Raw genomic sequence first — 56,251 nt, 5'->3', positions numbered from 1 at the left:
CAACCTGGCAGAAAGTATATGACTTCGTCACGACGTACACCGGTGACTTGTTCCTGGCAGTAGATATAGATGGAGGTGGTAAGCTGTACCTGCCGCAAGGAGCGGGTTTTGTTCCGGTTATATGATGATGCTCACCCCCGCACCTGGCCACACCGGGCAACTATACTACCTACGCGGCGACGACAAGCGGCCAATTGCCCGCAACCTCGATATGGCCGATGTGGCGGCCGTGCAGCGGGCTGTTGCTCAGGCCCGGCAGCAGTATCCCACGCAAGCCCTGAAATTGGCCGTGTACCGGCGGAACGGCAGTTCTAAAGTGCTGGAAGAAATACTTGACCTCTCTGCCGCGCCTCTGGCCGGCCCTGAACCCCCTACCGACGTGCCAGTACCGACCTTTCAACCTTCTTCGTCGCACTTTGCAGCCCCGGCCTCCGGGTATGCTGGTGCTGACAACTTCACCAGCTACCTGCTCAACGAGAAGGATACCCGGTTGCGTGAAAAGGACGATACTATCCGTGAGCTGCGCGACACAGTGCGGATGAAGGAAGAGGAGAACCGCCGCCTGAAGGACGATAACGACAAACTGGGCCTCGACCTGAAATTCAAGGACCGGGAGCACGCACTGGAACTGCAGGGCGTGGAAGCCAACCAGAAGAAGGGCCTCGCTGGAATTACTGAATCGTTGGGTGGGCTGCCTCCCGAAGTGGTAACCATGCTTTTCGGTAAGATGCTGGGTGTAGCTCCGGCGCCGCAACTCGGGGGTGGGGCAGATGCTTCACTCGCTGGCCTCAGCCCCGGGCACCGGCAGGTGGTGGAGGCGGCCGGCGACGTGCTGAAGTCGGTGGATGAGGGTACAGCCACCAAACTCTACGTAGTGTTCAATCAACTAGCCCACAACCCGGCCGCGCTGGAACAAGTGCTTCAACAGTTTACCCCCCGAATGTAATGTCCGCTAAAAAGACGTTTTCGCCCACCATCACGCTCGAAGCCCAGGATTCGATGGATGCTACTCGCCGGGTTACGGCCCTTTCCACCATCCTGCAGCATATCGAAACGGATAACCTGGAAACCCTGGCCCGCAAAGCCAGCAAGCCCGGTATCAATCAGAAAATCCGGCAGTTTGCCTCGTTTATCTAACCGCTTATGCTCCCTGTACTCGCAACTTCTACGGCCGTTTCTACCCTGGCCAGTTCTCGGGTGATGCGGTACCTGCTGACCGGCGGCTTCTTCCTAGCCGTTGCCGGGGGCGCGTTCCTGCTGTTTCGGAAGATTCTACAAACCATGCAGCGGGACAAGGCTATTAAGGACGTGGGAGCTAATTCGGCCGATGGGCTGGCCCTCGCCTTCGCTTCCCGCTGCTACGCGGCCATGAACAGCGGCCACGAGTGGTGGAACGACTGGTTCGGCGACGGTACCGATGAGGAAGCTCTCTACCAGGTGGCCCGCGACATGCGCAGCAACAACGTGCCGTTTGTCCTGGTGGCCAACAAGTACAAGGCCCTCTATACCCGCGACCTGTACGCCGACCTCACCGCCGAACTTGCTACCGACGAAATGGCCCAGTTTCAGGCCGCCCTGAGCACTGGCCTCGGCAACGTGCTCGACCCCGGACTGCTCGTCACCCAGCAGCTCATTACCACGGCCCCGTCCACTATCCTCGACGACAAGCTGGAACCAGTCAGCCAAACGGGGCCGCGCACACGCCTCGGCCCCCACGATGAGACAATGATGCTCCCCGGTGGGCGGGTGCTCCACGGATTCCTGTACCAGAACCAGCGCCGCTACGTGGCAGCACCCACGGTGCAACTCGTTCCCCTAATCTAACTTGCAATGGCTCAAGACCTGATGTATCCACCCGGCCGCAAACGGCCGAGTGGCTCGAACACTGTTGCCCGGCCCCGGCGCGAAAACACGCCTCGCTCGGCTGCTCAAACGCCTGCTGCGGCTGAAATAGGCGGGTTTTCCACTACCTCGCTGTTACTGGTTGCCCTGGCCGGAGGCGCGGCACTGGCGTGGTTCCGCGCCGGCACCACGTCGGCCTCCCAACTGCCGGCCAGCTTGCCGGCCACGGGTACTAGCACCCCTACGCCTCCAAAGCCTACCACGAGCACGCCCACGGGCACCAAATTGCCGACCCGCTTGCCCACCGTAGGGCCAATGACGCCTGGCCGCCTGGTGTTTGTGCAAAGCCTGAACGGTGAAACCATCTACGAGCGACTCCGGAGCACTGGGGGCTTCCCGGATGGCTACGGCCTGCCCTCTACAGCTATTACCATGATACCTAACGGCACCTGGTTGGGCTACCTGACGGGCAAGGAATTTCAGCCCTCGCCCAACTACCCCCGAATGCTTCAGGTGTACGCCACCAATGGCAGCGACTTCCGGGTAAACTTTTGGGTAGATGCTGAGGAAGTGGTGGTGTTCGGTCAGGCTGACGCGGATGCCTACATGAGGCGTGGTGTGGGCAAGAACATGACTGCCGACGCGGTTAATGCCATTAAGAGCTTCTTTCTCAACAAATACGGCACATGAGCACGGCCTTTTGGTGGGGCGTAGCGGGCCTAACGGTGGTGGCCCTAACCCTCAGCTCCGATACCAGTATTCCCGCCCGCTGGGGCCTGCTCTACCAGCTGCACCCTGCTGCCCGCAAACGGTTTTTGAACCTCTTGCTGCGAATTGAGGCCCGCACCGGCTGGACGGTGGTGCTCACCTCCGCCTGGCGGCCATCTGATACCAGCCTGGGCTACCACTACTTCGGGCTGGGGCTGGACATCAACGCCACCAACGGCAATCAGGCCCTGCGCATGGCTTCGACGAAAGCCGAGTGGGAGGCCAGCGGCATCCCGGACATAATCCGGGCAGCCGGCTTCCGGTGGGGCGGCGACTTCACCAGCCCCCGCAACGGCGGCTTACCCGGCTACGACCCGGTGCATGTTGACGAGGGCCGCCGCATTTCGCTCACCAACCTCCGCCTACTGGCCAAAGCGCAAGCTCCGGCCGGCGACACAACCCGCTTCGATGGCCGGGTACTGCCAGTATGACCGAGCTGCATTTCAAGGGTAACTGCCTGCTGTTCGCCGTGCTCTACCGCCTCGCCAACCCCGGCAGCCGCATTAAGTGGCACCGGGGCCGGTGGTGGCGCTGGGCTCCGCATTTCTGCGTGCTGCACAACGACAACGTGGTGGATTTCAAGAGTGAGCCCCACCGCAATAACACGCCCCTCTGGTTTCGCGGCCGGATGCGGGTGCGCTCTAAAGACGCTTATCAAGCCTACATCTCTCGCTAATGGCTGACTTCTCTACTGCTTACCGCATCGTGCATGGCAACGAAGGTGGATATGCTAAAATTCTAGGCGACAAGGGCGGGGAAACCTATATGGGTATTGCCCGCAACTCGCACCCGAATTGGACGGGCTGGCGCATCATCGACGCCGTGAAAGCCACTCGCCATATGTACTGGAACGAGTACATCGACAACGCCGAACTGAAGCAGATGGTGGTGAACTTCTACCGCGCCACATGGAACCAGATGCTCGGCGACGGTATCAGGTCGCAACCAGTGGCTAACCTATACTACGACTTCTACACGAACTCGGGCGGGGCTACCACGGTGCTGCAACGGGTGCTGGTGTACCAGTTCCGGCAGAAAATAACCGTGGACGGTGCTCCCGGCCCGCAAACGCTGGCAGCTATCAACGCCGTGGATGGTGCTTCGCTGCACAATGCCCTGAAGGCTGCCCGCATTGCCTACGTGCAGGACTTAGTGCGCCGCGACCCGAGCATGGGCCAGTTCCTCGATACCTGGCTGCGCCGCATCCGGCAGTTTCCCGACCAGGAAAAAAAAAGCTCGGTTTCGTCGTCGCCCTCGGTGGCCTCGCGGCTTGGTTCCTCTATCAGCAACATGCTGCGCGGCAAGCTGCGCAACCCCTTCAGCAACTCCCCCGATGAAACGGCTACGGCATAACGTTTTACGCGAACGAATCACCACTGCTATTGGCGTAGTAATTTTTCTGGCTACCCTCACCTCGGTGTTCGTGGTGCAGGGTATCACCTGGGGCGACGCATGGGTGCCGATGGTGGTGAGCCTCGTGCTCATGTTGATGCCGGACCGGGCGCTGGGCATTGTTCGCCGCACCGCTGAACGCAAGGGGCAGGACGTGGCCAACCTGGTGCCGGCGCTCCTACTCGGCGGGCTGCTGGGGCTCTCGGCCTGCGCCAGTCCCGGAACTGCCCGGCAGGTTCAGGAGCTGCTACCCCGGCCCACAACCGTAGTGCAACCCGATTCAGGACCGCACCGCCCGCCTGCGGCCCTCACCGCTTCCCAGCAGCGACGCTACTTACGCACGGCCGCTGCGGTGAATCGACGTGAACGGCGCTTTAATGCCCGGCAGCTACGACGTGAGCAACGACGCTATGACCGGGCAGTACCGCGCAAAATCAAAGCGCGGGGCTCCGTGAGCATCAATACGGCCCCGAACGGAACGGTCACCAATGCCGCCCCCACAGTACTGAAGGTCCGGGGCTCCGGCACCGTCGCCAACGGCCCCAGTAGCGCAGCGACCAACAATGCTGGCCTCGGGCAAGCTGCCCGGGGAGGGGTGAACACGGCCGCAAACGGCACCGCTACCGGCCCTACCGAACCTCCGACGCCGTGGTACCGGCACCTGCTCTACGGGGTGGGCGCACTGTTGCTGGTGGCCGGCATCCTCTACGGCCTCTACCGCTGGATTAGCGCCAGCATGAGTTTCTGATTTTCCCTTTTTCTCACGTTACCCCACTTCCTCCCCATGGAACCTGTTTCGCTCGCCCTCGGTGCAGCCGTTGGCTACCTCGCCCCCTCGCTGCTGGGGGGCAAATCAAAACCGTCCAAAGCGGCTGTGAAAGCCGCCAAGAAGCACGATAAAAAACTGGATAAGAAAGCCGTCGAGAAGTACAAGAAAAAACATGGTCTGCAGGGCTTGGGGGCGACCTACGTCGTGACTGGCCGGGCAGTCAAGATGAACAAATCCAGTAAGGCCAGCACGGTGCGGGCCGCGGCCGGCTTGACGAATCGGGCTAAAAAAGGCAAAAAAGCCCTCAGCGGCCTGGAAGGGGTGAAGGCGAAAGCCCCCCGGAAAACAGCCGCCCCCAAACCGGCTACCGCCCTGCGCGGAGCCGGAGCCCGGTTTAAGACGGTGCGGGAAATCAACCAGTTTCTGCGCACCAGCAAAACCTTCAACGTGTACCACGCCACTCCGGAGGGGAACAAGCGCGTGATGGAGGCCCGCACCAAGGAAGGCAGCCTGCAGGTGCGCCACGCCGGCAGCGCGACGTGGACGAGAGCGACGTTCAGCAAGCTCCATTCGGCCTAATTCATTCCTCTGCTTTTTTCACACGGCCCCACGCCCTGCCCCGGCTGGGGCCGTGTGCCATTATCCAGACTTGTATGCCACGCAGACTATTTTTCTCGGCGTCCCAGCAAGGGGACCTGTTCAACCGGCGCTCCACCAGGCGGAGCGGCCTCGGTATCGTCGCCACCACGGCAGCGCGCCCCCCGGTACCGGCTGTACTGGAGTCGGACCTGACCTTGGTACGAATTCCCGCCAAAGCCGACAAGTTCGACCCGCAGGACGTGCTGGGGACCATTCGGGTGCAACCCATTACGCCGCCCGTTCTCAAAGCCAACACGGTAACGGAGATACTGCGTAAGGTGGTCAGCCGGGACGAGTTGCGGCCCAACCTGCAGTGTATCTACTTTGACGCGGCCCAGAAGCAAGCTGTGGCCACGGATGGGCACCGGCTGCTGGTGCTGCCGGTGAGTGGGCTCCGGAAAAGCGAACTGCTCAACCCCAAAACGGGTAAGCGGCTGAACGAGCGGTTTCCGGATTACCAGGATGTTATTCCGCTCAACAATCCGAATACGGCCGTGCTGCAGGACGTGGAGGCCCTGCGGGCCAAGTTGTATGGCTTGGTAAAAGCGAATCGGTTTATCGATACGGCTCGCATTGGCAGTGGCTACGCCCACATTCGGGCAGAAATCCGCTTTGATACCAGTTACTACTACTTCAACCCGGCCTTTCTACTGGAAGTGCTGGAGGGACTGCTGCAGGACGGAGCCACCCGGTTGCGCGTGGAACTGTCGGCCTCAGCTAACCGGGCAATGGTGGTGCGGGACGTGCAGAAGCCTCAGCGGATGGCAGTGCTCATGCCGGTGACCAACACGGGCTCGTGGACCGGGGGCAGCTTGGAGCAGGCCGATACGTTGCCCCATACACCGGTGCTCACGCTCACCAGTGCACCGGAAGCAAGTGCAAAAAAGAAGGCAGAGGCGGCGCGCAAACAGCAGCTGCAGCAGGAGAAAAATGACCAGGCCATTCGCAAGGAAGAAGCGGAGGTAGCGGAGATGGCCAAACGCATCCCGTTTGCCGTGGGCGACACCGTGTTGGTGCTGGCAAAGCCTTCGCTGCCGGATTATCTGAGCATCCACGCGGGCGAAACGGGAACGGTCGTAGGTTTCTCGAAATACTATTCAAACAGCCGGGCGGTGCTCCATATTCGGGTGCAGCTTCCACCTGAGCAGGGGAAGGAGGTAGTATTTCCATTCCCGCAGGGAGCGTTGAAAAAGCAGCCGAAGCAGGGGGCAAAATCGACACAGCCCGCTACCCAGCTACCGTATTTCAACACGAAAGGTGAGTTGGTAACTGATACAACCGGCAAGATGGATGCGGAGAAACTGTACTACGTGCAGCCGGATGGCACCTATGAGCAGGGTGGTGACCGTCGTAGTCCTGGATGGGTGAAGCCCCCGAAGAAAACCGCCCCGAAAAAGGCTCCCAAACCAGCACAACCCACTGAGCCCATCAAACGCACGACGGTGAAAAAGCACGGCAACCAGAACCTGCGGCAGCCGGTGAGCCATTTTGACGGGGACCTGACCTTGATCCGGCAGTTCCTGGGACTGACCCACGGCGAGGTTACCAGCAAACGTGTGAAGGCATTACACGGCCGTATCGAGAAGGCTATCGTGAGCCGCAAAGTGCGCAAAACCAGCCCCCACGCGGAGTTGCTGACCGACATTGCCGCCTTGGTGAAGAAAACCTATGCCGCCATGGTAAGCCAGGATATCGAGAAAGTAGAGGAACTGAAATTCTCTGATAAGGGGATTGTGAGCCGGGCCCAGGCCGTGGCTGACCATGTAGTCATTCAGTCGGCGGTACCGCTGCTTTCGCGCTTTATCAACCTGCAGGGCACCAAACCCGAAGCGAAGACCGTGGCCACGCTGCTCAAAGCAATGGAAAAGCAGCGCCGCGACGTACCCAACGACGACTACGCCGGCCCGCTGGCCGCTGCCGTGGCCTTGCTCAAGGACTGGAAGCCCGGTACAGCCGTGCGTATCACCCAGCACCAGCTATCCGGCCTGCAGGGCCTGGCTGGCTTGGGCTGCCCGGGCGACACCTGCGGGTGTTCGGCGGGAAAGTAGAGGCGTCAGCTGGCACGTCACCCAAAGCGAGTACAACACCGGCATCCGTGCCGGCAACACGGGCCGGGCTGGGCAGCCTGGATGCATTGTTTACGCCCATCGGGGTAAAGGACACGCGCCGGCCGGCCGGCGAGGCGCTGGCCCTGCCCGGGGACCTGGGCCGGTTCGTGGGCGTCATCGAGCGGCACGAGTACGCCCTGGTGCTGCGCGGCGATAAGGGAGCCGGCAAAACCCGCCTGCTCTACCAGCTGAAGAATCTGTTTGCCAGTGTCGGCCTATCCGTGGCTTCATTCTCACTGGAAATCGACAAAAACAGCACGGTAGTAGCGAAAAATACGGCGGCCTACATCGCGCCGGCCAACCGGGTCCGCATCAAAATAGCGTCGGAAGTACCGCAGGGCCTAGCTACTATCCGGCAGGCAGCGGAACACTTCGACGTGGTGGCCATCGACTCCTGGAGCAAGATACCGGGCACGTCTCCCACCGACTTTGACGCCCTGCGCAAAGCCTACCCGCGCACCGTGTTCCTGGTCATTTTCCAGAGTACCACGGCTGGCACCGCCCGGGGCGGCAGCAGCTCCGAGTACGATGCTTCGGCCGTGTGCCAGGTGGATTTGCCCGGCATTGCGCACTTCGAGAAGAACCGCTACGCCACCGGGCCGGCCGACGAACTGCGCTACGATGTGAACGAGCAGCGCCTCACCACATGAAAACTTCACTTATAAGTTAATTTCTACCCCAACCTCACCATGAATCCTCTTGCCCTTGCCGCCCTCGCCGCCGGTGCGTTTCTGCTGCTGAAAAATAAGCAAAGCAGCCCCACCACGCCCCCGACTACGCCGCCCATCCTACCAACCACTCCGCAGTCCGCGCCTCAGGTAGCGCAGCAGCCGAACTATTTACAACAAGGCACGCAGCTGCTGGATGCAGCCGGCAACGTGCTCACGGCCGGTCAGGAAATCTATGGGCAGATTTTCGGACAGACGCACACCCCGACGTTCCCACCGACATCGGTACCCACTTCGCCTCAGGTAGTGCTGGATAAGTGGAATATTCCTCACCTAACCGATGCAGATGTGTCCCGGGCGAATACGTTCAACACAAACGATGCGGCCCTGTTCCGGCAGTTGTCCGACACGTTCCGGTTGTATTGGGAGGATATTGAGGCACTTATTGGCTTCGACATCAGCCAGTCGGGCAACACCTGGCAGCAGGTAATCAATTGGTACCGTGGCGACATCAACCGGATGCAACCCACCATTGAGAACTACAACCGGGCGAATCCTGCACGTCCCATCGTTGCACGCTAATGGTACTGTTATTCGGGGTGCAGTTGCCGGCCTGGTGCCGGCGGCTGCCGGCGCTGCTCGGCCGCCCGGTACAGATTGATGAGTATGTACTGCTGCCGGATGCGCCACGCAACGAGTGGTTCACAATTGCCGGCCTGCGGTGGGCCACTCACCCGCGCAACGTGTTACGACTGCGCGGAATCCGCACCACCAGTGGGGAAGTGCTACTCAGCCTGAACCGCTACCAGAACGGGGAACGGCACGGTATTACTCTCGGCACCGTGCCGGCCGGCTCCTACCTGCGGGTACGCCTGAACCAGTACCGCGACGGGCATACGTGCCTGAGCGTGTACCGGCAAGGCAGTTTGTTGGCGTGCTTGTGGCATGAGGCCCCACCCAGCCGCCCGGCCGTGCTGCTAGGACTGTAAAACGAAAGAGGTCCCGACTGAAATCCGCCTCCAATAAGCAAAAAGGCCCGCCGAAATTCGGCGGGCCTTTTTGCTTATTGCTCTTTTGCAGGGACAGCATTATACGTGTAGAAATTAGCAACTACAATCGTCTTTGGATTCTTGAACTTCCTCATGCCTCGGTTAGTAATTTGCTGTGTAGTAAGACACTGGCCGTTTACAACACCATCCCACCATACAGTTTTTACTTTTTCAGTTGGAGTCCAAGACGAAGCGGGCTCAGCTAAAAAGAAAACGGCTGTACTACCTATCATCATTGGCCGGCATAGAGCCATACTATCAGATGGAGTATTGTTGCGAAACCGGATAGCCATATCCCTAGTCCCGTTTCCTACAACAATTGCGTCAAATGGTTTTTGAACAGTACCCGCCTCCATCAAAGCGGCTTTCACCATTGCTTCTGAACGCTCAGAACCAATCCCACAAGCAGGCATAGGAGGAGTTGTAAAAGTAAATGCCACATCATAGGCGGCCACGGGCTTCATGTAGTAAAACACGTATTTGCCATCAATATCATCAACTCGCCCAACTTTTAAAGCTTGAGCATATGTTGTGAAGGGATAAGCCAGAAGTAAAGAAAACAACGCTTTTTTCATGGGACTGTGTAGGAAACGCGGAAATGCGGAAACGTGAAATTGAGGGAGGAAGCTACGCCGAAAACATTTTATCTACCAGTACGACCTGCTCTCGTTTCTGCTCCTCGCGGACGTGGACGTAGCGCATGGTGCTGGATATTTTGGCATGACCCATCAATTCTTTCAGCACCGGCAGCTGGCCACCGTTGGCAATGAACTCGGTGCCAAACGTTTCGCGGCCGGAGTGGAAGTGAATTCGCTCGGGTATTTCCAGCTTGTGAGCAATGCGTTTCAGAATGCGGTTGCCGGCCTGCTCTGACTGGTCCCCGAAAATCCGTTCGCGGTGCGGGTGCTCCCGCAGAGCCTCCTGAATGATGGTCAAAGCGGTGGGGGTGAGCGGCAGGCGGTGAATCCGGTTGAATCGGCGGTTTTTATGTTGCACGTACACCAACTCGTCGCCAATCAGGTTATGCCGGCAAGCCCGGTTGAGGTCTGAAATCCGCAGGTTGGCCGCGCAGGCTACCAGGTACTTCTGCAGCGCGCACCGTTCAGGCCCTGATGCGGTAGGGTAGTAGGCGTACAGTTTCTGAATTGACTCCGGGCGCAGGGGTTTCCAGCTGCCATCAGTGCTTTTCTTCTTGAAATAGAGGTACGGATTCACGAACTGTATCTCGTCCAGCTCGGCCAGGTGCAGGTAGGTAGTTACGTCCTTATGCCGAGCCCACCGAGTGTTGAGGCCGTTGCCGTACGTATTCTTCAGCCATGTATCGAATTTCTGGGCCCAGGTTCTATCCAGTGAGAAGAATGCCAGTATGGCCAGCTTGCCGCCCGAAAATTCCCGTACGCGGGCCAGAGCACGCGCCTGTACATCGTAAGTGCTTTGAGTAATCACTTTGAGCCGCAGCCGTTCCTGCAGCTTCTGCTCGAAATACAGTAGGAAGTCGGTTTTGGAAAGCGGGTTCTCAAATTCGTAGAGGAACCGTTCGATGGTCAACGGCTGCTTGCGAAGCCGGTACTCTACAAATACATCGTTGGCCCGTCCCAATTTCTGTCCCAGCAGCAGGTTATTCGCCTCGCACTGCTCGTCTTGGGGACCTTGGGGCAGGCACTTGCCGGCGTGCCCATCGAACAGGGCCACCGGCCAGAATATTTCCAGCGGAATCTTTTTGCGTCCTTCCGGGCCTGGGGATACGCGCACATCAAGGAAGATACTGCTGCGCCCATCGTTCTGTACATAGTCGGTGCGGATTCTGAGTTTGGCGGAATACATAGTTTTAGCTTGGGACAGTTATGGGACAGGGTAAATGCCAAATGGCCCAAAAACAGCCCTCGTAGCAGTGCTACAAAGGCTGTTTTTGGGCCATTTAGGCCGTTTTTGCTCCTAAGAGCGGTCCGGACGGGACTCGAACCCGCGACCTCCGCCGTGACAGGGCGGCATTCTAACCGACTGAACTACCGAACCGTTTACCTCGCTACTCGCTTGCGGCGTTGTGTTGAAGTGGTGCAAAAGTAGAAGGCTTCAACCGACCGTGCAACCTTGAGGGCAAAAAAAGATCAAAAAAGAAGCTACTCATATTGTTTCAGGCTGGCAGTCAGGTAGAAAATTTTTTGAACAAATCCCGGCACACAAGCTACGCGCGGTATCCGGCCCTTCGCTTACCTTTGCTTTCTTCTCAACCCAACTCCTCGCACCTCCAAGACGCACTCTGCCGTGGCAATGCTCCTCGATTTCGAACAACCAATTGCCGCTCTCGAAGGCAAGCTCCGCGAAATGCAACAACTGGCCCTCGATAGCCAGGTTGATGTATCGGACGCGGTAACGGCCCTCGAAGCCAAAATAAAAGCCCTCAAAAAGGAAACTTACCAGAACCTCACGCGCTGGCAGCGGGTGCAACTCTCGCGCCACCCCGACCGGCCGTACACCCTCGATTATATTGAGGGCATGACCGAGAAGTTTATTGAACTGCACGGCGACCGAACCGTGGCCGACGACAAGGCCATGGTGGGCGGTTTTGGCGAAATTGACGGCCGCTCGGTGATGTTTATCGGGCAGCAGAAGGGGCGTAACACCAAGCAGCGGCAGTTCCGCAACTTCGGGATGCCCAACCCCGAGGGGTACCGCAAGGCCCTGCGCCTGATGAAGCTAGCCGAGAAATTCGGCAAGCCCATTGTAACGCTCATCGACACGCCCGGCGCCTTTCCGGGGCTGGAGGCGGAGGAGCGGGGGCAGGGCGAGGCCATTGCCCGCAACCTCAAGGAAATGTTCCTGCTGAAGGTGCCCGTTATCTGCATTATCATTGGCGAAGGGGCCTCGGGTGGAGCCCTGGGCATTGCCATCGGCGACCGGGTGCTGATGCTGGAAAATACCTGGTACTCTGTTATTTCGCCCGAGTCGTGCAGCAGTATCCTGTGGCGCAGCTGGGACTATAAGGAGCAGGCTGCCGAAGCCCTCAAGCTAACGGCTACCGATATGCTGAAGGCAGGCCTCATTGACGGGATTGTGAAAGAGCCCCTGGGCGGTGCCCACTGCGAGTCGGCGGCCATGATCAAAACCCTGAAGAAAACTATCCTTAAAACCCTGGATGAGTTGGAGGCTCTTCCCCACGAGGAGCGCATCAGCCAGCGCATTGACAAGTTCTCAAACATGGGTGTGGTGGTGGAAGGGAATTAAAAATTGAGAATTAAAAAACAAAAATGCCGTTTGCATCGTGCTAACGGCATTTTTGTTTTGCTCAGAGCTCTTACTACTCATTTTTCATTCTCAATTTTTAATTAACAAGACATGACCGTTCATACCCTCGATACTGGCCTGTTTAAGCTGGATGGCGGTGCCATGTTTGGCGTGGTGCCCAAGAGCATGTGGCAAAAGCTGGTGCCTGCCGATGCCAACAACATGTGCACATGGGCGTTGCGCTGTTTGCTGATTGAAGACGCGGGCCGCCTGACGCTGGTGGATACCGGCATCGGCAGCAAGCAGGACGAGAAGTTCCGGGGCCACTTTTACCTGCACGGCGACGATACGCTGGAGAATTCGTTGCGGCAGCACGGCTTCACTTCCGCGGATATAACCGACGTGTTCCTGACCCACCTTCACTTCGACCACGTGGGCGGAGCCGTGGTGCGTACCCCCGACGATAAGCTGCAACTGGCCTTCCCCAACGCTACCTACTGGAGCAACCAGACGCACTGGGACTGGGCCCTGACGCCCAACCCGCGCGAGAAGGCCAGTTTCTTGCAGGAAAACATCCGGCCTATTCAGGAGAGCGGGCAGCTGCAGTTTATTACGGCGGAGGGCAGCGTGCCCGCCGCCCTGCTCGGCTTGCAGGAGATTGTGCTGGTAGATGGGCACACCGAGAAAATGATGCTGCCGGTGCTGCCCTACAAAGGCCGGACGCTGGCTTTTGTGGCCGACCTGATTCCGAGTGCCGCCCACGTTCCCCTGCCGTACGTAATGGGCTATGATATGCGCCCTCTGGTGACGATGCAGGAAAAAGAAGTCCTGCTGCGCCGTGCCGCCGCCGAAAACTGGGTGCTGGTGCTGGAGCACGATGCCCAGACGGAGTGCATTACCGTACAGGACACCGAAAAGGGCATTCGGGTAGCGGAGCGTTTCCGATTGAACGAGCTGTAAATAGTTGCTGGTTTTTGGTTTATTGTCAATTGTAGCCCATCAGTTCCGTGACTCAGCAGCCTGCAATCAGCAATCAGCAACCCGCTGCCAGCAACGCACTCGGGCTGGCCTTATCGGGTGGGGGGGCGCGGGGTATTGCTCATTTGGGGGTGCTGGCGGCACTGGATGAGCTGCAACTGCCCGTAGCCTGCTTGTCAGGGGTATCGTCCGGGGGCATCGTAGGGGCGCTGTATGCGGCCGGTATGCCCCCCCGGGAAGTGCTGCGGCTATTGCTGGAGCTGCGGATTTCCCGCATCACCCATATTGCCCTAAGCCGCCACGGCCTGCTGCACATGGATGCCGTCGGGACCCTGTTGGAGGAATATCTGGGGGTAGGCTGCACCTTTGAGCAGCTGCGTCTGCCTCTTATACTTATTGCCACCGATTTGCTGGCGGGTAGTTCGGTGTCGTTTACCACAGGCCCCCTGCTGCCGCCGCTACTGGCGTCGGCGGCCGTGCCCATCCTGTACCGGCCGGTAGAATACCAGGGGCGGCAGCTGGTAGACGGCGGACTGCTGAACAATTTGCCGGTAGAGTGCCTGCTGCAGGCAGCCCCGCCCGGGCTGCGGGTGGTAGGCGTGCATTGCAACCCCCCCAACCCCGAAGCGCAGGTACCGAACATGCGGGCTTTAATTGAGCGCACATTCAACCTGGCTATTGGGGGCAACACGGTGCTGAGTAAGCGTCTTTGCCACCTGCTGCTGGAACCGCCCGAGCTGTGTCAGTATCGTACTTTAAGCTTCCGGCGGGCCGCGGAATTGTTTGAGGTTGGCTACCACTACACCCTAGGCCGGGCCCCTGAGCTCCGCGCTTTACTGCAGCTGTAGTAGGGGCTTCCGCGGCATTTCTCTAGCTTTGACTTCTGGTAGCCCTTGCACCCACCCGGCTACTGCTTCCGCACACGTATGGCTCGAAAGACTTCTACCTTCTGGTACCTGTTCTCTAAATTCTGGTTCTGGATAACAGGGTGGCGCCTGGGCTCCCAGGTACCACCCGGTATCAAGAAAAGCATGATGATTGCCGCCCCCCACACCAGCAACTGGGACTTTATGTTTGCGCGGGCGGCTTTTTTCCTGATGGACGTGGATGTAAAGCTCACCATCAAAAAGGAGTGGACCACCCTGCCCATCCTGGGCGGCCTGGTGCGCAGCCTGGGCGGGCTGGCCGTGGACCGCAGCAAAAACAACAGCCTCGTTGACGGTATGGTACAGCTGTTCAACGAGCGGGAGGAGCTGGTGATTCTCATCACGCCCGAAGGCACCCGCTCGTACCAGCCTAAATGGCGTAAAGGCTTCTATCATGCGGCGCTCGGGGCAGGGGTACCCATTCTGCTGGGCTACCTGGACTACGAGAAGAAAGAAGCCGGCGTCGGTCCGGCCTTCTGGCCCACCGGCGACTATGAGAAGGACCTGGAGGAAATCAAGGCTTTCTACCGAACTAAGAAAGGGCGCTTTCCCGAAAAAGGCGTACGTTAACCATCGGTTTGGCAGGGTCCGCGCCGGTGGGCCGTGGCTCCGGCTGCGGCACTGTGTTCCTCTGGTCTTCTTTTCTTCTGCACACAATGGCTGAACTGAAAGCACTGGCCTGGATCCTGATTGGTCTGGCCGTATTTATCTGGCGAATGGTGCAGAAAGCCCGAACCACCACTGCCCGCGAGCAGCGGGAGCGGCCCCGTACTACCGGACGGCCCGCGGCCCTACCCGCCGGGAGCTTCGACGAATTGCTCAAGCAATTTCAGACGCAAAACCAGCCCGCGGCCCGGCCAGTGCCGCCAGCCACCACCATGGGCGGGCGGCCGCTGCCGGCCGAAGCCGCTCCCCGGCCTCGCAGCCTGGAGAAAACCGAAGCCCCGGCCCGGTCCCTGGAACGGTCGGCCGCGCCCCACTTGCTGGAAGCGCCGCGCCGGGCCGTACGCCGGGCCGCCACGCTGCCCCGGGCCGCCAACCAGCCCAACCCCGATGACTATTGGAGCCGTCAGCCCGGCGCTACCCCGGAGGCGCGCCCGCCTTTGGGCGAACTGCTAAGAAACCCCGGCACCCTGCGCACCGCTTTCCTGCTGGGAGAAATTCTGCAGCGCCGGTTTTAAGAGGGCAACGAGGTGAAAAGTGGATAGATACTGGCAAAGCGTCTCTGGCGGTATACTGTCCCGCCGGGGAGGGTAAAACAGGCCTTGCCTCTTCCCATTCACCTGTTACCTATTCCTTTCATTACTACTCCTGCGTCAGCGCGTAGCACACTAAATTGGCGCCCATCTTCAACGCAGCCTCATGCGTGGCCGGCTTATCCTCGGGGTAGGTACCCAGGTCCTCCCAGCCGTTGCCCAGGTCGCACTCGTAGCTGTAGAAGCACACCAGCCGGCCCTTATGCAGCAACCCAAAGCCCTGGGGGCGCTTGCCGTCGTGCTCGTGTACCTTGGGCAGGCCTCCGGGAAACTGAAATTTCTGGTGATAGATAGGGTGGGTGAAGGGCAGCTCCACGAAGTCCAGCTCCGGAAACACTTTCTTCATTTCCGGCCGGATAAATTTATCGAGCCCGTAGTTGTCATCAATGTGCAGGAAGCCTCCGCCAATAAGGTAGCGGCGTAGGTTGCGGGCTTCGGCATCCGTAAACGTCACGTTGCCGTGGCCCGTCATGTGCACGAAGGGATAGGTGAGCAGCTCCGGCGAATCCAGCTCCACGGTAGCCTCCTCGAGGTCGATGTTGGTGCGCAGGGTCTGGTTGCAGAACCGGATGAGGTTGGGCAGGCTGGTTTTGTTGGCGTACCAGTCGCCGCCGCCACCGTAATGCAGCTTGGCAATGCGGAAGCTGGGGGCCGGGGCCGCCGCCAGCAGCGGCAGCAGCAACGCAACGAGTAGGAGCAGCTTTTTCATCATCGGAGTAAAAACTAACAACAATAACGGCAGCACAGGGCGAAGTCGTTCACTGGGTTACAACTCCCGCGCCACGTGTACCGTGTGCACAGCCGCCAGAGCGGCGGTTTCGGTGCGCAGGCGGGAGGCTCCCAGCGTAACCGGCCGGATGCCCTGGCCAAAGGCCGCCGCAATTTCCGGGGGAGTGAAGTCCCCTTCGGGCCCGATGAGTACGCAGCAGCCGCTGCCCAGGGCCGCCACCCGCGCCAGCGGGGTCCGCTCACCGTCCTCCAGGTGGGCAATGAAAGTGGTTTCCGGGGTTACGGTGGGCAGGAACCGGCTGAAATCCGTCAGCTCCGTGAGCTGGGGCAGCCACGCCTGCCCCGACTGCTTGAGGGCGCTGATGGCTATTTTTTCCAGGCGGTCCAGCTTCAGTTCCCGCCGCTCGGAGCGGGCACAGCGCAGAAACGTGATGGTATCAACCCCGATTTCGGTGGCTTTTTCTACCAGCCACTCCATCCGGTCGAGGTTTTTGGTGGGGGCCACGGCCAGATGTACAGTGTAGGCGCGGCGCGCAGCCAGTCGGGCCTCCACGATGCGCAGCTGGCAGCGCTTGGGGTTGGGGTCGGCTACTTCGGCGGCGTACACGCCGCCCTGCCCGTTTACCAGCACCACGGCGTCGCCGGCGGCCAGGCGCAGCACCCGCACGGCGTGCTTGCTTTCCTCTTCGGGCAGGGTGTAGCTGAGCGCAGCAGTCAGGTCGGGGGCAAAAAAGGTGTGGGGCATGGGCCAAAGGTAGGGCGAATCGGCAAGCTCAAGAATAACAACCCAACAGTACGCCCGTACTAACAGGGAAGCGCTACACGGCCTGCTTCACTCATTTTTTTACTCACGTGCTATGGCTATTACACTCAAAAAACTCAAAGACCAAGTTATTGTCATCACCGGAGCTTCCTCCGGCATTGGGCTGGTAATGGCCCGGATGGCCGCCGCTAAAGGAGCCAAGCTGGTGCTGGCAGCCCGTAGTGAGGATGCATTGCAACAGCTGGCGGAGGAAATCAACCAGGCCGGTGGCACGGCCACCTACGTGGTAACCGACGTGAGCCGCCCCGAGGAGGTGCAGCGGCTGGCTCAGCAGGCCATCAGCAAGTTCGGGGGCTTCGACACCTGGATTAACAACGCCGGCGTATCCATCTACGGCAAGCTGGAGCAGATTCCGGTGGAAGATATGCGCCAGCTGTTTGAGGTGAACTTCTGGGGGCTGGTCCATGGCTCCCTGGAAGCCAGCAAGCATCTGAAACCGAAGGGTGGGGCCATCATCAACGTAGGCAGCATCCTGTCCGACGTAACGGCCATTCTGCAATCCATCTACTCGGCCAGCAAGCACGCCGTGAAGGGATTTACTGATGGCCTGCGCATGGAGCTGGAAATGGACGGAGCGCCCGTTGCCGTTACGCTCATTCAGCCCTCGGCCATTGACACGCCGTACCCGGTGCACGCCAAAAACTATATGGAGCGGGAGGCCCAGCATGCGCCGCCGGCCTACGCGCCCGAAACCGTGGCCCGGGCCATTCTGCACTGCTGCACTACCCCCGAACGGGCCGTGGTGGTCGGCGGCGGCGGTAAAGCCCTGATTGGCATGGAGCACTGGACGCCTACGCTGCTCGATAAGTTCATGGAAAAGGCCTTTGCCAAGCAGGAAAAAGCCGAGTACGCCCCGCGCCCCCTGCAACACAACGCCCTCGACAAGCCCATGGGCCAGCTGCAGGAAAGGGGCAACTACCCCGGTAGCACCCGCGAAACCAGCTACTATACCGAAGCTGTAACGGCTGGCACCCCAACGCTGCGCACGGCCTTACTGGTAGGGGCCGGGGTGGCCTTGGCGGCCTGGCTAGGCACCAAAGGCAAAACCAGTACCGGCAACGACCAAAAGGAAATCAGTAGCCTTGCCTTCCACGATAATTAAGCCGCGCCTTTACCGCTTCCTTTCCAAGCTAAAATGCCCCGTTGCCAGACCGGCAGCGGGGCATTTTTGTGCGTCAGGAGGCCGTGCAATGTGCCTATAGCACGTCGTTAAGCAGCCCGGCCAGCCGGATGCCGGCCTCCACAATGCGCTGCTTCATCAGCTCAGCGTGAGCGGGGTAGTATGTATAGTCAACGTCGGTGCCCATGGGAGTCTCCTGGTAAAGCTTCTCGCTGGAAGTGTACGACTCCCACAGCCACTCTTCCGGAGCGGTGGTCTGGAGCTTGTGTACCTGGCCGTGCCGGAGCTTCCGGTCGTACTGGCAGGCCATTTCGGTGTAGGAGAGGCCCTGGTACTCAATCAGGCCACTATCCCAGAGGCTGTGCAGGTTGGTGTCTTTGCCACGGTATTTGAGCTTGATGTCGTTGCCGCCTTTGTCTTCGGCATGGCCCGTGTGCATGGGCTGATGAATATCCCCCACCAAGTGCACCACAAACTTGAGAGCCGCCGCACGCTCGGCCTGGGGCTTGCTTTCGTCGCCGAGGATGCGCAGCTGGGTTTCCAGGGCCGAGTAGGCGTTGGCGGTGGTCTGGGTTTTTACCGCTTGCAGGTAGGCATCGTGGCCCAGGCCGGAGGGCGTGTTCACGTAGTGCCAGGGAGCCGTATCCTTGAACTCCGGATAGTAGCGGATTTCATCAGGCCAGGTGCTGACCATGGTCAGCGTCTCGGAGCCCAACAGTTTCTTTACCTCACGGCGGGCGTGACGGGAGAGGTGGTGTTCCGCAATTTTTCCGACGGTACGGTGGCCCTCCACGCCCCAGGCCCAGAGGCTCAGGGGGGACAGCAGGGCCAGCAACAGCGGCAACAGGCGCTTGCGCATACAGGAATGAGAGAAGGAGGTGAAGTGAGACAACAAACTTACTAGTTTTACGGCCACCTCACCGTATCCTTTTCACTGCCATGTACCGGGAGAAATACGCTCAAAAGCAAGCCATTCATCTGTACACAATCGGCCAGAGCTGCCAACAGGTGCAGGAAATGCTGCTGCTGGAAGGTGCGGCCCCGGAGCAGGCTGCGCCACTGGCCCTCAAATACCAGAAGCTGCAGCGGCTGCTGGCTACCGAGGATGCCCGCAAACAGCTAAAAACCGCTGGAATGCTGCGGACCATCGGTAGCGTGTTTGCTGGCGGTGGGATAATGCTTTCCTTGTTGAGCTTGGTGTACCTTACCAACCATGTGGTGCTCTACTATGGCCTTATAGGGCTGGGAGTAGGCCTGATAATTAAGAGTGCGCTCGATAAAAAAGCAGCTGAAAAAATGCTGCAGCAGCTCAAATAATCCACTGCCTTGGAGTGCTATGGCCAATGAGCTATCCGGGTGGGCGTTCCAGCAGCCGCCGTATTTCACGCATATTACTACTTTCTCATTATTGCGGGGGCAGAAGTGGGAGCAGCTACAACAGGCCGCCCAGCGGCTGGCAGTTGAAGGCCGGATGCAACTGCTTACAGCAACTGCCGCCGAACTGCCCGCTCGGCGGGCCTACCTGGAGCGGCTTCGGTGCTACCCTCAGCCTGGCCAGACAACGCTTACCCCTGGTTTGCTGGAAGCTTATCATCTCACCGCCACGCCCGTGGCCACGCTACCTCGCCTCAGCTCTCCGGTGCAACGCCTGGAAACATTGCTGCACCTGCCGCTTAAGCACCCGCCCGGGTGGATGTGCGGGCCAGTTTACCGCGACGCCATTGCTTTTTATCAGGACCTCAAGCTGGTACGAGTACTGAATATCTGTTTCAGCTGCGAGAAGATGCTTCTCGACTCGGGACAAGCACTCCTGGCGGATGTAGCCGTGTACGCGGGCCTACGTCAGTTACTGCTCGAGCTTGGCCATCCTATCGGCAACGAAGAGCAGTAAAAAGGCCCTTCAGCTGCAACTGAAGGGCCTTTACATGCCAAAAATAGAGCAACAGCGCGTTACACGCCGGCAGCCACTGCTACTTTAGGCGCGCCGGCGAGAATATCCTCGTTGGCGAAGTCAGCGTACTTCTGGAAGTTGGCTACGAACTTCTCGGCCAGCTCGGCGGCGGTACGGTCGTAGGCCTCCTTATCAGCCCAGGTGTTGCGCGGGTCCAGAATGTCGGTGGGTACGCCGGGTACGGCGGCGGGCACTTCCACCCCAAACACCGGGTGCTGGTGAAACTCCACCTCATTTAGCTGGCCGTTGAGGGCGGCCGTAATCATGGCCCGGGTGTAGCTCAGCTTCATGCGGGAGCCCACGCCGTAGGAGCCGCCCGTCCAGCCGGTGTTTATCAGCCACACGTTCACCTCATTTTCCTCCATTTTCTTGCCCAGCATTTCGGCATACTTGGTGGGGTGCAGGGGCAGGAACACCGCCCCGAAGCAGGCCGAGAAAGTTGTCTGTGGCTCCGTTACGCCCATTTCCGTGCCGGCCACCTTGGCCGTGTAGCCGCTCATGAAGTGGTACATGGCGTGGCACTTATCCAGCTTGCTGATGGGAGGCAGCACCCCAAATGCATCGGCCGTCAGGAAGAAAATGTTCTTGGGCGCCTCGGCTACCGAGGGCTCAATGGCATTCGGAATGTAAGAAATCGGGTAGGCCGTGCGGGTGTTTTCCGTTACCGATTTGTTGGCGTAGTCCACCGTGTGGGTGCCGGGTACGAAGCGCGTGTTCTCCACGATGGAGCCAAACTTAATGGCATTCCAGATTTCGGGCTCCTTCTCCTGGCTCAGGTCAATCACCTTGGCGTAGCAGCCGCCCTCAAAGTTGAAAATGCCCGCATCGGGGGTCCAGCCGTGCTCATCGTCGCCAATCAGGCCCCGGTTGGGGTCGGCCGAAAGGGTCGTTTTGCCCGTGCCCGAAAGGCCGAAGAAGATGGCCGTGTCGCCGGCCTGGCCCACGTTGGCCGAGCAGTGCATACTCAGCGTATCGTGCTGGTGGGGCAGCAGGTAGTTCAGCACCCCAAAAATGCCTTTTTTCATCTCGCCGGCGTAACCCGTGCCCCCAATCAGAATCATCTTCTTCGAGAAGTTCAGAATGGCAAAATTCTTCTGACGGGTCCCATCCACGGCCGGGTCGGCCTCGAAGCCGGGGGCGCAGATGATGCTGAAATCGGGCGTCCAGCTAGTGTCAACTCCTTCGGCGGGGCGCAGGAACATGTTGTAGCAGAACAGGTTGTGCCAGGCTAGCTCGTTCACCACGCGCAGCTTCAGCTCGTAGCTGGGGTTGGCGCCGGCGTAGGCGTCGCGCACGTACACTTCCTTATCAGCCAGGTACTGTACCATCTTCTGGTGCAGCTGGTCAAACTTGTCAGCGTCGAAGGGAATGTTGATGTCGCCCCACCACACCGAATCGGCAGTATTGGCGTCGCGTACCACAAACCGGTCTTTGGGCGAGCGGCCGGTAAACTGACCGGTATCGGCCATGAGGGCACCAGTATCAGTAAGGGTGCCTTCGCCCCGGCGCAGGGCGTGTTCTACCAGCTCGGCGGGGGTGAGGTTGAGATGCACCTGGGCAGCGTGGGAAATGCCTAAGGGTGCAAGGCGAGCGTTGGCGGCGGAATCCATCATAAAAAGGGCCGAAAACGGGTTGGGGGATGTGGGTGGAAAACGGGAATTCGAGAACAAAAATAGACAAAAACCCGAGCCCTCTACGGTGAAAGTAGAAAAAAGAGCGAATTTTCGCTCTGCTTTTTTCTTTGCCTACAAACGTTTGTCAGTATCCTGGTGTCTGACGGCATGGCTTGCACTTGGGTTAAGAAACTTTTGTAGCTTTACCAACCTACCGTGTAGTTGCAGCTACGGGGTTTTCTTCACTTCACTTTTCCCTCTTTCATGCAAACGACCACTGCCGTTCAGGAGCAGCCCACCATGCAGCAAAGCCACCCCCCCGGGCTTTACCTGTTGTTCTTCACCGAAATGTGGGAGCGGTTCAGCTATTATGGCATGCGGGGCCTGTTGATGCTGTATCTATCCAAAACGGCTATTGAGGGTGGGTTAGGAATTTCGGAGGCCAGCGCGTCGCTGATTTATGGATATTTTACGGGTTTCGTTTATCTGACACCCATTCTGGGCGGCTGGCTGGCTGACAAATTCATTGGCCAGCGCCGGGCTATTCTTATAGGCGGTATCACCATGGCTCTAGGACAACTATCACTGTTCATGCAGCCGGAAATATCTACCACTCCGGCGTTGTTCGGGCTACCTTGGCCCACGGCACTAGGGCTGCTACTGTTGATTGTAGGTAATGGCTTCTTCAAGCCCAACATTTCCACCATCGTGGGTAAGCTCTACAAACAGGGCGACCCACTGCGGGATTCGGCTTTCACCATCTTTTATATGGGCATCAATGCGGGAGCTTTCTTGGCCCCCTTGGTGTGTGGCTACTTGGCTGAAAACCTGTTTGCTACCCGTGCCGTGGTTGACGGTGTTGAAAAGGTAACGAACTATGGCTTCCGCTACGGTTTTCTGGCGGCAGGTATCGGCATGATGCTCGGGCAACTGGTATTTAACCTACTGGGGAAAAAATACCTCGGCGACGTAGGCATGTATCCGGAGGGCCAGAACAGTGATGGCACGTCCTCGGCGGCAGCCAAAGCACCGTTAACCAAGGAAGAAACCGACAGAATGGCGGTAATCTTCATTGTAACATTATTCGTAGTCTTCTTTTGGGCCGGTTTCGAGCAGGCGGGTTCCTCACTTACTCTTTATACTGATAAGTACATCAACCGCGAGGTATTCGGGTTTCTGATACCTACTTCCTGGTTCCAGTCGGTTAATCCGGGCTTTATCGTGCTGCTGGGCGCGCCAGTGGCTGCCGTTTGGATGAGTTTGAGTCGAAAAGGCAAGGACTTGTCAATTCCCGTGAAAATGGGTCTGGGTATGGTGCTGCTGGGTGTAGGCTTCCTGTTCATGGTTGGGGCGGTGCTGGAGCGCGGTGGTGACGTCGCTGACCAGACAGTCAAGGCTAGTATTCTGTGGCTCCTAGCGACGTATTTCTTTCATACTATTGGGGAGTTGTGCCTGTCTCCCATTGGCTTGAGTATGGTGTCGCGCCTGTCGCCGCCTACGCTCACCTCCATGCTGATGGGCGTATGGTTCCTGGCTCCCTTCGTGGCTCAAATTGCCGGGGGCTACATTGCCTCTTACGTGGAAGAACTGGGTGCCTTGAAAGTATTCGGCCTTATTGCTGGCTTCGTAATCCTGGCTGGCCTAATTCTGATTGCCATTGCCCGGAAACTGTTTGCCATGATGCACGGCCGCGGCTAAATCACGGACCTTGACGGATTTTTTCGGATTGCACGGATGCCGTCATCTGTACACAGTAAGCCCCGCCGGACATTGGTCCAGCGGGGCTTACTATTTTGATAAGGCCAGAGTGTGTAGCCGTAGGCCACATCCAGGTAGTTGTACGCCGCTTATAACTCTTCCATATGTTTGATAGAATGCACTCGTGGTTGGTGGTAGCCGTGAGCCTCATGCTATTGTACGCCGGCCTCAAAATCGTGAGCGTACAGGTAAACATGCAGTACGAAACGCACCACGACCCGTGCTTTTCGGTAGTAACAGGCCGGAACCTTTGCACCGACTACCAAGCTGCCAAATGGGCTACTGCCGGTATAGGAGTGCTGCTGCTGGGTGTCATTGGATTCAGCAATCAACTCATTCGCAAAAAATAAAGGGGCGCCCTCTTGCCTTAAACAAAAAGCCCCGCTGGCACCGCCAGCAGGGCTTTTATATTTTGCAGAACGAGTCGGCATAATCAGCGCAAAAATCTGCGCCAATCCGTGCTTTACATCATGCCGCCCATGCCGCCCATGCCGGGGGCACCGCCAGCGTGCGAGTGGCCTTTGTCTTCCTCGGGCTCATCCGAAATTACACACTCGGTGGTCAGGAGCAGGCCGGCAATAGAGGCGGCGTTTTCCAGAGCCAGGCGCGTTACCTTGGTGGGGTCGAGGATACCGGCCGCCATCAGGTTTTCGTACTTGTCCTCACGGGCGTTGTAGCCGTAATCGGTTTTGCCTTCGCGTACCTTCTGTACTACCACCGAGCCTTCGCCACCGGCGTTGGAAACGATGGTGCGCAGGGGAGCTTCGAGGGCCGTGCGAATGATGTTCACGCCGGTACGCTCGTCCGCATTCAGGGTATCAACACCCTCAAGGGCCTCAATAGCGCGCACCAGGGCAACCCCACCGCCGGGTACCACGCCTTCCTCAACGGCGGCGCGGGTGGCGTGCAAAGCATCGTCTACGCGGTCCTTCTTCTCTTTCATCTCCACTTCCGTAGAAGCTCCAATGTAGAGAATGGCTACCCCGCCCGACAGCTTAGCCAGACGCTCCTGCAGTTTCTCCTTATCGTAGTCGGAAGTGGTGGTGCCAATCTGGCCTTTGATTTCGTTTACGCGGGCCGTAATGTTTTCCTTCTCGCCCTTACCGTTGACAATCGTGGTGTTGTCTTTGTCGATAATGACTTTCTCGGCCGTACCCAGGTATTCCAGCGTAGCCGAGTCCAGCTTATAGCCCCGCTCTTCGCTGATAACGGTACCACCCGTCAGCACGGCAATGTCTTCCAGCATAGCCTTCCGACGGTCGCCAAAGCCGGGAGCTTTCACGGCGGCAATTTTCAGGGAGCCGCGCAGCTTGTTTACTACCAAGGTAGCCAGCGCTTCGCCGTCCACGTCTTCCGAAATGATAACCAGTGGCTTACCGGTTTGTACCACCTGCTCCAGCACGGGCAGCAACTCCTTCATGGTGCTCACCTTCTTGTCGTAGATGAGGATGAAGGGGTTGTCGAACTCCGCCTCCATTTTCTCGGGGTTGGTCACGAAGTAGGGCGAGAGGTAGCCGCGGTCAAACTGCATACCTTCCACCGTTTTTACTTCGGTTTCGGTGCCGCGGGCTTCTTCCACGGTAATCACGCCCTCTTTGCCCACTTTGTCCATGGCGTCGGCAATCATTTTGCCGATTTCCATATCGTTGTTGGCCGAAATAGCGCCTACCTGGGCAATTTCCGAGGAGTTTTCGATTTTTTTCGACTGCGCCTTCAGGTTGCCAACTACGGCCTGCACAGCTTTGTCGATACCGCGCTTCAGGTCCATGGGGTTGGCCCCGGCGGCTACGTTTTTGGAACCGGCCGTGTAAATGGCCTGGGCCAGTACGGTGGCAGTAGTAGTACCATCACCCGCTTGGTCGGCGGTTTTAGAGGCTACCTCTTTCACCAGCTGAGCACCCATGTTTTCAACCGGGTCGGCCAGCTCAATTTCCTTAGCTACCGATACCCCGTCCTTGGTAATGGTGGGGGCACCGAACTTCTTGTCGATAACCACATTGCGGCCTTTGGGACCCAGGGTTACCTTCACGGCATTTGCCAGTTTATCAACGCCGCGCTTCAGCTTGTCGCGGCCTTCAGTATCGAATTGGATGTTCTTCGCCATCGGGAGTTCGGGTGTTTGGAATCAGAAAGGGATAGGAGAAAGGAAACCTTACAGTACGGCAAAAATGTCCGACTCCTTCATAATGAGGTAGTCCTGGCCATCAACGGTAATTTCAGTACCGGCGTATTTGCCATACAGTACCTGGTCACCTGCTTTCACCTGGGGCTTAATGGTGGTGCCATTATCGGCCACTTTGCCTTCACCTACGGCTACTACTTCGCCACGCTGGGGCTTTTCTTTGGCCGTGTCGGGGATAATGATGCCCGATTTGGTTTTTTCCTCGGCGGCGGCAGGCGCGATGATTACGCGGTCAGCCAGCGGTTTGATGCTAAGCGACATATTGTACGTTTTGGTTGAAAGGTTACACAAATCTGGGGTGTTGCCGGGCGTGCTGCACTTCCTGTGCCAGCTCTGCAAAACCTGACAGAATGGACGGTAAAAGCCTCCTTCCTGTCAGCCGTGGCAGAAAAAGCGGCAGTTTGGCCCGGCGCTTTACGTAGCCGGGAGGCAGAAGTTGGGGCCGGAACGGCAGAGCCGACCCCAACTTCTGCCAACAAAAAACCGGTGGCTCCGCGAGGAACCACCGGTTTTTGGATGTGCTGAGAGCAGAAGCTTACTGCGCAGGCTGCGGAGCCGGAGTAGTAGCCGGAGCTGCACTAGGGGCCGCTGCACCCGGTACTGCTGGTGCGGGGGTGGCAGGAGCAGGCGCTGGCCGAGACTCCAGGGCCTTTTGCTGGTTGATGCTGCGCACCGGACCAGTAGTAGGTGCCCCTCCAATAACGTGGGTGCCCAGGGTCAGAATCATCAGGCCGATGGCGAAGCCCCAGGTTAGCTTTTCGAGCAGGTCGCCGGTGCGCTTCACGCCCATTAGCTGGGCGGCACCGCCGGCGCCAAACTGGCTGGAAATGCCGCCGCCTTTGGGATTTTGAGCCAGCACCACTACGGCCAGCAGGAAGCACACAAGAAGAATCAGGGCAATAAGAACGTAGTACATCTACTCCGAAGGTTGTTGCAGTTGTTGGATTTGCTCGGCAAAATACGCCTTTTTTTCGGGCTGACGCTCCATCAGGCGCTCATATATTTCAATGGCCTTATCCTTTTTGCCCTGGCGCACCATGATGTTAGCCAGACTTTCGGAGGCTAAGGAGGGGGCCACGCTCGTGCTGCGCACCGATAGATCGGGCTGTTCAGCAGCGGGCAGCGAAATGCCTCCCGGCGTTTTGATACGCGGCTGGGCTTTGAGGAAGCGGTTAATTAAATCGAGAGAAGACGCAGCGGGCTTGGGCTTGTGAGCCCGCAAATGCGCCAGTAATAGGGCGTCGGGCTCAAAGAAGGCCTCCAACGGTAAGTCCAGCGTATAACCATCATGGGCCTGCAGGTCGTAGCCCAGGCGGCTACCGGCGCCCAAGGCATAACCCAGGTCGGGGTCGGCGCGGAAAGGAGCCGTAACCACTGGGGGCGGAGTAACTCCCAGGCTGCCCAAGGCAGGCAGCTCCGCGTCTGGCTGCGCTTCTTCCTCCTCTTCCAGGCCGGGCAGCTGGTAGCCGCTGGGCGGAGCAAGCGCAGGCTGGGCGAGCCCAAACTCAAAACGGGAAATACCTCCATCGGCGGGGGGGCGAATGGGGGGAGCTACAGCCGGCAATACCTCCTCCTCGCTACTCACGGCGGCAGAGGTAGAACCAGTGGTTTCCTCCAACGCTACCTCTTCGGTAGCAGGTGCTTCGGATGAAAGGGCTGGCTGCTCCGGGTCAAGGGGTGTAAGAGTCTCGCCAGCAGTCGGTTCGGGTGCAACGGCTGCCACTTCCGGCGACGGGAATGCCCCTGATGTCTCCTCGCCAACGGGCTCCTCGGAGGAAGTAGCTACAGGCTGCGGCAGGGCGTCGGCTTCCGTTGCTAATGAGGTGTCGGGAGTTTCCGGGTGAACAGGTGCTGGTAATGCATCCTCCGCGGCCTGGTCTGGGCTAATTCCGGAAGCGAGGGAGCTGGCTGGAAGCGGGGTGGTGGCTGTTTCAGACAGGAAAGGGAGCGGCTCGGTGTGCTCCGGTACGGAGGGCAAAGGCTCCGGTACTGTTACTGGCGCAGAAGCGGCCACAGGCGCTGCCGCCGGCTGCTCCAGTAACTGGCGCAGTAGCTCCCGATTGGCGGCGTAAGTAGCCGCCCGCCGCAGGCGCTGGCCGGCCAGCATACTGCCCCGGTCGTGGGCGGCTTTGGCCAGCAGCACATGCGCCGACTGGCAATAGGGAAATGCGGCCGCCAGTTGTTCCAACTCCCGGATTTCGGCATCCGAAATCCCGTCGACGTGGTCCAGAATGTGCAGTAGCGACGCGCGGGTCATGCGGTAAATAACTAAAAGCCGCCGACCACCCAGGGGCGGGCAACGAGGCTGTGCAGGGAGGGGAGGTGAGCCGTATTGCGGTAGCCCAGATGGGTACGGGGCTGCAAGAATACGTCAATTTAGGCATTAAACCTGGGTATAGCCCGGCTTACCAGTTTGCCACCGACTTATTGAAGGCGTCGGTAATGATGTTCCGGAACAGTTCCCGTAGGGCCGTGGGGTCGTTGTTGATGCTGGTAATGTCGCGGGTAGCCGGAAACGGACGGGTGGTTTGCAGGGTCTGCTCGAAGTCCTGCTTGGGGTCCTTGGTGTTGGTAAACTTCACTCGCACCTGAATGGTGAGCTGGTTGGCCCCGGCCTGGTCCTGCCCGGTGGCCGTTTGCTGAATAGCCGCCGGGGCGAAATCATAGGCAATTATCTGCCCTTCGAATTGCAAATCTCCATCCCGGGGCACCAGCTTGAGGTTGGTATTGCGCTGAAAATAGTCCTTGAAATCCTCCGTAAACCGCGCCGACAGAAACGAAGGACCGTTGTTAGCGTTGTTGGCGAAAGTGGCAATGGAAATCGTCTTGACGGCTGGGTTGATGTTGGTGCCGCTAAAGGAATAGATGCCGCAGCCGCTGAGCAGTACTAAAAAGCTGGTAGCTATTAGCTGTTGGCTGACAGCTTTTCGGCGGAAAGAAGAAAGAAAGCTAACAGCGAACAGCCAACAGCTAGTAGCGAATATATTACGCTTGTTCCAGGTCATATTGCTTGAGCTTGCGGTATAGGGTGCGTTCGGAAATGCCCAAATCGTGCGCGGCGTACTTGCGCTTGTTGTTGTGCTTCTTCAACGCTTTAATTATCATTTCCTTTTCCTTGGCCTCCAGACTCAGCGTTTCTTCCTCGGTTTCGTGGGAAATATCCTCCACGCGCTGCACGTCCTCCTCGTAGTCGGTAGCATCCTCCACGGCCAGGTCGCGCGGATTCAGGATGAAGTCGGAGGCGGCGGCCTCGGGGCGGAGGGGGCGGGCGGCCCCGGCGTCGTAGGGCGACACCTGTACGCTGGTGAACAGGTGGCTGTTCTGGCGCAGCAGCTCCTGCGCCTCGTGGGGGCGCTGGCCGCCGGCCAGGTCCAGCACCAGCTTCTTAAGGTCGGTCATGTCGCGGCGCATATCAAACAGCACCTTGTAGAGCAGGTCCCGCTCGGAGTAGGCGTTGCCGGCCCCGTCGGTGGCGCTGCCGGCGGCGCTGAGCAGCATGGGCAGCTGGGAAGTTTGCTCCTGGGGTAAATACTGGCGCAGGCGGCGGGAGTCGATTTCCCGGTCGGTTTCCAGCACCGATATCTGCTCGGCCACGTTCTTGAGCTGGCGGATGTTACCGGGGAAGCGGAAGCGCTGCAATTCCTGCACCGCATCGGGGGTGAGGCTCACGGGCTTTACCCGGTACCGGTCGGCGAAGTCAGTGGCAAACTTTCTGAACAGTAGATAGATATCATCGCCTCGTTCACGCAACGGTGGAACCGTAATGGGTACCGTGTTGAGGCGGTAGTACAGGTCTTCGCGGAAGCGGCCTTCGCGCACGGCGTCCAGCAGATTGACGTTGGTGGCGGCTACCACGCGCACATCGGTCTTCTGCACTTTGGAGGAGCCGACGCGGATGAACTCGCCATTTTCCAGCACGCGCAGCAGGCGGGCCTGGGTGCCCAGGGGCATCTCGCCAATCTCGTCGAGGAAGATAGTGCCCCCATTGGTTACCTCGAAGTAGCCTTTGCGGGCTTCCTGGGCGCCGGTAAACGAGCCTTTCTCGTGCCCGAACAATTCGGAGTCGATGGTGCCTTCTGGAATGGCGCCGCAGTTGATGGCAATAAACTGCCCGTGCTTGCGCGGCGACAGGGCATGAATGATCTTCGAAAACGACTCCTTCCCGGAGCCACTTTCGCCGGTAATCAGCACCGTCATATCGGTGGGGGCCACCTGCGCCGCTACCTGAATGGCGTAGTTCAGCGTCGGCGCGTTGCCGATAATGCCGAAGCGTTGCTTGATTGATTGTATTTCGGAGGGAGTCAAGGGCTAGTTGTCAGTTGCTGGTTGTCCGTTGTCAGGAAGATAGTCGGGGGCATCTTCAGCAACGTAGGACGAGGTGGTGAGAGTACGATAGTAGCGGATAAAACCCTGAAGCAGCTTTTTGCAGTTGGTAACGGCGGTCAGCAGTTCCTGCAACTCCTGGTCAGGCAGATATAGCAAGTCGTAGGCTAGATAAAGTTGCGTTTCAACTTCGTATAAAGAACCCCGGGCAATGAACAGAAACTGCAGCGTATCCCGCGCGGACTGCCGGCCACAGCCCTCGGCGATGTTAGATGGAATCGAGACGGCAGCCCGACGAAGTTGGTTAGTCAGGCCAAACAATTCTTCTTTGGGAAACTGCCGGGTCAGTTCGTACACCCGTTTAGTCAGATTTCGGCATTGTAGCCACACGTTCAACTCCGTATAGGGCTTGTCCATGACTAAAACCTAACAACTGACAACGAGCAACTAAAAACTAGACGATTTCCCCAATCAGCGCGGCGCCGGTGGTGCTGGTGACCAGCACGTTCACGTAGTCGCCTTTTTGGGCGGTGCCCCGGGGGAAGATGACCACCTGGTTCTGACTGTTGCGGCCGCTGAGCTGCTCCTCCGAGCGTTTGGAGCGGCCTTCTACCAGTACCTGATGCACGCGGCCCACCATGCGGGCGTAACGGGCCCGGGCGTGCAGCTGCTGACGGTCAATAACTTCCTGCAGACGGCGCTTCTTCACGTCCAGCGGAATATCATCGGCCAGTTTGCGGGCGGCCAGGGTGCCGGGGCGCTCCGAGTAGAAAAAGTTGTAGCCCATGTCGTACTGCACAAAGTCGATGAGGCTGAGGGTATCCTGGTGTTCCTCCTCGGTTTCGGAGCAGAATCCCGCAATCATATCGGTGCTAATGGCGCAGTCCTCACCCAGAATGCGACGGATAGCCAGTACCCGCTCCTCGTACCAAGGCCGGTCGTAGGTGCGGTTCATCAGCTTGAGTACGCGCGAGTTACCGCTCTGGGCCGGCAGGTGAATGTACTTGCAGATGTTGTCGTAGCGCGCCATGGTGTGCAGCACCTCATCGGTAATGTCCTTGGGATGGGAGGTGGAGAAGCGCACCCGCAACTCAGGGCTCACCAGGGCCACCCGCTCCAGCAGCTGGGCAAAGTTCACCGATTCAGAGCCGTCCTCGGAGGCCCATTTGTAACTATCCACGTTCTGGCCCAGCAGGGTAACCTCCTTGTAGCCAGCGGCTACCAGGTCACGGGCTTCCTGCACAATGCTGTGGGCGTCGCGGCTCCGTTCCCGGCCCCTGGTGAAGGGTACCACGCAGAAGGAGCACATATTGTCGCAGCCGCGCATGATGCTGATAAAGGCCGTGATGCCGTTGCTGTTGAGGCGTACCGGCGTGATGTCGGCGTAGGTTTCCTCCCGGCTCAGCAGCACGTTTACGGCCTTCTGGCCGCCATCCACCTGCTGAATCAGCTGGGGCAGGTCGCGGTAGGCGTCGGGGCCGACTACCAGGTCCACCAGCTTTTCTTCCTCCAGAAACTTGCTTTTCAGGCGCTCCGCCATGCAGCCCAGCACGCCCACCAGCAGGCCGGGGTTGCGCTTTTTGTGGCTATTAATCTGGGACAGGCGCATACGCACGGTTTGTTCGGCCTTTTCGCGGATGGAGCAGGTATTCAGCAGCACCAGGTCGGCGCCTTCCAGCTGGTCAGTCGTGTCGAAACCCTGCTCAAACAGGATGCTCGACACGATTTCCGAGTCGGAGAAGTTCATCTGGCAGCCGTAGCTCTCAATGTAGAGCTTGCGGCTTTTACCCGTGCGGGTCGCGGCCTGCACGCGCACCTGACCCGAGGGCTCGTGGGCGTGCGTAGCCGCGTCCACGGCGGGCGTGGGCAGGGTAGGTGTATCGAGAAAATCGAGGGTAAGGAGCGGTTGCGACATGGGAAAAGGCCTTCAGCAGGCAGCAGCTTCACAATTCAGAGAACGGCAAAGGTACGTGTTTTAGCCTGAAAATGACAGAATGGCAGGAGCGGTTATGAGTGAATGAGTGAGGAAGTGAATGAGTGAAGTAAGAACGAACTGTCATGCTAGGCTTGCGAAGGACCTTACCAAGGTGAAACGACGTGTTCACGCCTGGTAAGATCCTTCGCAAGCTCAGGATGACAACTATTCACTCACTCACCGCAGCCCCCAGTACGTCCAGCATGGCCTGAGCTTTGAGCAGGCATTCCTCGTATTCCCGCTCCGGCACCGAGTCGTAGGTGATGGCCGAGCCGACCTGGAAGCTGAGGTAGCCGGTATCCGGGCGGTACTGCAGGCTGCGGATCACCACGTTGAACTCGAAGTTGCCATTGGGCCACACGTAGCCGATGCTGCCGCTGTAGAGGCCCCGGCGGGTGCGCTCATAGTGCTCAATCAGCTGCATAGCCCTGATTTTGGGCGCCCCGGTCATGGAGCCCATGGGGAAGGTAGCGCCCAGCACGTCTACTGCATCTACCCCGGGGCGCAGCTCGGCTGTAACCGTCGAAATCATCTGCCAGACGTGGCGGAAGGAATAGAGGCCAAACAGCTCGGGTACCTGCACGGTGCCGGTTTGGGCTACGCGGGCCAGGTCGTTGCGCACCAGGTCCACAATCATGAGGTTTTCGGCCCGCTCCTTCTCGTCGTGCAGCAGCGTGGTGCGTTGCTGCTCATCCTCGGCGGGGGTAGCCCCGCGCCGGATGGTGCCTTTGATGGGCTGGGACACAAGGGCCCGGCCAGAACAGGCCAGGAACCGCTCCGGCGACGCGCACAGCAGAAAGTGGTTGTGGTGGCGCAGAAAGCCGGCAAACGGAGCCGGAGAGGCCTCGTTTAGTCGTAAAAACACATCTACCGGGTCCAGCTGTACTTGCTCGGCGTAGAACTCCTGGCATAAGTTCAGCTCGTACACCTCCCCATTCAGAATATCTTCCCGCACGGCTTCTACGGCCGTCAGATACTCGGCCTTGGGCATGCGGGGCGTGAAGGCCGGGACCAGCGGTGCCGCAAGCCGGGGCACGGCCGTGGCCAGAATGGTGGCCAGTACGCCCTCCGTGTGGCCGTGAATTTCCAGCGTATCAGGTCGCCAATGCAGCCAGGTGTGCGGGGAGAAGAAGTGCAGCTGCGGCCAGCTAAGGCCCGAGGGGTTGCCGCTGTGGAGCTGTTCTACCTCGTTTTTGACCTCGTAGGTAAGGAAGCCGAAGCACGGGCCTGCCACGGCCGGTTGTGGTAGCCAGGAGCGCAGCTCTTTCAGGGAGCGAGGAGCGGCCGGCGCCTCCGTAGCCACACCCAGCAACTGGTCGAAGGGCCCGTGAGGATACGCCAGCCCGTTGGGCTCAAAGTAGGCACAGTGCGGAAAGCCGGCCGCCCAGCGCAGGGCCCGGGCCCGGAAATCGGCAGGTAACTCGGAAAGCGGAATAGACAGCATGGTGGGGGACACGGCGCAAAGGTACGCGGCCCAGGGCCGGAAACGGGTGATACGCCCCTTACTCGTCCAATTCCTTCAGGGCCAGTTTGGCTTTGGTATCGGTGCTGTTCTTGTACTCGTGGCGGGGGTAGCTCAGGGCCTTCTGAAAGTAGGTGCGGGCCGCCTTCTTCTGCCCCTCGGCCTGGTACAGGTAGCCAAGCTGCAAGGCCGACTGGGGGGCAAAATAGTAAGGCGCCGTACCGGCCAGGGCAATGGTGCGGGCATATAACGGCCGGGCCGAATCGGGGCGGCCCAGCAGGTGCAGGGCCCGGGCCCGGCGGTAGGGCTCCTCCAGCCGGTCGCGCAGGGGCGTAGTAGCCGTTGTATGAAAGGTATCGAGCGTAAGTAAAGCTTCCCGGTAATAGCCGCCGTCAATCTGGAGGCGGGCGCGGGTGAGCCGGGCGTTGAGCGGCTGTTTATCCTCCACAAAACGTTGCGCGTACGTGTCTTCTTCCAGCACGGTACGCCCCTCGCTGCCAATGCGGCGGCGGTACTGCTCGGCGGCGGGTGCCGCGCCGCTCAGCCAGGTTGCCAAGTAGAGCTTGAAGTAGGCATCCTTGCGGTAGTGCTGGCCCTGATAGTTTTGCAGAAACCACAGGTTTTCGCGCTGGGAAGCCGCGTACTGACCCTGGTAGAGCAGCAAATCGGCGGCCATGTGGTGCAGGTAGGGCAGCGGCAGGTAGTCGGGGCCGGTGGGGCGGGCCCGGTAGGCGACCAGGGCAGCATCGGTGCGGTGCTGCTTTTTGAGCTGACTGATGAGCAGGTAACTCAGCAGCAGGCTCTGGGGCTGCTGGCGCTGCAGCGTTTGGACCAGGGCAAGGGCCGCTTCGGGCTTTTTGTAGTAGGTTTCCTCCAGCAGGGCCAGAATCAGGCGGGCTTCCAGCTGAAAATCATTGGGCTGGGTGGCGGCCAGGCGCAGGTTGTGCAGGCCGGCTTCTACCGAGCCCGGCAACCCCAGCAGCTTCAGAAACCAGCGGTACGACTCCGGCAGTGAGCCAATAAAAAACTGCAGCATACCCAGCGTTTTGCGGGCCGGCAGAAACTGCGGGTAGCGCCGCACCACCTGCTGCATGGCCAGGTAGCTCTGGCGCAAGCTCCAGGCTCCCTGCACCTCGTGGCCGAACACCACCTGCGCCGCCGCCTGATGCAGGCGGATTTCGGCGGCGGCGTATGCCTGCAGCGGACCGGCCGGCTGCTTTTCCAGCAGCGCCAGGCGCTTATCCTGAGCCTGCACGGCAGCAGCGTACTGGCGGGCATCCTGGCTTACCAGCAGCTCCGTAATGCCAAGGCAATCCTGTACCAGCAAGCTGCCGGCATCAGCGCCTTTAAGCAGGGGCCGGGCCGCGGCCGGCCGCATGTTCAGCACCTCAGCGTAGGCCCGGGCCTGGGTAGAGGTGAGGGTGCTGGCGGGCGGGCTTTCCGGCAGCGGCTCGCGCAGGGATGTGCAAAGGAAGGCAGTGGGAAAAAGCAGCCAGAACAGCCTCTTTTTTCCTCTGCGCATCCCTCTGCGGACCTCTGCGAGAAAACTCATACGAACAAAAAAAGAACGGCCCCGAGACAAGGCCGTTCTTTATCAAAAACGCGAATACACTTAGGCAATGCGGGCTTCCACATCGGCCAGCACGCGGCCGCAGTGCTCACATACAATAATTTTCTTGTGGGCAATGATGTCGGCCTGGCGCTGGGGCGGTACCGTGTTAAAGCAGCCACCGCAGGCGTCGCGCTTCACCGTTACCACGGCCAAGCCGTTGCGCACGTTGCCGCGGATGCGGGTGTAGGCCATCAGTAGGCGCTCCTCAATGGGTTTTACAGCCTCGGCCCGCTCATCCATGAGCTTTTTCTCATCGGCCTCGCTTTCCCCCACAATGGTTTCCAGCTCCGACTTCTTGTTGTCGAGGTCTTTCTTCCGCTCTTCCAGACGCTGCTTGGTGCCGCTGATTTCCTGATTTTTCAGCTCAATCTGGTACTGGGCCTCTTTGGTTTTTTTCTCCGAAATCTGGATTTCCAGCTTCTGCAACTCAATTTCCTTGGCAATGGCCTCGTACTCCCGGTTATTGCGCACGTTGGTTTGCTGATCTTCGTAGCGCTTAATCAGGCCATCGGCATCCTTGGCGTTCTGCTTACGCTGCTTGATCTGGTCGTTGAGGCCAGAAATCTCCTCGTCGAACTTGCTTACACGCACCTCATAGCCCGCAATTTCGTCCTCCAGGTCCTGTACTTCTTCGGGCAGGTCGCCGCGCACGCGCCGGATTTCGTCGAGCTGCGAGTCGATGCGCTGCAGGTTCAGGAGAGCTTCGAGCTTACTGGCAACGGGGGTTTCCGCGGACGGATTAGAAATCATAACGGACAGGGTTGGTGAGGGTCTCTGCAATGAAGAGCGCAAAAGTACTTCCAAAGTTGCCCATAAGCAAATCCCGGAAGATTTCCCCGGTGAACTGCTCACTCTCAAAGTGTCCTACGTCACAGAGCATCAACCGGCCTTCGGGCAGAAAAAACTCGTGGTATTTCAGGTCGCCGGTAACGTAGGCCTGGGCTCCGGCGGCGCGGGCCTTGCCAATCAGGAAGCTGCCGGCGCCCCCGCACAGGGCCACCGTTTTAATGGGTGCATCAAATGCCGTGTGCTTTACGACGGGCACCCCCAGGGCCGCGCGCAGCCGCTGCCGGAACTCCTGGGGGCTGAGGGCCTCAGGTAGCTCGCCCACCATGCCGGAGCCCACTTCCTGGTGCGTGTTTTCCAGCTTCACTACTTCATAGGCTACCTCCTCGTAGGGGTGGGCCTGGCGCAGGGCCCGCAGGGCCGCCTGCTGCAGATGCAGGGGCAGTAGTACCTCCACCCGCTCCTCGCGGGCAGTTTCGGGCGTGCCGGGCTGGCCCAGGAAGGGGGTGGTGCCTGCCCCGGGCGTGAAGGTGCCGGTGCCCGCGGTGCGGAAGCTGCACTCCGCATACGCGCCCACCTGGCCGGCCCCGGCGGCGTACAGCGCCTGTAGCACGGCTTCGGTGTGGGTAGGCGGCACGTAGGTAATAAGCTTGGCCAGCAGGCCCGGCTTGGGGTCGAGGATGCGCAGGTGCTGCAGACCCAGCTTCTCGGCCAGCTTGCGGTTTACGCCGTGCAGCACGTTATCGAGGTTGGTATGGGCGGCGTAGAGAGCCACCTCATGGCGGATGGCCTTCAGCAAGGTCTGCTCGACTTCGTTGGCCCCGGTGAGGCGCTTGAGCGGCTTGAAAATGAGCGGGTGGTGGGCTACTACCACGTTGCAGCCCCGCCGGATGGCCTCATCCACCACGGCCGGGGTACAGTCGAGGGCAATGAGCACGCCGCGCACTTCCATCTGCGGGTCGCCGCACTGCAGGCCGGCGTTATCGTAGCTTTCCTGGTAGGCCAGGGGGGCAGCCTGCTCCAGCACGCGCATCAGGTCAAGTAGCTTGGGCATTCTTTTTAAAATTAAAAATTGAGAATTGGGTCTGTCATCCTTCCTCTTTCGTCCGCCTGCGAAGGACTTTCTCACCTCTGCGTCGTTCTGGTGTTGGTTCCCGCAGAAGACGCAGAGGTTGGCGCAGAGGACGCAGAGCCGTTCTGCTGAAGGCCGCGCCGGAACACCAGTGCAGCCCAGGTCAGCCGGCAAATTTTTACTTTTTAATTCTCAATTTTTAATTGACTCCAGCACATCCACATACCGGGCTACGTTGGCGGCCAGCTCCCGGCGCTTGTACTGCATTAAAAATCTGGGGTGGTCGAGAATATGAAGCTGGTCGAACAGTTGTAGTTCCTCATTCAAGCGCTGTAGGTACTGGCCATTGCGGCGGCCCAGGCACACAGCCGCGTGCCGGGCCAGCCCTATCTCCGTTACCTGCCGCCCCACAGCGTCCCGGATGCTGGGCCACAGGGCGCGGGTTACCGCCGGCGAATCGTAGAAATTATAATTGCGGCCATTCTGCAACAGCACCAGCGGGTAGAGGGAGCCCAGAAAAAACTGCTGGTAAAAGGCCACCGGACCGCCCATAGCCACCACTACAGCCTGCATAAACTCGCTGGAAGGCTCCCGGCGGCGGGGCAGGTTGTTGGGAATACCCCAGGCCGCCAGCGCCGCGGGGTCGGTGAAGGCCACGCCGGTGCGTCCGTTGCCCAGGCGGCCGGGGTTGATGCCCAGGAGTGCCACCCGGGGCTGCTCGCCGGTGTAGTAGCGCCGGGCAAACTGCGTGAGTAGCTCCCGGGGCTCTGGCTCCTGGTAGGGACTAAACGCCGTAACGCCGTCGGGCAAAGGCGGGGGCAGCGGAAACTCGGTGAGAAACCGGAGCAGGCGGTCAGCGAAGGGCATAGACAGAGGAATAGGTTGGTACCGCTACGCAAGCTGCACCCGAAGGATGGCTACATCATCAGTGGGTACCAGTGAAAACTCTTTTTCCAGCTGCCGCACTTTTCGGTTCAGCACTTCCGGCTGCCCGGTACGCCGTTGGTCAAGCAGCAGGTAGGTAGGTACATCCGGCAGGCCTTCGGTTGGCACCAGTGGTTGAAAGCTGTCAATTCCATCAGTGGCCAAAGCCAGGTCCACGCACATGGTATGATGCAGCCGCTGCTGTTGCCGGTTGTACCACGTCTCGAACGGCTGGCCCAGATGATAGGCTAGATAATCAGGCCGGTTATCCTGCTCAAATCGGGTAAGCTGACCATTAATAGCAACAGTGGCGTCGCCCAGCGCCAGTACGGCTACCTCACCCGTGCGGGTGTCGAGTAGGGCGAGAACCAATGTCGCCAGTAGCTCAGCCGTTGAAAGCAGCAGCTGATTTTTCAGCTGTTGAACATCGGTAAACAGGGCCGCGAGGAGTGCCTGTAGCTCGCGTTGCAACGAAAGGTGCTGTAGATCAGGGTCGTAAATTGCCCGGTATGGCCATTCTTTCAGCACCTTTCGAAGAATCTTTGCCAGCAGCGTAGCCGCAAAATGACTTTCCTGGCCCATTGTGCAGCCATCCATTACGGCCAGCACCAACTTGTGCGGTTCCAGCGGCTGCACCAGACTGAAATCCTCGCAAAACGTGGGGTGATACGCGCCCCGCTTCAGAAACTGATCTATCTGCATTTCAGATACTTCCCCCAGCCGCCGGGGCTACTGCCGTAGCAACGTACTCGGGTGGCGGCCCCGGGAGAGCAAAGATAGGCAACTGCCTACAGGCCGGGCAAAAGTCCGACTCTGAAAGGAAAAATGAGCGGTAAGGTTATTACCGCGGGCCGAACCCGCTACTTTTGCGCCTTCCGTTCCGTATTTGCCCGTTATGCCCTCCTGGTATTCCTATCTGCTGCTGCCGCTGAGCTGGCTGTATGCGGCCGTTATGGCCGGGCGCAACTGGCTGTACGCCCAGGGCTGGAAGGGGAGCACCGCTTTTCCGGAAGTGCCAGTGCTGAGCGTGGGCAACCTACGGGTAGGGGGTACCGGCAAAACGCCCCACGTGGCCTGGCTGGTGGAGTGGCTGCTCCGGCAGGGGCAGCAGCCGGCCCTGCTAAGCCGGGGCTACGGCCGCCGCACCCGGGGCTACCGCCTCGCGCAACCCTCCGATACGGCCGCCACTCTCGGCGACGAGCCCTTGCAGCAGTTCCGGCATTTCCGGGGCCTGGTGCCGGTGGCTGTGAGCGAAGACCGGGTAGCCGGAATTCGGCACCTTCTGCAACGGGAGCCGGCCCCTACGGCCGTCGTACTGGATGATGCCTACCAGCACCGGCGGCTGCAGCCGGCCTTTAACATGCTGCTGACGGAGCAGCAGCGCCCGTTTTACTCCGATGAGGTGCTGCCTACCGGCCGCCTGCGCGAAAGCCGGCGCGGAGCCGGCAGAGCCGACGTGGTGATTATCACCAAATGCGACCCGCAACTCAGTGCCACCCAGCAGCGGGACATCCGGCAGCACGTTCTTCGCTATGCTAGGCCGGAGGTACCCGTGTTGTTTTCCTGCTACGACTACGGCCGCCCGGTACCGGTGCCGGGCACCGCTGCCCCGGAGCAACCCGGGCTGGAGGTACTGTTGCTAACGGGCATTGCCCAGCCGGAGCCGCTGCTGCACTACCTGGAGGCAGCCGGCTACCACGTTCGGCATCATGCGCGCTTTCCCGACCACCACGTCTTCCAGCTCAGGGAACTTCGGGCGTTGGCTACGCAATTACGGCCCGGTCAGTGCGTTCTGACCACGCAAAAGGACGCCGCCCGGCTAATGGAGCCCACTCTGGCAGCAAGTATGGCCAATTTGCCCGTATTTTACATTCCCATTGAAGTTCGCTTTCTGGCCGACGGTGCCGCCCGACTGGCGGCCCTGCTCACCCCGTACTTTCCGCCCCACGCTGTTGTCTGACTCCCTGCTGACCCCATTGTCTATTGCTGCCCCGGCTGGTATTGGGGAGCTGTTGCCGGTGCGCTGCCGGGTGCGCCGGACGTTGCCGGCCGTTCTGCTGCTGGGCGCCGGGCTGTTGCCGGCCGCCGTCCGGGCCCAGGTGCTGGATGATTCTACCAAAGTCCGCTACGGGGCCCACACCACTTTTGTGCTGAAGGAGCGGGACCTGCTGCGCGAGGACACGCTGGGCCAGGTAATTGACACCACGCTCACGCGCCTGCCCCAGCAGCGCTACTGGGCCCACGATACCACGTTTCAGCAGGACCTGGGCAACTTCGGGACGGCCTCGCGCCGCCTGCTCTGGGAGCCCAACCTGCAGCTGGGGGCCCGCCTGGGCCGCACGGTGTTTGATAAGTACGCCCGCAACGCCGCCGACGTGCCGTATTACGACACCCGCTCGCCCTACACGTTCTTCCGCTTCCATCAGGGCAACCCCTACGAGCAGATCTTTGAGCTGTCGTACGCCCGCAGCCTCAAAAAGCACTTTAACGCCGGCTTTGCCTATGAGCGGTTCGGGGCCAACAAGGCGGTAGCCGTTACCAACACCAAGACCGGCCAGGTAGAGCACAGCAACTTCCTGTTCTTCGTGCGCTACGACTCGCCCACGGGCCGCTACCACGCCATGACCAACTTCAGCACCGCCCGGCACCGGGTGGCGGAGCAGGGGGGTATCCAGCCCCAGCTGGTCACAAACAACCCCGATGCTCCCAGTGACTTCGAGAATGGTAAGGTGATTCTTTCTCAGCTGTTTGACTATCAGCGGGAAGTAGTGAACCTCACGAAGGCCATCAACCGCGACGACCGGGACGAGGTGCGGCTGGCGCATACGTACCGCCTGCTGGGCCGGGGCCTGACGGTATTTCACCTTTTCGACTACAGCCGCCAACTCAACAAGTACACCGATGAGGCGCTGTCCAGCACGGGTGGTGTGGCCCGGTTCTACCCGCTCATCCGGCGCACGAACACCATTACCGACGACCGGGCCGAATTCCGGCGGCTGGAAAACACGGTGGGTGTGCTGGGGCGCACCAATGCCGTGGAGTACCGCCTGTACGGCCGACAGCGCACATTCCGGCTTATTACCCGCAGCAACATTGGCGAGCCGGCCGTACTCCGGCCCGCTTTGCCCGACTCTACGGGTACCCAGCTGTTTGCCGGGGGCACGGCCGCGTTCCGGTACCGGCAGTTTGCCATCGAAACCGCCGGGGAGCTAAAACTATCGGCCCGGCTCAACAACATCGGCAACACCGAGTACTGGGTACGCGGGGCCGCCCGGCTGGGGCCGTTGCGGGGCGAGGTTCTGCTCAGTAGCTACGCGCCCACGCTCACCGAGCTGCGCTTGGTGGGCAACCACTACGCCTGGGACCATACCGAAAGCAGCGCCGACCCGTTTGAGAACACGCAGGTGCAGCAGCTGCGGGTGCAGGTAGCCCAGCAGCTGGGCAGCCATTACCTGGAAGCGACTGGTACCGTTGCCAACATCCAGAACCTGGTATACTACACGGCCGACGCCCCCGGCGGGCAGTTTGGCGCCCCCCAGCAGCTGGGTACGGCCCGCCAGCTCACCACGCTCCGGGCCCACTACCGTCTTACCTGGGGTAAGTTTGTGGCCGATAACCAGGCCACCTACACCATCGGGGCCGGTGAGGATAACCCCGGCCTGCGTATTCCGGCACTGGTTGGTGAATCAAGGGTGTATTACCAGGGCTACGTGTTCAAGAAGGCCCTGCTGGGCCAGGCCGGGGTGCAGACGTACTTTCAGTCGCGCTGGAAGGCCTATGACTATAGCCCCAGTACCCAGCAATTCTACGTGCAGGACCACTTTACGGTGCGTAATACGCCGGTAGTGGACGTGTTTCTGAGCGGCGACATTCGCACGGTGGGCTTTTTCCTGAAAATGGCCTACGTCAACCAGTTTCTGCCGCAGCCGGGCTACTTTGCCGCGCCCTACTACGCTGCTTTGCCCCGCCGCTTCCAGTTCGGCATCCGTTGGCAGTTCTTTAATTGATATGGGTAGTTGGATGAAGGATAAAGGATAAAGGACTTTCGTTCAACGGTGTCCCTTATCCTTCATCCAACTACCTTCATCCTTTATCCTTCATCCAACTACCTTTATCCTTTATCCTTCATCCTTTATCCTTTATCCTTCATCCTTTATCCTTCATCCAACTACCCATGAAAACCATTCTTAAGCTGAAGCTGAACTCCGACCCGCGGTGGGTGGACATTGCCAGTAAGAACATTGTGGATATTCTGGTGGACCATGCCTACTGCGAGCAGAAGGCGGCCAGCACCGGCATTTCCCTGATTGTGAAATACCCCGAAAAAACCCGCCTAGTAGAAGAGCTGACCGAGCTGGTGGCCGAGGAATGGGAGCATTTTGCCCGGGTGCTCCAGGAGCTTAAAAAGCGCGGCCATAGCCTGGGCCGCCCCCGCCGCGACGAGTATGTGGTGCAGCTTATGGCCCACGTGCGCAAGGGTGGGGCACGGGAGCGGCAGCTAATGGATCAGCTGCTGGTAAGTGCTCTGATAGAGGCCCGTAGCTGCGAGCGGTTCAAGCTGTTGTGGAAGCACATTCCTGACCCCGGGCTTAGTCAGTTTTACTATGAGTTGATGGCTTCAGAGGCTGGTCATTTTGTAAGCTACGTGGACCTGGCCAAGGAGTATTGTGACCCGCAGGAAGTGGATGCGCGCTTGCAGGAGCTGCTCAAAATTGAAGGCGAGATTGTAACCAGCCTACCCGTGCGCGACGACCGGATGCACTAGCTGCTGCAGCACCGCACAAGGAAGATTAATACGGTACTGGCTTGTCCTGTAGATAGATAGTTTTATACATTGAGCTCTAACTGCTCACTCCTGGCTTCTATGAAACAACCTATAAACCTGTTACTTGCTCTTCTGCTGAGTATTCCGTTCGGTTGCTGGGCCCAGGCTCCGGCCGAGGTGGCCCCAGCCACGCTGAATTTCTGCGGAGTGGAACTGCCGGTAGAAACCGGCTGTACACCCAACAACAAATACCAGCTCACCTGCGGAAATTATCAGATGACGTGGATGTATCTGGATTTCAGCATGATGAAAACGTTTCCGGCGCAGTACATCAAACAGGCAGAAAAAAAACACAAAGGCACCGAAAAACAGCCATTCGAGTGTGTGATTCTGGATGGCCCCCCGGCGCAGGGTACCCGCCTGAGCTACCCCACCGAAGCTGGGGGAATGGCCTACGAGCTGATTGCTTACGGCGTGGCCAAAGGGCAGCCCGTTATGCTGGATATCATTCTGCCCACCGACCCCGAGAAAACAACGGATCTGCCGGCACTTGTGCAGAAAATCCTGCGCCTGCAGAAATAAACCGGTTAAGCCGCTGGCTCGCCCGACTGGGTACCAGCAGCTGTAGAAGGTGGCTGCGAAGCCAGCAGCCCGGCCGGCACCGACAGCTCCCCGGTGTGCGGATCGAGCAGGCCGTTGCGCTCATCCTCGATGTTGGTGGCCTGAGTGTACACGTCGCCCGCCATGGGGCGCTTGCGTAGTTCCTGCTTGAACTGCCGGATGCGCTCTGCGCGCTCTTCCGCGTTCTGAGGGCCACCATAATCGGCAAATCCAAAGCCGCCCCATTCGCTGATTACCAGCGGTTTCTGCCGGCCATAAAAAAACGGGTCGCCAATAACCAGCGGCAGCACGGCCACATTATCCAGGTCGCCCTGTATCATGCGGTCCAACAGCTCCGCCCAGCGCTGTACGTCCGGTGTATACACGTGGGCCGTCAGCAGGTCTGATTTCAACCGGCCTTCCTGCGAAATATGTTGCCACCCATCATTATCGACTACCAGAAACTGCGGATGGTTGATGTGCAGGTAGTGGTACATGTCGATGATGTAGCGGCGGGTCTCCGGGTTGGTGGCAATATCCTGCGCCCCCCAGTCCTCATTGTAGAGGCTCCAGATAACCACCGAGGGGTGCGACTCAATCAGGGCCAGCATGCGCAGCAGCTCGGCCCGGTGGTTCTCCCGGCTGCGGGGAGTGGAGGAGTGTGGGCTCGGCACTTCTACCCACAGCAGCAGCCCTAGCTCATCGGCCAGGTTATAGATGCGCGGGTCGACGCCGGCAATGTGTACCCGCACCAGATTGCACCCCAGGGCCTGCATGGCGTGCATATGGCGCTGCATTTCCTCGTAGGTAGCCGTGCCGGGCTGATACAGAATGCCATCCAGGTAGATGGGCTTGTTGTTGAGGTACACATAGGTACCACGCGACTCAATTTTCCGCAGACCGAAATGAGTTTCAATCTGGGCAGCATACCCTTCACTATCAATGAGCTGGGCTACGAGCCGGTACAGGGTGGGAGAGCCAGGTTCCCAGAGGCGGGCCCCGGCCAGCTCCATCACCACCCGCTGCTGGCGCTGGCCCGTTTCCAGGCGCAGGGTAAAATCGGAGGTAGCCAGGGGCTGGGGAGTGGGTGCCACCCGGTCGAACACCTGCAGGCGTAGCGTGTACACGCCCGGGTCGTGAATGCGGGTGGTCAGGTTGAAGCGCACCAGCTGGTCTTCAATCACGCTATCCACGCCCACGCGGGAGCGGAGGCGGTTGCGCTCAACCATTTCCAGCCACACACTGCGCACTGCCCCGGTATACGTTTGGTACCAGATACCGCCGCGCTTGTACACGTGCGACTCCTGCTTGCCCCGGGGCGTTTCGGCATCCATTGTGTCCACAATACGCACTGTCAGGCGGTTTACCGGCCGCAGGTGCTCCTCGCGCAACTCAAACGAAAACGAGGTGTACTCACCGTAGTGCACTTCCTCTCCCTCAATAGTAGACAGCAGAAAGCCATTAAGCCACACTCGGGTTTCGTAGCCGCAGGCGCCGAACGTAAGCTGAAACAAGGAGTTCAGGTCGTCGTCGTCGCGTTCAGGCAGCGGGAATTCCCGCTCGTACCAGACCACTACTTTGTCGCGCCAGCCGGGGGTATCAGGCTGGTTCCGTTGCAGGTGTTCCTCCACCGAGCCCGGCCAGTTGGCGGTGCTGGTATAGGGGTGTGCGAGGTACCATAAGTCGCGCAAACCCGTGTCATCGGTGTCCAGCGCAAACTTCCACTCCCCGTCCAGCAGCAGGTAGTTGTTGGTCCGGAGCACGGCGCGGGGCAGGGGATTGGCCGTGCGGATATTGTGCTGGCTGGTAGAAAAACCGAAGTTGGAATTAGCAGAATCGGACATAGCAGCAAATCGGGTGTGCTGTATACAAACGAATCTGGGGCGTTGCCGGATATCCTAAGCCCGAATTATAACGCAATTTGGGCACCACCCGGAGCCGTGGGGGCTTAGGTCTTCTGCTTCTTTTTCTTGGCGGCCGGAAACAGGATGTTGTTCAGGATCAGTCGGTAGCCCGGAGAATTAGGGTGTAGGGATAAGTCCGTTGGTTCCTCTTCCACCAGGTGCTGATAGTCCTCCGGGTCGTGGCCACCGTAAAACGTCCAGGTGCCTTTGCCCAGCGTACCGTGCATATAGCGCACCTCTCCCGAAGCCTTATTGTCGCCCATTACCACTACGTCTGACTTAATCAGCTGCTTGCGGAAGGCCGTAGTCTGGCCCATAAACCCATGCACCGTACGCTCGTGGTCCTGGGTGAGCATGGTTGGCACGGGGTCATACTTGGCCGAGAAGGTGAACAACTGGAAATAGTCATTATCCTCGTACACGCCCCGCTCGCGCGGGTCCATGTCAATGTTGCTGTACTCGTACTCGTAAGGGTTCATGCGCAGCTGAAAATTCTGGAAGGCCAGCGTGCGGTTGAAGTTGAGCTTGGACTGGGCAGCGGGGTCGGCGGGGTCACCGTCGTACATGGTTTCTACCATGTCCACGCCCAGGCCGGCCAGGGCAATGTCGTAGGAATCGGTGGCCGAGCACATGGCAAACAGGAAGCCCCCGCCGGCAATAAACTCCTGCATTTTCACCGTCACGGCCGCCTTCATCTGGCTGACCTTGGTGAACCCGTTGCGCTTGGCTGCTGCTTCGGCATCACGCTGCTGCTGCTGGTACCAGGGCCGGGAGCGGTAGGTAGCATAAAATTTGCCGTACTGCCCCGTAAAGTCCTCGTGGTGCAGGTGCAGCCAGTCGTACTTGGGCAGGTCGCCGCGCAGCACTTCGTCGTCGTAAATCTGGGTGTAGGGAATTTCGGCGTAGGTAAGCACCATCGTCACGGCATCATCCCAGGGCTGTTTGCCCTTGGGTGTGTACACCGCAATTTTGGGCACCTTCTCCAGCTTCATCACGTCCATGTTGGCGTTGGGGTCGGCTATTTCCGACAGGATACCGGTGTACTGCGCCTCCGAAATTACCTGGTACGTTACGCCCCGCACGGCCAGCTCGTTCTCGGCCCCGGCCACCACGTCGCAGGCAAATGCCCCGCCCCGGTAGTTCAGCAGCCAATCCACCTCTACTTGCTTGCCCAGCAGCCAGTAGGCCACCCCGTATGCTTTCAGGTGTTCCTTCTGGGTGTTATCCATGGGAATGAGCAGGTGGTTGGCCCAGGCCCCAAGCGGCTGCACGAGGCCGGCAGCCAGCAGTACCAGCAAAGCAAAAAGGCGGGAAATAATCATACGCGGGTAAAAAGTCAGGCGGCCAGCCAGTAAGCCGGGCCGGGGGGAAGCCGTATCAGGTGTCAGAATCCGTACAATCCCCAGCATCCGTCAGAATTCGTGATTCAAGGTAAGAAATCCGGGTGGGAGTTTCATGGAAAACCCGTTACCTTGCGGAACCGGCCGTTGGTAGTTGCGCGCCCGATGCAGGGTTTCCAGCATTTCCGGTAAGTCTCATCCGCGTCCGTAGTTGACTGCCCCGTTATGCACTTGCTGGAAAACATCAAAGAGGCGTTTCGTTCCATTCACAGCAACCTGCTGCGCACAATTCTTACGGCTCTTATCGTAAGCATCGGCATTATGTCGCTGGTGGGAATTCTCACGGCCATTGATGCCATGAAAGCCTCGCTGAACTCCACCTTTGCCAGCCTGGGCGCCAATTCCTTCGAAATCAAGGCCAAAGGCTACACCAACCGGATGCGGCGCGGGGGGGTGCAAAACAAAACGTACCCGGCCCTTACCTATCTGCAGGCCCGGCAATATAAGGCCCAGCTGGGCGAGGAGGCCAAGGTAGGCCTTTCGGCCTTCATTGCGGGGGCCGTGGAGGTGAAAGCCAACGGGGTGAAGAGTAACCCCAATATGCAGGTAGTGGCCGGCGACGAAAACTACCTCATGATTCAGAATTACAACCTGAAAGGCGGCCGCTCCTTTTCGCCGGCTGAGCTGGACAATGGTGCCAACGTGGTGATTGTAGGGTCTGAAATCAAGGATAAGCTGTTTCCTACTCAGAGCCCGCTCGATAAATACGTGTACATGCTGGGCCGCCGTTTCCTGGTGGTGGGCGAGCTGGAGAAAAGCGGCAGTAGTATGGGTGGCAGCGGTGCCGACCGGCTGCTGCTGATTCCGCTGGAAACCGGCAACCAGATGCCCCGGCAGCGTGCCCTCACTTATGACGTAAAAACCGCCACCCTCGACCCCGTACAGCTTACTTACCTGACGGGCGAGGCTACCCGCATCATGCGTGCCGTACGCCACGACCAGTTGGGCCAGGAAGACAGCTTTGAGTTGGAGCGCTCCGACTCCCTGGCTGGCAAGCTGGATTCCTTATCGGGTAACCTGAAAATGGGCGGCTTTCTGGTGGGCTTCATTACCCTGCTCGGGGCCAGTATTGCCCTCATGAATATTATGATGGTATCGGTGACGGAGCGGACCCGGGAAATCGGCATCCGGAAAGCTCTTGGGGCCACGGCCCTGCAAATCCGCCAGCAGTTCCTGATTGAGGCCATCGTAATTTGCGTGCTGGGGGGGACCCTGGGCATACTGCTGGGCGTGGCCATGGGTAACGGAGTGTCGTTGTTTGTGGGCAGCGGGGGCTTCATTGTGCCCTGGCTCTGGATGATGATTGGCCTGGCCATCTGCGTAACGGTAGGGTTGGCGTCGGGCTACTATCCGGCCAGCAAAGCCGCCGCCTTGGACCCTATTGAGAGCCTGCGGTTCGAGTAAGGAGGAGAGAGGAAGGTACGCCGCTGGGTTTTCCTACTGCCAAGTTGCCCCTGTCTGGCACCATCATTTGCGGCGCGCGGCTGAGGGGCGTCTTCCGGTGTATGCACTGTTTGCTCCGAAACTGGAATGGCGCTTCCTCCTGATCTGCCCGGCCGCTCAGCGTAGGCAGGTGATGCTGGCAGAGCAGGTGGCCCGACACGCCACCGCGCCACTCGTGTTGCTAAGCGAACTGGGCTACTTCGACAACTAGAGGCTGGCTGGAGCACACAGCCGCATTGGGAGCTACTGGCCTTCTGATGGCAGCAGCCCAGCCGATACGGATATTCCTCTCCGATACGAACAAGGGGCGTGTTGCCTGTCAGGCGGATACTGCTGAACTGCACTAAAGCGTGCGGACAGTCGGCAAAATGGACTGAAGAAGGCCATCATTCCTTAGCAGGCTCAGAAGGATGGTCTTTCTGTATGATGGTCCACACAGCCTGGCAGCCAGTAAAGCAACATGCTGGGGTAGGGTAAGAGGAGAGTGGCTGGGTTTCCGGGCAAATGAGCATAGGGCTCCATACCGGCATGAAAACGAAAAATGGAGAGCAACTGCTACCCATACATAGGCAATGGGTGGGTATGGATAGCGTCGATAAAACTGAACGGAATATTCTGAAAAAACCTCAGTGCTTACTACATCATAATTGATTGAGGAACGATGTGCCGGCGCTGGAGAAGTGCAGTTCAGCGGCCTGATGGTTGAACGGCAGGCGGTGCGAAAAAGGAAACGCCTGACGGCATCCCTGCACCATTTCCGGACTGGGTGAGTATAGTCGGTAAAATAGATTCGATGTTTGTTTGTACATTTGCAAAAATAAGCATTTGGATAGTATGGCAGATTCATTCACCGTAGGTCAGCGCATTGCGCAGCTCATTCAGCACTTGGGCGTCAGCAAGAATGCATTTGCGATTTCGCTCGATAAGACGGCTACCGTAATTCAACATTTGGTTGAAGAGCGAAACAAGCCAGGATTTGACCTTTTGTGTAAGATATTTGAAGTATACCCAAATGTATCAAAAGACTGGTTGATGCAGGGTAACGGCACTATGTTTCAGACCGCCGAGCGGCAACCTGCAAATGCCCCGGAGCAGGAAAGCCGCACCCTGCCAGCTGCCGCGCCGGTTGCCGCAGAAGCTGCCGAAACAATAGCCCCGCCTCCTGCGCCTGCACTGGTTCCCGCTACCCCAGCCGCAGCGCCCGAGCTAGCCCCAGCGCCCACAGTTACCCCAACTATGGCTGCAACCCCGGCGGTTTCCGTAGCTGTGCGGTCAGAGCCGCAGGGAGTTGTGCCCAGCGCGGGCCCCGCCGCGGATACCGCTGCCTGGCAAACGGCCCTGTATACCCAACAGATGGCCCACCAGCTGGCCCTGGCCGAACTCCGCAACCAGCACCTGCAGGAGCAGCAGCGCCTTATGCAGCAAATGATGGATTTAATGCAGCGTAAAACGTTGTAATTATTTTTTATTCAAATGAGAAAGGCGTGGATTGCTAAAATCCACGCCTTTCTCATTTGTAATTACTGCGCACGTTAGTGGTGAAAAACTTCTATTCCTATTTCTTCAGCTTCCATCAGGTTCTGCGGGTTCACAGCCGTAAGGCGTAAGCGCTTCATCTCACCTACCAGCAGTGGGTCGTATTTAGCCGTCACCCGAATGTAGTTGGGGGTAAAGCCTTCCATTTGCCCATTAGTTACGTCGTCTTCAAAGAGCACCTGCGCTTCCTGGCCGGTATGCTGCTCGTAGAAATGGCGCTTCTTCTTCTCCGAAAGGCTACGGAGTTGGGTGGTGCGCTCGTGGCGGTGGCGGTCCTGCACCCGGCCGGGCAGGGTAGGTGCCAGTGTGTTTTCGCGCTCCGAGTACGGGAATACGTGCAGGTAGCTTACGTTCAACTCGTTGAGAAACTGGTAGGTTTCCAGAAAATCGGCCTCCGTCTCGCCGGGAAATCCCACAATAACATCCACCCCAATGCAGGCATGGGGCATGACCTCCTTAATGAGCTGTACCCGTTCCACGTACAGCTCGCGGCGGTAGCGGCGGCGCATCAACCCCAGAATCTTATTGGAACCCGACTGCAACGGAATGTGGAAGTGAGGCATAAACCGCTTCGACTGCGCCACAAACCGGATAATCTCGTCGGACAGCAGGTTCGGCTCGCAGCTGCTGATGCGGAACCGCTCAATGCCCTCCACCTCATCCAGGGCCCGCACCAGGTCGAAGAAGGTTTCCTTCCGCTCCCGCTCGGGGCCCTGCAGGCCAAAGTCGCCGAGGTTCACGCCCGTCAGCACAATCTCCTTCACGCCGGTTGCGGCCAGCTTCTGCACGCGCTCCACCACGCTCTGCACCGAGCCAGAGCGGCTCTTGCCCCGGGCCAGCGGAATGGTACAGAACGAGCAGCTATAGTCGCAGCCGTCCTGTACTTTCAGAAAAGTGCGGGTCCGGTCGCCGTAGCTATGGGCGGCATGAAATTCGGTGGCGGCGGAAATAGGGGAGGCAAAAACCTGGCCTGGCTGCCCGGCCGCCGGCTTTTGAAAGCCGGCCAGCGTTTCAACCAGCTGAAATTTCTCGGCTGCACCCAGCACGGCATGTACCCCCGGAATTCCGGCAATTTCCTGGGGCTTGAGCTGAGCGTAGCAGCCCACAATGGCCACAAAGGCCTCCGGGTTATGCTTAAGGGCCTCCTTCACCACCTTCCGGCACTTGCGGTCAGCGTGGTCCGTCACAGAACACGTATTGATAACGTAGATATCGGCGGCATCCTCGAAGTCCGCCTTTACGAAGCCATGCTCCTCAAACTGCCGGCCAATGGCTGAGGTTTCGGAGAAGTTGAGCTTGCAGCCCAACGTATAAAAGGCGACTTTTCTGGGTTCCATTTCCATAAACAAGGCCGCAAAGATACGGCGGAAGTTGGAGGTTTCCGGTATGCAGCAGGAGCTACAACCCCCTGACCGGCTGGTTGGTTTCCCGCAGCCTAGTCTCTACGGCCTGCATCAGTCCCGGCAAATCGAGTGGCCTGAGCTGAGCCGCTGATATAAATACCTGCCAGGATTCCGTTGGTGCTGCGCGTTGAAACACGGCCGGCAGTGTCGTGTCTTGCAGCGCGGGGTACTGCCGGGCCAGCTCGTCGCGGTGCAGGAACTCCACACGGGCCGGCAGCTGCTCCAGAAACGCCCGCCACTGGGGCCGCATACTGGCTGCCCCGTACGTGACGGCGCACAGGGAGCAGGCATACGTAGCCGGCGCAAAAGTTTTGTGCAACGTATCCAGTACGCCGTTGAGCAGCCCCGCATCGGCGTTGTATACGAACAGCAGTTCGGGGTGGGGAGCACTCATGGTAGCGGGAGTAGGACGCTAAAATGTAAAACAACCATTCACAGCAGGTAGAGCTTAGCGAGTTTTCTCACTTGCGCAAAAAATCGGCAAACGACGCCTGCTCGTACGCCTGTCCGAAGCGGAGCTGCGTATCCGGTACGCCGGCGTCCCGCTCAATTACCTGCCGGGCCACGTTATCATAAGTTACCGCGCCGGCCGGTGTCACTACCCCAAACCCATCCGTGAAGCAGTAGTAGGCCGCGCCCCCGGGCCAGGCAGCCGGGGCGGGGGCCAGCAGGTCGCGGCTCCAGGCAAAGGCGGTGGTGGGCAGCTGCAATTGGTGCAGCAAGGTGGCCGCTACGTCGGTCTGACTACCGAAGGTGCTGATCTGGCGGCCCCGGGCTGCCGGATGCAGGGCACCGCCGGTGAGCAGCAGCGGAATCCGGAATTTGGCGGGGGCGTGGTTGGGCGTGTCGCCGGGTTGGGGGTGGCCGTGGTCAGCCACTAGTACTACCACCGTGTTGGCCCACCAGGGTTGCCGGCGGGCCTCGGCCAGAAACCGGCCCACTACGTGGTCGGTGTAATACACGGAGTTGCGGAACTGGCTGGCCTCATCCGTGCCGGCGAAGCGGGGACGCATAGGCACATCAAAAGGCTCGTGGCTACTAAGGGTGAAGGCCGTGACGAAAAATGGCTGCCGCTGCCGGGGCAACTCCTGCAGCATCCGGTGCAGCAGCACGTGGTCGTGGGCGCCCCACTTCGAGTTCTGGTCCCGGGGAGCAAAGTCGGCGCGCTCCGTCAGTTGCTCGTAGCCGGCCGTTACCAGATAGCTTTTCATGTTGGCAAAGGCCAGCTCCCCACCGTGGTAATAGGCTGTGCTGTAGCCCTGCCCGTGCAGCACCCGGGCCAAGTGGGGCAGCCGCTCAGTTTTGCGCGGATACTTAATAATAGATGTTGCCGGCTGGTTGGGGTAGCCCGAAAGTAAAGCCACCAGGCCCTTCTGGCTTCGGTCGCCGGCCGCATACAGGCTCCGGAACGACACATCGGTGCGGGCCAGGCTATCGAGGGTGGGGGTTACGCCCGCCTCCCCGCCCAGGTGGCCCACTAGCTTGCCCGTAAAGCTCTCCAGAATGAGGAAAAGCACATTGGGGCGGGGGGTGCGCAGCAGGATGGTGGTATCAGGCCGGGTAGTGTAGAGAGGCTGCACCAGTCGCCGGGCAGCCGAGTCGGCCATGAACTGGTAGGGGTTGGGGCCGGCGTTCTGCAGAAAGATGGAGTTTGCCACGTTCCAGGGCACATTTACCGCTGCGTGGTTGGCAAAGGGCACACTGGAAAAATAGACGTCGCTCTGGTTTACCGGAATCTGCTGCAGACCGCCGCGCAACGGCACTACCAGCAGCAGTAAGTATAGCAGACCCGCCAGCGCCGCCCGGCCCCTCCCAAATCCGGCGGGCAGTGCAGGCAGACGGCCCACTACTCCTGTATAGAGGAACCAGCCCAGTCCCAGCAACCCCGCAAACAGCGCCAGCAGCACAGCCACGGGGGCGCTGCCCGCCGAGGCGGCGGCTTCCTGCGGGCTGCTCAGGTATTGCAGGGGCGTCGCATCGAGCCGAAAACCCCAGGCCCGATACAGCTCCAGGTCGGCGGTGGTAAGGGCTGCTACCACCGTGCCGGCCACTGCCGTAAAAAAACGTAGCAGCCGCTCCAGCGGAAACCGGGGGCCTACCAGACTGCCCAGCGTAAACAGCAGAAAAGGAACTATACACAGGTAAGCAGTAGCCGATGCATCCAGACGCAGGCCGTAGCCAATAACCTGGACCACTACTCCGGGGGGGAGCGTGGCCGTAAGGGCGGCGTGGTAAAGCAGAAAGACCGCCTTAGCCGCCACAAAGTACGCCAGCCAAAAAAGGAAGTAGCGGGGCTGAAACGCAAAGCGGTTTTTCACGGCGCAAAGGTAGGCGGCCTACCGCAACGGCAACAGCCGGTAAGGCAGAGGCGGATTGCCAGTGGCTACTCCTGTGCCTGCGTAAATGAAGGGTAGTAGCGGAATTTATGAACCGTGTTAGCGCAAAAGGGTAGGAAAATAGCAGGGTTAGGGATGAAAAAGATACGTTTGTCGAAAAATGAGGTGAAAAAACTAGGGTGTTGTTGCAAAACCATATTTGTTGCGTGTACCTTTGATGTACAAACCCTAAAATATCTCTCAGGCCTACCACTAGCATGGCAATTCTTCGCTTCAAAGCTCTCGAACTAGTTGATCAGCGCCAGCCGCTGGCCGTCACCATTGCCGGTGAGCGTCGTTCCGAAACGTTCGGCAAGAACGTGTTCAACCTCGACGCCATGCGCGCCACCATGCCCGGCGAATACTTCAAGAAGCTCCAAGCTGCCATCAAACAAGGCTCCCCGGTGGAGCGTAGCGTGGCCGACGCCGTAGCTTCGGCCATGAAAACCTGGGCCATGGCCAAGGGAGCCACCCACTACACGCACTGGTTTCAGCCTCTCACCGGGGCTACCGCCGAAAAGCACGATTCCTTCTTTGACCTTAATTCCGATGGTCGGCCCATTGAGAATTTCAAGGGCTCGGCCCTGGTGCAGCAGGAACCCGATGCTTCTTCCTTCCCCAACGGCGGCATCCGCAACACCTTCGAGGCGCGCGGCTATACCGCCTGGGACCCTACTTCGCCCGCCTTTATCATCGAAACGGCCGGGGCCAAAACCTTGTGCATCCCCACCATCTTCGTAGCCTACACCGGCGAAGCCCTTGACTATAAAGCCCCCCTGCTGAAGTCGCTGGCCTCTCTTGAGAAAGCGGCCGTGGATGTGTGCCAATACTTCGATAAAGATGTACAGCGCGTACACACTACCCTGGGCATTGAGCAGGAGTATTTCCTCGTTGACCGGGCCCTGTACGCTGCCCGCCCCGATCTGGTAATGACCGGCCGTACGTTGTTTGGCCACGCCCCGGCCAAAGGCCAGCAGCTGGAAGACCATTATTTTGGCTCCATTCCGGCCCGGGTGCATGCCTACATGTTGGAGTTTGAGGAAGAAGCCAACAAGCTGGGCATTCCGCTGCGTACCCGGCACAACGAAGTAGCACCCCACCAGTTCGAGTGTGCTCCTACCTTTGAAGATGCCAATCTGGCCGTCGACCACAACCAGCTGCTCATGGACATCATGGAGCGCGTGGCCGATAAGCACAATTTCAAAGTGCTGCTGCACGAGAAGCCGTTTGCCGGCGTAAACGGTTCAGGCAAGCATAACAACTGGGCCATGAGCACCGACACCGGCGTAAACCTGCTGGCTCCCGGTCGTCGTCCCAAGGAAAACCTCCAGTTCCTGGCGTTCTTCATCACCACTATTAAGGCCGTGCACCGCTACGCCGACCTGCTGCGTTCCAGCATTGCCTCGGCCAGCAACGACCACCGCCTGGGGGCTAACGAAGCTCCCCCGGCCATCATGTCGGTGTTCGTGGGGTCCATGCTGGACTCGGTGCTGGATGAGTTGGAGCGCACGGCCAAAGTGCCCTTGGATAAAGGCGACAATATCTACCTCAAGCTTGGTATCGATAAAATACCGGCCATCCTGCTCGATAACACCGACCGGAACCGTACCTCGCCTTTTGCCTTCACCGGCAACAAGTTCGAGTTCCGCGCGGTAGGCTCCTCGGCCAACTCCTCCTCGGCTATGACCACGCTCAACGCCATTGTGGCCGAGCAGCTCATCGACTTCAAAAAGTCGGTGGACAAGCTCATTGAGCAGGGTAAAAAGAAGGAAGTGGCTATTGTTGATGTGCTCCGCGAGTACGTTATCAGCTCCAAGAACATCCGCTTCGAAGGCAATGGCTACTCGGATGAGTGGAAGGAAGAAGCTGCCGCCCGCGGCCTTTCCAACGTGCCAACCACCCCCCAGGCGCTGGATGCCATCATCCAGGCCGATGCCGCTTCCTTGTTTGAGCGGCATGGCATTTTCTCCCACGTGGAGCTGCATGCCCGCCACGAGATATTGCTGGAAGACTACATCAAGAAAATCCAGATTGAAAGCCGCGTGATGGGCGACCTGGCTGTGAACCACATTATTCCCACGGCGGTTGCCTACCAAACCAAGCTTATCACCAACGTGCGTGGCCTGCGGGAGCTAGGCCTCGACGACGAGAATACGGTGGTAACGCTGGATACGATCAAAGCTATTTCCCGGCACATCACTACCATTAAAACGCAGGTAGATGAGATGATCAATGCTCGTAAAGTGGCCAACAAACTAGACGATACGCGCGAGCGGGCTGTTGCCTACTGCGACACCGTTAAATCACATTTCGACACCATCCGCCGCTCCGTGGACAAGCTGGAGCTGATGGTGGCCGATGAGGACTGGCCCTTGGTAAAGTACCGCGAACTGTTGTTCCGGCACTAAGTCCGAGGTCAGAATCGGGCCGGAGTTGGGTGGGAATTTTCTCCGCGCCACGATTTCAGAAAAGCCGTTTCCGGGTGGGGACGGCTTTTTTTTGTCCCTGCTTTCTGCTGACTGCCTCCGAGGCGAGTTTTACCTGCGCCATTTGCGCCTATAAATACAACAGGCCCCGTTGTCTATACTATCGTTGTGTCAGAGTATTCCTCTTGATTATTAAGACGGTTGCTGGAGAGAGAACGATAAAGGAGAATAGGGCGTGGCATGAGAAAAATAGTGTCCTTGCTAGTAGAGGTAGGGCAAATAACTTTTGCTCACTTCAGCAGAGCAAATACCATGGTTGAGTCAGGGCTTACGCATCAAATCTAAGGAGCAGTTGCACGGTCGTTTTGGCGGGCGCGGGTTAGTAGTTGGGTCAGGTAGTTATCGCTCCAGCCCGCATTCCGGCGGCGGGTCCGCAGACTGCCAGGCGG

Annotated in this window: 57 protein-coding genes and 1 tRNA gene (1 of these 58 cut by a window edge); 32 read left to right on the top strand and 26 right to left on the bottom strand. The window is 59.1% G+C overall.

Annotated features, from left to right (window positions below; all coding sequences use genetic code 11):
* The 14 genes from EI290_RS20670 to EI290_RS20605 all read left to right on the top strand — a co-directional run.
* Positions 1-125, top strand: the 3' end of a protein-coding gene (locus EI290_RS20670) for a hypothetical protein (RefSeq protein WP_125433547.1). The gene continues 1,897 nt to the left of window position 1, outside the view; 125 of the gene's 2,022 nt are visible here — the last part of the coding sequence; its start codon lies beyond the left edge, outside the window; it ends in the stop codon at positions 123-125.
* Positions 122-946, top strand: coding sequence for a hypothetical protein (locus EI290_RS20665; RefSeq protein ID WP_125433546.1), 825 nt, complete (start codon positions 122-124; stop codon positions 944-946). The genes EI290_RS20670 and EI290_RS20665 overlap by 4 nt, the downstream gene beginning before the upstream one ends.
* Entirely contained in the window at positions 946-1,137 is a 192-nt protein-coding gene (locus EI290_RS20660; protein WP_125433545.1) for a hypothetical protein, read from the top strand. Before EI290_RS20665 ends, EI290_RS20660 begins: the two co-directional genes overlap by 1 nt.
* A gap of 6 nt (positions 1,138-1,143) precedes the next feature.
* Positions 1,144-1,824, top strand: a complete 681-nt coding sequence (locus EI290_RS20655) for a hypothetical protein (RefSeq protein WP_125433544.1) — start codon at positions 1,144-1,146, stop codon at positions 1,822-1,824.
* Between the two features lie 6 nt (positions 1,825-1,830).
* On the top strand, positions 1,831-2,532 hold the full coding sequence (locus EI290_RS20650) for a hypothetical protein (RefSeq protein ID WP_125433543.1): 702 nt from the start codon (positions 1,831-1,833) through the stop codon (positions 2,530-2,532).
* Positions 2,529-3,041 (top strand): M15 family metallopeptidase, encoded by a 513-nt coding sequence (locus tag EI290_RS20645; protein ID WP_125433542.1) that lies wholly within the window; start codon positions 2,529-2,531, stop codon positions 3,039-3,041. Before EI290_RS20650 ends, EI290_RS20645 begins: the two co-directional genes overlap by 4 nt.
* Positions 3,038-3,286, top strand: coding sequence for a hypothetical protein (locus EI290_RS20640; RefSeq protein WP_125433541.1), 249 nt, complete (start codon positions 3,038-3,040; stop codon positions 3,284-3,286). The genes EI290_RS20645 and EI290_RS20640 overlap by 4 nt, the downstream gene beginning before the upstream one ends.
* On the top strand, positions 3,286-3,963 hold the full coding sequence (locus tag EI290_RS20635) for a glycosyl hydrolase 108 family protein (protein WP_125433540.1): 678 nt from the start codon (positions 3,286-3,288) through the stop codon (positions 3,961-3,963). The genes EI290_RS20640 and EI290_RS20635 overlap by 1 nt, the downstream gene beginning before the upstream one ends.
* The gene (locus tag EI290_RS20630; protein ID WP_125433539.1) at positions 3,944-4,750 is read left to right on the top strand and encodes a hypothetical protein; all 807 of its coding nucleotides are present in this window, start codon (positions 3,944-3,946) and stop codon (positions 4,748-4,750) included. Before EI290_RS20635 ends, EI290_RS20630 begins: the two co-directional genes overlap by 20 nt.
* Before the next feature lie 36 nt (positions 4,751-4,786).
* Positions 4,787-5,350: a hypothetical protein gene (locus tag EI290_RS20625; RefSeq protein WP_125433538.1), complete on the top strand. Its 564-nt coding sequence runs from the start codon at positions 4,787-4,789 to the stop codon at positions 5,348-5,350.
* A 74-nt stretch (positions 5,351-5,424) separates the two neighbouring features.
* Positions 5,425-7,458, top strand: a complete 2,034-nt coding sequence (locus tag EI290_RS20620) for a hypothetical protein (protein ID WP_125433537.1) — start codon at positions 5,425-5,427, stop codon at positions 7,456-7,458.
* A 47-nt stretch (positions 7,459-7,505) separates the two neighbouring features.
* Positions 7,506-8,168, top strand: a complete 663-nt coding sequence (locus EI290_RS20615) for a hypothetical protein (protein ID WP_125433536.1) — start codon at positions 7,506-7,508, stop codon at positions 8,166-8,168.
* Positions 8,169-8,207: 39 nt separating this feature from the next.
* Positions 8,208-8,768: a hypothetical protein gene (locus EI290_RS20610; RefSeq protein WP_125433535.1), complete on the top strand. Its 561-nt coding sequence runs from the start codon at positions 8,208-8,210 to the stop codon at positions 8,766-8,768.
* Positions 8,768-9,175: a hypothetical protein gene (locus EI290_RS20605; RefSeq protein ID WP_125433534.1), complete on the top strand. Its 408-nt coding sequence runs from the start codon at positions 8,768-8,770 to the stop codon at positions 9,173-9,175. Before EI290_RS20610 ends, EI290_RS20605 begins: the two co-directional genes overlap by 1 nt.
* 74 nt (positions 9,176-9,249) lie before the next feature.
* On the opposite strand, the gene EI290_RS20600 is transcribed toward EI290_RS20605, so the two are convergent.
* From EI290_RS20600 to EI290_RS20590, 3 genes are all read right to left on the bottom strand, one after another.
* Complete coding sequence (locus EI290_RS20600) at positions 9,250-9,810, bottom strand: hypothetical protein (RefSeq protein WP_125433533.1); 561 nt, start codon at positions 9,808-9,810, stop codon at positions 9,250-9,252.
* A 52-nt stretch (positions 9,811-9,862) separates the two neighbouring features.
* Positions 9,863-11,059 carry a tyrosine-type recombinase/integrase gene (locus EI290_RS20595; protein ID WP_125433532.1) on the bottom strand — a complete coding sequence of 399 codons (1,197 nt, stop codon included), beginning with the start codon at positions 11,057-11,059 and terminating at the stop codon, positions 9,863-9,865.
* A 118-nt stretch (positions 11,060-11,177) separates the two neighbouring features.
* A tRNA-Asp gene (locus EI290_RS20590) sits at positions 11,178-11,251 on the bottom strand.
* A 255-nt stretch (positions 11,252-11,506) separates the two neighbouring features.
* Between EI290_RS20590 and EI290_RS20585 the strand changes: the two genes are divergently transcribed.
* From EI290_RS20585 to EI290_RS20565, 5 genes are all read left to right on the top strand, one after another.
* Positions 11,507-12,460, top strand: coding sequence for an acetyl-CoA carboxylase carboxyltransferase subunit alpha (locus EI290_RS20585; protein ID WP_125433531.1), 954 nt, complete (start codon positions 11,507-11,509; stop codon positions 12,458-12,460).
* 111 nt (positions 12,461-12,571) lie between these two features.
* Positions 12,572-13,420, top strand: coding sequence for an MBL fold metallo-hydrolase (locus EI290_RS20580; protein WP_125433530.1), 849 nt, complete (start codon positions 12,572-12,574; stop codon positions 13,418-13,420).
* 47 nt (positions 13,421-13,467) lie between these two features.
* Positions 13,468-14,286, top strand: a complete 819-nt coding sequence (locus EI290_RS20575) for a patatin-like phospholipase family protein (protein WP_246009022.1) — start codon at positions 13,468-13,470, stop codon at positions 14,284-14,286.
* Positions 14,287-14,364: 78 nt separating this feature from the next.
* Positions 14,365-14,934, top strand: coding sequence for a 1-acyl-sn-glycerol-3-phosphate acyltransferase (locus EI290_RS20570; protein WP_125433529.1), 570 nt, complete (start codon positions 14,365-14,367; stop codon positions 14,932-14,934).
* 86 nt (positions 14,935-15,020) lie between these two features.
* Complete coding sequence (locus EI290_RS20565) at positions 15,021-15,545, top strand: hypothetical protein (protein WP_125433528.1); 525 nt, start codon at positions 15,021-15,023, stop codon at positions 15,543-15,545.
* A gap of 124 nt (positions 15,546-15,669) precedes the next feature.
* Here EI290_RS20565 and EI290_RS20560 read toward each other — a convergent pair whose 3' ends face one another.
* Positions 15,670-16,329, bottom strand: a complete 660-nt coding sequence (locus tag EI290_RS20560; RefSeq protein ID WP_125433527.1) for a DUF4159 domain-containing protein — start codon at positions 16,327-16,329, stop codon at positions 15,670-15,672.
* Positions 16,330-16,386: 57 nt separating this feature from the next.
* On the bottom strand, positions 16,387-17,094 hold the full coding sequence (locus tag EI290_RS20555) for a 16S rRNA (uracil(1498)-N(3))-methyltransferase (RefSeq protein WP_125433526.1): 708 nt from the start codon (positions 17,092-17,094) through the stop codon (positions 16,387-16,389).
* A gap of 112 nt (positions 17,095-17,206) precedes the next feature.
* Between EI290_RS20555 and EI290_RS20550 the strand changes: the two genes are divergently transcribed.
* Positions 17,207-18,274 carry an SDR family oxidoreductase gene (locus EI290_RS20550; protein WP_125433525.1) on the top strand — a complete coding sequence of 356 codons (1,068 nt, stop codon included), beginning with the start codon at positions 17,207-17,209 and terminating at the stop codon, positions 18,272-18,274.
* A gap of 94 nt (positions 18,275-18,368) precedes the next feature.
* On the opposite strand, the gene EI290_RS20545 is transcribed toward EI290_RS20550, so the two are convergent.
* Positions 18,369-19,151, bottom strand: a complete 783-nt coding sequence (locus EI290_RS20545; RefSeq protein WP_125433524.1) for a S1/P1 nuclease — start codon at positions 19,149-19,151, stop codon at positions 18,369-18,371.
* An 80-nt stretch (positions 19,152-19,231) separates the two neighbouring features.
* On the opposite strand from EI290_RS20545, the gene EI290_RS20540 reads away from it, so the two are divergent.
* Positions 19,232-19,609, top strand: coding sequence for a hypothetical protein (locus tag EI290_RS20540; RefSeq protein WP_125433523.1), 378 nt, complete (start codon positions 19,232-19,234; stop codon positions 19,607-19,609).
* Between the two features lie 19 nt (positions 19,610-19,628).
* Positions 19,629-20,183, top strand: a complete 555-nt coding sequence (locus EI290_RS20535; protein ID WP_125433522.1) for a hypothetical protein — start codon at positions 19,629-19,631, stop codon at positions 20,181-20,183.
* Between the two features lie 59 nt (positions 20,184-20,242).
* Here EI290_RS20535 and pckA read toward each other — a convergent pair whose 3' ends face one another.
* Complete coding sequence (pckA, locus tag EI290_RS20530; RefSeq protein WP_125433521.1) at positions 20,243-21,856, bottom strand: phosphoenolpyruvate carboxykinase (ATP); 1,614 nt, start codon at positions 21,854-21,856, stop codon at positions 20,243-20,245.
* Positions 21,857-22,120: 264 nt separating this feature from the next.
* Here pckA and EI290_RS20525 point away from each other — a divergent pair, with 264 nt between their 5' ends.
* Positions 22,121-23,554 (top strand): peptide MFS transporter, encoded by a 1,434-nt coding sequence (locus EI290_RS20525; RefSeq protein ID WP_125433520.1) that lies wholly within the window; start codon positions 22,121-22,123, stop codon positions 23,552-23,554.
* 164 nt (positions 23,555-23,718) lie between these two features.
* On the top strand, positions 23,719-23,964 hold the full coding sequence (locus EI290_RS20520) for a hypothetical protein (RefSeq protein ID WP_125433519.1): 246 nt from the start codon (positions 23,719-23,721) through the stop codon (positions 23,962-23,964).
* Between the two features lie 113 nt (positions 23,965-24,077).
* On the opposite strand, the gene groL is transcribed toward EI290_RS20520, so the two are convergent.
* From groL to EI290_RS20450, 14 genes are all read right to left on the bottom strand, one after another.
* Positions 24,078-25,718 carry a chaperonin GroEL gene (groL, locus tag EI290_RS20515; RefSeq protein WP_125433518.1) on the bottom strand — a complete coding sequence of 547 codons (1,641 nt, stop codon included), beginning with the start codon at positions 25,716-25,718 and terminating at the stop codon, positions 24,078-24,080.
* Positions 25,719-25,766: 48 nt separating this feature from the next.
* On the bottom strand, positions 25,767-26,057 hold the full coding sequence (gene groES, locus EI290_RS20510; RefSeq protein WP_045687497.1) for a co-chaperone GroES: 291 nt from the start codon (positions 26,055-26,057) through the stop codon (positions 25,767-25,769).
* Positions 26,058-26,331: 274 nt separating this feature from the next.
* A complete protein-coding gene (gene secG / locus EI290_RS20505; protein WP_125433517.1) occupies positions 26,332-26,712 on the bottom strand; it encodes a preprotein translocase subunit SecG in 381 nt (126 codons plus the stop codon).
* The gene (locus tag EI290_RS20500; RefSeq protein ID WP_125433516.1) at positions 26,713-28,053 is read right to left on the bottom strand and encodes a hypothetical protein; all 1,341 of its coding nucleotides are present in this window, start codon (positions 28,051-28,053) and stop codon (positions 26,713-26,715) included.
* Positions 28,054-28,201: 148 nt separating this feature from the next.
* Positions 28,202-28,801, bottom strand: coding sequence for an LptE family protein (locus EI290_RS20495; protein ID WP_125433515.1), 600 nt, complete (start codon positions 28,799-28,801; stop codon positions 28,202-28,204).
* The gene (locus tag EI290_RS20490) at positions 28,782-30,101 is read right to left on the bottom strand and encodes a sigma-54 interaction domain-containing protein (protein ID WP_125433514.1); all 1,320 of its coding nucleotides are present in this window, start codon (positions 30,099-30,101) and stop codon (positions 28,782-28,784) included. The genes EI290_RS20495 and EI290_RS20490 overlap by 20 nt, the downstream gene beginning before the upstream one ends.
* A 3-nt stretch (positions 30,102-30,104) precedes the next feature.
* Positions 30,105-30,536, bottom strand: a complete 432-nt coding sequence (locus EI290_RS20485) for a four helix bundle protein (protein WP_125433513.1) — start codon at positions 30,534-30,536, stop codon at positions 30,105-30,107.
* A gap of 37 nt (positions 30,537-30,573) precedes the next feature.
* Positions 30,574-32,034: a tRNA (N6-isopentenyl adenosine(37)-C2)-methylthiotransferase MiaB gene (gene miaB, locus EI290_RS20480; RefSeq protein ID WP_125433512.1), complete on the bottom strand. Its 1,461-nt coding sequence runs from the start codon at positions 32,032-32,034 to the stop codon at positions 30,574-30,576.
* A 229-nt stretch (positions 32,035-32,263) separates the two neighbouring features.
* Complete coding sequence (gene pabB / locus EI290_RS20475; RefSeq protein WP_246009021.1) at positions 32,264-33,550, bottom strand: aminodeoxychorismate synthase component I; 1,287 nt, start codon at positions 33,548-33,550, stop codon at positions 32,264-32,266.
* Positions 33,551-33,596: 46 nt separating this feature from the next.
* Positions 33,597-35,108, bottom strand: a complete 1,512-nt coding sequence (locus tag EI290_RS20470; protein ID WP_125433511.1) for a tetratricopeptide repeat protein — start codon at positions 35,106-35,108, stop codon at positions 33,597-33,599.
* Between the two features lie 60 nt (positions 35,109-35,168).
* Positions 35,169-35,918: a zinc ribbon domain-containing protein gene (locus tag EI290_RS20465; RefSeq protein WP_125433510.1), complete on the bottom strand. Its 750-nt coding sequence runs from the start codon at positions 35,916-35,918 to the stop codon at positions 35,169-35,171.
* Positions 35,908-37,008, bottom strand: a complete 1,101-nt coding sequence (locus EI290_RS20460) for a Nif3-like dinuclear metal center hexameric protein (protein WP_221766295.1) — start codon at positions 37,006-37,008, stop codon at positions 35,908-35,910. Before EI290_RS20460 ends, EI290_RS20465 begins: the two co-directional genes overlap by 11 nt.
* Positions 37,009-37,218: 210 nt before the next feature.
* Positions 37,219-37,893, bottom strand: coding sequence for a uracil-DNA glycosylase family protein (locus EI290_RS20455; RefSeq protein WP_221766294.1), 675 nt, complete (start codon positions 37,891-37,893; stop codon positions 37,219-37,221).
* A 24-nt stretch (positions 37,894-37,917) separates the two neighbouring features.
* Positions 37,918-38,652 carry a protein phosphatase 2C domain-containing protein gene (locus tag EI290_RS20450; RefSeq protein WP_125433508.1) on the bottom strand — a complete coding sequence of 245 codons (735 nt, stop codon included), beginning with the start codon at positions 38,650-38,652 and terminating at the stop codon, positions 37,918-37,920.
* Positions 38,653-38,845: 193 nt separating this feature from the next.
* Between EI290_RS20450 and lpxK the strand changes: the two genes are divergently transcribed.
* The 4 genes from lpxK (at position 38,846) to EI290_RS20430 (ending at position 43,297) form a co-directional block, all read left to right on the top strand.
* Positions 38,846-39,910, top strand: coding sequence for a tetraacyldisaccharide 4'-kinase (lpxK, locus tag EI290_RS20445; protein WP_125433507.1), 1,065 nt, complete (start codon positions 38,846-38,848; stop codon positions 39,908-39,910).
* A complete protein-coding gene (locus EI290_RS20440; protein ID WP_185817096.1) occupies positions 39,828-41,957 on the top strand; it encodes a putative porin in 2,130 nt (709 codons plus the stop codon). Before lpxK ends, EI290_RS20440 begins: the two co-directional genes overlap by 83 nt.
* Before the next feature lie 167 nt (positions 41,958-42,124).
* Complete coding sequence (gene miaE, locus EI290_RS20435; RefSeq protein WP_125433505.1) at positions 42,125-42,715, top strand: tRNA-(ms[2]io[6]A)-hydroxylase; 591 nt, start codon at positions 42,125-42,127, stop codon at positions 42,713-42,715.
* Positions 42,716-42,814: 99 nt separating this feature from the next.
* Positions 42,815-43,297 carry a hypothetical protein gene (locus EI290_RS20430; protein WP_125433504.1) on the top strand — a complete coding sequence of 161 codons (483 nt, stop codon included), beginning with the start codon at positions 42,815-42,817 and terminating at the stop codon, positions 43,295-43,297.
* Between the two features lie 5 nt (positions 43,298-43,302).
* On the opposite strand, the gene EI290_RS20425 is transcribed toward EI290_RS20430, so the two are convergent.
* Positions 43,303-45,159 (bottom strand): glycoside hydrolase family 2 protein, encoded by a 1,857-nt coding sequence (locus EI290_RS20425; RefSeq protein ID WP_125433503.1) that lies wholly within the window; start codon positions 45,157-45,159, stop codon positions 43,303-43,305.
* A gap of 104 nt (positions 45,160-45,263) precedes the next feature.
* Positions 45,264-46,541: an asparagine synthetase B gene (locus tag EI290_RS20420; RefSeq protein ID WP_125433502.1), complete on the bottom strand. Its 1,278-nt coding sequence runs from the start codon at positions 46,539-46,541 to the stop codon at positions 45,264-45,266.
* A 243-nt stretch (positions 46,542-46,784) separates the two neighbouring features.
* Between EI290_RS20420 and EI290_RS20415 the strand changes: the two genes are divergently transcribed.
* The 3 genes from EI290_RS20415 to EI290_RS20410 all read left to right on the top strand — a co-directional run bounded on the left by EI290_RS20415 (position 46,785) and on the right by EI290_RS20410 (position 49,520).
* Complete coding sequence (locus EI290_RS20415; RefSeq protein WP_125433501.1) at positions 46,785-48,023, top strand: ABC transporter permease; 1,239 nt, start codon at positions 46,785-46,787, stop codon at positions 48,021-48,023.
* Positions 48,024-48,120: 97 nt separating this feature from the next.
* On the top strand, positions 48,121-48,273 hold the full coding sequence (locus EI290_RS22530; protein ID WP_185817095.1) for a hypothetical protein: 153 nt from the start codon (positions 48,121-48,123) through the stop codon (positions 48,271-48,273).
* A 1,025-nt stretch (positions 48,274-49,298) separates the two neighbouring features.
* Complete coding sequence (locus EI290_RS20410) at positions 49,299-49,520, top strand: hypothetical protein (protein ID WP_125433500.1); 222 nt, start codon at positions 49,299-49,301, stop codon at positions 49,518-49,520.
* A gap of 74 nt (positions 49,521-49,594) precedes the next feature.
* Here EI290_RS20410 and mtaB read toward each other — a convergent pair whose 3' ends face one another.
* From mtaB to EI290_RS20395, 3 genes are all read right to left on the bottom strand, one after another.
* Complete coding sequence (mtaB, locus tag EI290_RS20405; RefSeq protein ID WP_125433499.1) at positions 49,595-50,941, bottom strand: tRNA (N(6)-L-threonylcarbamoyladenosine(37)-C(2))-methylthiotransferase MtaB; 1,347 nt, start codon at positions 50,939-50,941, stop codon at positions 49,595-49,597.
* A 55-nt stretch (positions 50,942-50,996) separates the two neighbouring features.
* Positions 50,997-51,395 (bottom strand): hypothetical protein, encoded by a 399-nt coding sequence (locus EI290_RS20400; protein WP_125433498.1) that lies wholly within the window; start codon positions 51,393-51,395, stop codon positions 50,997-50,999.
* Between the two features lie 67 nt (positions 51,396-51,462).
* A complete protein-coding gene (locus tag EI290_RS20395; RefSeq protein ID WP_125433497.1) occupies positions 51,463-53,319 on the bottom strand; it encodes an LTA synthase family protein in 1,857 nt (618 codons plus the stop codon).
* A 275-nt stretch (positions 53,320-53,594) separates the two neighbouring features.
* Between EI290_RS20395 and EI290_RS20390 the strand changes: the two genes are divergently transcribed.
* A complete protein-coding gene (locus EI290_RS20390) occupies positions 53,595-55,784 on the top strand; it encodes a glutamine synthetase III family protein (RefSeq protein WP_125433496.1) in 2,190 nt (729 codons plus the stop codon).
* The last annotated feature ends 467 nt before the right edge of the window (positions 55,785-56,251 follow it).

Source organism: Hymenobacter metallilatus (assembly GCF_003944705.1).
GTDB classification, from domain to species: Bacteria; Bacteroidota; Bacteroidia; order Cytophagales; family Hymenobacteraceae; genus Hymenobacter; species Hymenobacter metallilatus.
This window is presented reverse-complemented; position numbering and strand designations above follow the sequence as displayed.

Coding starts and splice junctions, on each gene's coding strand:
- EI290_RS20465 (WP_125433510.1), bottom strand. CDS start 35,918: ATGATTTCTAATCCGTCCGCGGAAACCCCCGTTGCCAGTAAGCTCGAA.
- miaB (WP_125433512.1), bottom strand. CDS start 32,034: ATGTCGCAACCGCTCCTTACCCTCGATTTTCTCGATACACCTACCCTG.
- miaE (WP_125433505.1), top strand. CDS start 42,125: ATGAAAACCATTCTTAAGCTGAAGCTGAACTCCGACCCGCGGTGGGTG.
- EI290_RS20655 (WP_125433544.1), top strand. CDS start 1,144: ATGCTCCCTGTACTCGCAACTTCTACGGCCGTTTCTACCCTGGCCAGT.
- EI290_RS20425 (WP_125433503.1), bottom strand. CDS start 45,159: ATGTCCGATTCTGCTAATTCCAACTTCGGTTTTTCTACCAGCCAGCAC.
- EI290_RS20595 (WP_125433532.1), bottom strand. CDS start 11,059: ATGTATTCCGCCAAACTCAGAATCCGCACCGACTATGTACAGAACGAT.
- EI290_RS20630 (WP_125433539.1), top strand. CDS start 3,944: ATGAAACGGCTACGGCATAACGTTTTACGCGAACGAATCACCACTGCT.
- EI290_RS20625 (WP_125433538.1), top strand. CDS start 4,787: ATGGAACCTGTTTCGCTCGCCCTCGGTGCAGCCGTTGGCTACCTCGCC.
- EI290_RS20635 (WP_125433540.1), top strand. CDS start 3,286: ATGGCTGACTTCTCTACTGCTTACCGCATCGTGCATGGCAACGAAGGT.
- EI290_RS20390 (WP_125433496.1), top strand. CDS start 53,595: ATGGCAATTCTTCGCTTCAAAGCTCTCGAACTAGTTGATCAGCGCCAG.
- EI290_RS20620 (WP_125433537.1), top strand. CDS start 5,425: ATGCCACGCAGACTATTTTTCTCGGCGTCCCAGCAAGGGGACCTGTTC.
- groES (WP_045687497.1), bottom strand. CDS start 26,057: ATGTCGCTTAGCATCAAACCGCTGGCTGACCGCGTAATCATCGCGCCT.
- EI290_RS20605 (WP_125433534.1), top strand. CDS start 8,768: ATGGTACTGTTATTCGGGGTGCAGTTGCCGGCCTGGTGCCGGCGGCTG.
- EI290_RS20640 (WP_125433541.1), top strand. CDS start 3,038: ATGACCGAGCTGCATTTCAAGGGTAACTGCCTGCTGTTCGCCGTGCTC.
- EI290_RS20570 (WP_125433529.1), top strand. CDS start 14,365: ATGGCTCGAAAGACTTCTACCTTCTGGTACCTGTTCTCTAAATTCTGG.
- EI290_RS20495 (WP_125433515.1), bottom strand. CDS start 28,801: ATGACCTGGAACAAGCGTAATATATTCGCTACTAGCTGTTGGCTGTTC.
- EI290_RS20420 (WP_125433502.1), bottom strand. CDS start 46,541: ATGATTATTTCCCGCCTTTTTGCTTTGCTGGTACTGCTGGCTGCCGGC.
- EI290_RS20525 (WP_125433520.1), top strand. CDS start 22,121: ATGCAAACGACCACTGCCGTTCAGGAGCAGCCCACCATGCAGCAAAGC.
- EI290_RS20455 (WP_221766294.1), bottom strand. CDS start 37,893: ATGCCCTTCGCTGACCGCCTGCTCCGGTTTCTCACCGAGTTTCCGCTG.
- EI290_RS20430 (WP_125433504.1), top strand. CDS start 42,815: ATGAAACAACCTATAAACCTGTTACTTGCTCTTCTGCTGAGTATTCCG.
- EI290_RS20550 (WP_125433525.1), top strand. CDS start 17,207: ATGGCTATTACACTCAAAAAACTCAAAGACCAAGTTATTGTCATCACC.
- EI290_RS20585 (WP_125433531.1), top strand. CDS start 11,507: ATGCTCCTCGATTTCGAACAACCAATTGCCGCTCTCGAAGGCAAGCTC.
- pckA (WP_125433521.1), bottom strand. CDS start 21,856: ATGATGGATTCCGCCGCCAACGCTCGCCTTGCACCCTTAGGCATTTCC.
- EI290_RS20460 (WP_221766295.1), bottom strand. CDS start 37,008: ATGCCCAAGCTACTTGACCTGATGCGCGTGCTGGAGCAGGCTGCCCCC.
- EI290_RS20500 (WP_125433516.1), bottom strand. CDS start 28,053: ATGACCCGCGCGTCGCTACTGCACATTCTGGACCACGTCGACGGGATT.
- groL (WP_125433518.1), bottom strand. CDS start 25,718: ATGGCGAAGAACATCCAATTCGATACTGAAGGCCGCGACAAGCTGAAG.
- EI290_RS20415 (WP_125433501.1), top strand. CDS start 46,785: ATGCACTTGCTGGAAAACATCAAAGAGGCGTTTCGTTCCATTCACAGC.
- secG (WP_125433517.1), bottom strand. CDS start 26,712: ATGTACTACGTTCTTATTGCCCTGATTCTTCTTGTGTGCTTCCTGCTG.
- EI290_RS20410 (WP_125433500.1), top strand. CDS start 49,299: ATGGCTGCAACCCCGGCGGTTTCCGTAGCTGTGCGGTCAGAGCCGCAG.
- EI290_RS20535 (WP_125433522.1), top strand. CDS start 19,629: ATGGCCAATGAGCTATCCGGGTGGGCGTTCCAGCAGCCGCCGTATTTC.
- EI290_RS20555 (WP_125433526.1), bottom strand. CDS start 17,094: ATGCCCCACACCTTTTTTGCCCCCGACCTGACTGCTGCGCTCAGCTAC.
- EI290_RS20580 (WP_125433530.1), top strand. CDS start 12,572: ATGACCGTTCATACCCTCGATACTGGCCTGTTTAAGCTGGATGGCGGT.
- EI290_RS20600 (WP_125433533.1), bottom strand. CDS start 9,810: ATGAAAAAAGCGTTGTTTTCTTTACTTCTGGCTTATCCCTTCACAACA.
- EI290_RS20545 (WP_125433524.1), bottom strand. CDS start 19,151: ATGCGCAAGCGCCTGTTGCCGCTGTTGCTGGCCCTGCTGTCCCCCCTG.
- EI290_RS20565 (WP_125433528.1), top strand. CDS start 15,021: ATGGCTGAACTGAAAGCACTGGCCTGGATCCTGATTGGTCTGGCCGTA.
- EI290_RS20450 (WP_125433508.1), bottom strand. CDS start 38,652: ATGCAGATAGATCAGTTTCTGAAGCGGGGCGCGTATCACCCCACGTTT.
- EI290_RS20645 (WP_125433542.1), top strand. CDS start 2,529: ATGAGCACGGCCTTTTGGTGGGGCGTAGCGGGCCTAACGGTGGTGGCC.
- EI290_RS20650 (WP_125433543.1), top strand. CDS start 1,831: ATGGCTCAAGACCTGATGTATCCACCCGGCCGCAAACGGCCGAGTGGC.
- EI290_RS20485 (WP_125433513.1), bottom strand. CDS start 30,536: ATGGACAAGCCCTATACGGAGTTGAACGTGTGGCTACAATGCCGAAAT.
- lpxK (WP_125433507.1), top strand. CDS start 38,846: ATGCCCTCCTGGTATTCCTATCTGCTGCTGCCGCTGAGCTGGCTGTAT.
- EI290_RS20665 (WP_125433546.1), top strand. CDS start 122: ATGATGATGCTCACCCCCGCACCTGGCCACACCGGGCAACTATACTAC.
- EI290_RS20540 (WP_125433523.1), top strand. CDS start 19,232: ATGTACCGGGAGAAATACGCTCAAAAGCAAGCCATTCATCTGTACACA.
- EI290_RS20660 (WP_125433545.1), top strand. CDS start 946: ATGTCCGCTAAAAAGACGTTTTCGCCCACCATCACGCTCGAAGCCCAG.
- EI290_RS20560 (WP_125433527.1), bottom strand. CDS start 16,329: ATGAAAAAGCTGCTCCTACTCGTTGCGTTGCTGCTGCCGCTGCTGGCG.
- EI290_RS20610 (WP_125433535.1), top strand. CDS start 8,208: ATGAATCCTCTTGCCCTTGCCGCCCTCGCCGCCGGTGCGTTTCTGCTG.
- EI290_RS20400 (WP_125433498.1), bottom strand. CDS start 51,395: ATGAGTGCTCCCCACCCCGAACTGCTGTTCGTATACAACGCCGATGCG.
- EI290_RS20520 (WP_125433519.1), top strand. CDS start 23,719: ATGTTTGATAGAATGCACTCGTGGTTGGTGGTAGCCGTGAGCCTCATG.
- mtaB (WP_125433499.1), bottom strand. CDS start 50,941: ATGGAAATGGAACCCAGAAAAGTCGCCTTTTATACGTTGGGCTGCAAG.
- EI290_RS20470 (WP_125433511.1), bottom strand. CDS start 35,108: ATGAGTTTTCTCGCAGAGGTCCGCAGAGGGATGCGCAGAGGAAAAAAG.